Annotated in this window: 54 protein-coding genes and 1 riboswitch (2 of these 55 running past the window's edge); of the genes, 38 read left to right on the top strand and 16 right to left on the bottom strand. The window is 71.1% G+C overall.

Annotated elements, in window-relative coordinates; translation table 11 throughout:
- Positions 1–180, top strand: partial view of a DUF4229 domain-containing protein gene (locus ACIBTX_RS03130; RefSeq protein WP_357133704.1) — the 3' portion only. 99 nt of this gene lie to the left of the window's left edge; 180 of the gene's 279 nt are visible here — the last part of the coding sequence; its start codon lies beyond the left edge, outside the window; it ends in the stop codon at positions 178–180.
- 78 nt (positions 181–258) lie between these two features.
- Complete coding sequence (locus ACIBTX_RS03125; RefSeq protein ID WP_357133702.1) at positions 259–732, top strand: hypothetical protein; 474 nt, start codon at positions 259–261, stop codon at positions 730–732.
- A gap of 130 nt (positions 733–862) precedes the next feature.
- Here the strand turns inward: ACIBTX_RS03125 and ACIBTX_RS03120 are convergent, their stop codons facing one another.
- Positions 863–2,200: a C39 family peptidase gene (locus ACIBTX_RS03120; RefSeq protein WP_357123434.1), complete on the bottom strand. Its 1,338-nt coding sequence runs from the start codon at positions 2,198–2,200 to the stop codon at positions 863–865.
- A gap of 212 nt (positions 2,201–2,412) precedes the next feature.
- Between ACIBTX_RS03120 and ACIBTX_RS03115 the strand changes: the two genes are divergently transcribed.
- From ACIBTX_RS03115 to ACIBTX_RS03100, 4 genes are all read left to right on the top strand, one after another.
- On the top strand, positions 2,413–4,290 hold the full coding sequence (locus tag ACIBTX_RS03115; protein ID WP_357123437.1) for a M14 family zinc carboxypeptidase: 1,878 nt from the start codon (positions 2,413–2,415) through the stop codon (positions 4,288–4,290).
- A gap of 165 nt (positions 4,291–4,455) precedes the next feature.
- Positions 4,456–4,519, top strand: a riboswitch (cobalamin riboswitch).
- 110 nt (positions 4,520–4,629) lie between these two features.
- Complete coding sequence (locus tag ACIBTX_RS03110) at positions 4,630–5,559, top strand: ABC transporter substrate-binding protein (RefSeq protein WP_357175840.1); 930 nt, start codon at positions 4,630–4,632, stop codon at positions 5,557–5,559.
- A gap of 31 nt (positions 5,560–5,590) precedes the next feature.
- A complete protein-coding gene (locus ACIBTX_RS03105; RefSeq protein WP_357123443.1) occupies positions 5,591–6,688 on the top strand; it encodes an iron ABC transporter permease in 1,098 nt (365 codons plus the stop codon).
- Positions 6,685–7,473, top strand: a complete 789-nt coding sequence (locus ACIBTX_RS03100) for an ABC transporter ATP-binding protein (RefSeq protein ID WP_396831981.1) — start codon at positions 6,685–6,687, stop codon at positions 7,471–7,473. The genes ACIBTX_RS03105 and ACIBTX_RS03100 overlap by 4 nt, the downstream gene beginning before the upstream one ends.
- Positions 7,474–7,589: 116 nt before the next feature.
- On the opposite strand, the gene ACIBTX_RS03095 is transcribed toward ACIBTX_RS03100, so the two are convergent.
- The 7 genes from ACIBTX_RS03095 to ACIBTX_RS03065 form a co-directional block, all read right to left on the bottom strand.
- A complete protein-coding gene (locus ACIBTX_RS03095; protein ID WP_357175845.1) occupies positions 7,590–8,354 on the bottom strand; it encodes a VOC family protein in 765 nt (254 codons plus the stop codon).
- A gap of 94 nt (positions 8,355–8,448) precedes the next feature.
- Entirely contained in the window at positions 8,449–9,186 is a 738-nt protein-coding gene (locus tag ACIBTX_RS03090; RefSeq protein WP_357123452.1) for an ABC transporter permease, read from the bottom strand.
- Positions 9,187–9,197: 11 nt separating this feature from the next.
- Positions 9,198–10,121: an ABC transporter ATP-binding protein gene (locus tag ACIBTX_RS03085; RefSeq protein ID WP_357175848.1), complete on the bottom strand. Its 924-nt coding sequence runs from the start codon at positions 10,119–10,121 to the stop codon at positions 9,198–9,200.
- Positions 10,118–10,444: a transcriptional regulator gene (locus ACIBTX_RS03080; RefSeq protein ID WP_357123458.1), complete on the bottom strand. Its 327-nt coding sequence runs from the start codon at positions 10,442–10,444 to the stop codon at positions 10,118–10,120. The genes ACIBTX_RS03085 and ACIBTX_RS03080 overlap by 4 nt, the downstream gene beginning before the upstream one ends.
- The gene (locus ACIBTX_RS03075; RefSeq protein ID WP_396831980.1) at positions 10,441–11,082 is read right to left on the bottom strand and encodes a transporter; all 642 of its coding nucleotides are present in this window, start codon (positions 11,080–11,082) and stop codon (positions 10,441–10,443) included. Before ACIBTX_RS03075 ends, ACIBTX_RS03080 begins: the two co-directional genes overlap by 4 nt.
- 283 nt (positions 11,083–11,365) lie before the next feature.
- Positions 11,366–13,648 (bottom strand): HelD family protein, encoded by a 2,283-nt coding sequence (locus ACIBTX_RS03070; RefSeq protein WP_396831979.1) that lies wholly within the window; start codon positions 13,646–13,648, stop codon positions 11,366–11,368.
- A 361-nt stretch (positions 13,649–14,009) separates the two neighbouring features.
- Entirely contained in the window at positions 14,010–15,260 is a 1,251-nt protein-coding gene (locus tag ACIBTX_RS03065) for a DUF222 domain-containing protein (RefSeq protein ID WP_357175860.1), read from the bottom strand.
- A gap of 237 nt (positions 15,261–15,497) precedes the next feature.
- On the opposite strand from ACIBTX_RS03065, the gene ACIBTX_RS03060 reads away from it, so the two are divergent.
- The 3 genes from ACIBTX_RS03060 to ACIBTX_RS03050 all read left to right on the top strand — a co-directional run bounded on the left by ACIBTX_RS03060 (position 15,498) and on the right by ACIBTX_RS03050 (position 18,456).
- Positions 15,498–16,079, top strand: coding sequence for an ArsR/SmtB family transcription factor (locus ACIBTX_RS03060; RefSeq protein ID WP_396831978.1), 582 nt, complete (start codon positions 15,498–15,500; stop codon positions 16,077–16,079).
- A 42-nt stretch (positions 16,080–16,121) separates the two neighbouring features.
- Positions 16,122–17,468 (top strand): MFS transporter, encoded by a 1,347-nt coding sequence (locus ACIBTX_RS03055; RefSeq protein ID WP_396831976.1) that lies wholly within the window; start codon positions 16,122–16,124, stop codon positions 17,466–17,468.
- A gap of 136 nt (positions 17,469–17,604) precedes the next feature.
- A complete protein-coding gene (locus ACIBTX_RS03050) occupies positions 17,605–18,456 on the top strand; it encodes a menaquinone biosynthetic enzyme MqnA/MqnD family protein (protein WP_396831974.1) in 852 nt (283 codons plus the stop codon).
- Between the two features lie 134 nt (positions 18,457–18,590).
- Here the strand turns inward: ACIBTX_RS03050 and ACIBTX_RS03045 are convergent, their stop codons facing one another.
- Together ACIBTX_RS03045 and ACIBTX_RS03040 are read right to left on the bottom strand one after the other, a co-directional pair.
- Positions 18,591–19,553: a hypothetical protein gene (locus tag ACIBTX_RS03045; RefSeq protein WP_357392608.1), complete on the bottom strand. Its 963-nt coding sequence runs from the start codon at positions 19,551–19,553 to the stop codon at positions 18,591–18,593.
- The gene (locus ACIBTX_RS03040; RefSeq protein ID WP_357123482.1) at positions 19,553–20,542 is read right to left on the bottom strand and encodes a hypothetical protein; all 990 of its coding nucleotides are present in this window, start codon (positions 20,540–20,542) and stop codon (positions 19,553–19,555) included. Before ACIBTX_RS03040 ends, ACIBTX_RS03045 begins: the two co-directional genes overlap by 1 nt.
- Positions 20,543–20,913: 371 nt before the next feature.
- Here ACIBTX_RS03040 and paaA point away from each other — a divergent pair, with 371 nt between their 5' ends.
- From paaA to ACIBTX_RS02910, 26 genes are all read left to right on the top strand, one after another.
- Positions 20,914–21,993: a 1,2-phenylacetyl-CoA epoxidase subunit PaaA gene (gene paaA, locus ACIBTX_RS03035; RefSeq protein WP_357123485.1), complete on the top strand. Its 1,080-nt coding sequence runs from the start codon at positions 20,914–20,916 to the stop codon at positions 21,991–21,993.
- On the top strand, positions 21,990–22,277 hold the full coding sequence (gene paaB, locus ACIBTX_RS03030; protein ID WP_266248073.1) for a 1,2-phenylacetyl-CoA epoxidase subunit PaaB: 288 nt from the start codon (positions 21,990–21,992) through the stop codon (positions 22,275–22,277). The genes paaA and paaB overlap by 4 nt, the downstream gene beginning before the upstream one ends.
- Before the next feature lie 76 nt (positions 22,278–22,353).
- Positions 22,354–23,079 carry a 1,2-phenylacetyl-CoA epoxidase subunit PaaC gene (gene paaC / locus ACIBTX_RS03025; RefSeq protein WP_357123489.1) on the top strand — a complete coding sequence of 242 codons (726 nt, stop codon included), beginning with the start codon at positions 22,354–22,356 and terminating at the stop codon, positions 23,077–23,079.
- Positions 23,076–23,582, top strand: a complete 507-nt coding sequence (gene paaD, locus ACIBTX_RS03020) for a 1,2-phenylacetyl-CoA epoxidase subunit PaaD (protein ID WP_357123493.1) — start codon at positions 23,076–23,078, stop codon at positions 23,580–23,582. Before paaC ends, paaD begins: the two co-directional genes overlap by 4 nt.
- Positions 23,579–24,688, top strand: coding sequence for a 1,2-phenylacetyl-CoA epoxidase subunit PaaE (paaE, locus tag ACIBTX_RS03015; RefSeq protein WP_396831973.1), 1,110 nt, complete (start codon positions 23,579–23,581; stop codon positions 24,686–24,688). The genes paaD and paaE overlap by 4 nt, the downstream gene beginning before the upstream one ends.
- Positions 24,685–25,080, top strand: coding sequence for a hypothetical protein (locus ACIBTX_RS03010; protein ID WP_357175875.1), 396 nt, complete (start codon positions 24,685–24,687; stop codon positions 25,078–25,080). The genes paaE and ACIBTX_RS03010 overlap by 4 nt, the downstream gene beginning before the upstream one ends.
- 73 nt (positions 25,081–25,153) lie before the next feature.
- Positions 25,154–26,344, top strand: a complete 1,191-nt coding sequence (gene mqnC / locus ACIBTX_RS03005; RefSeq protein ID WP_357123502.1) for a cyclic dehypoxanthinyl futalosine synthase — start codon at positions 25,154–25,156, stop codon at positions 26,342–26,344.
- 364 nt (positions 26,345–26,708) lie between these two features.
- A complete protein-coding gene (locus ACIBTX_RS03000; RefSeq protein WP_396831972.1) occupies positions 26,709–27,959 on the top strand; it encodes an LPXTG cell wall anchor domain-containing protein in 1,251 nt (416 codons plus the stop codon).
- 128 nt (positions 27,960–28,087) lie between these two features.
- Positions 28,088–28,798, top strand: a complete 711-nt coding sequence (locus tag ACIBTX_RS02995; RefSeq protein ID WP_396831971.1) for a demethylmenaquinone methyltransferase — start codon at positions 28,088–28,090, stop codon at positions 28,796–28,798.
- 114 nt (positions 28,799–28,912) lie between these two features.
- A complete protein-coding gene (locus ACIBTX_RS02990; protein WP_357123511.1) occupies positions 28,913–29,137 on the top strand; it encodes a hypothetical protein in 225 nt (74 codons plus the stop codon).
- A gap of 139 nt (positions 29,138–29,276) precedes the next feature.
- Positions 29,277–30,554 (top strand): geranylgeranyl reductase family protein, encoded by a 1,278-nt coding sequence (locus tag ACIBTX_RS02985; protein WP_357123514.1) that lies wholly within the window; start codon positions 29,277–29,279, stop codon positions 30,552–30,554.
- Between the two features lie 135 nt (positions 30,555–30,689).
- On the top strand, positions 30,690–31,055 hold the full coding sequence (locus ACIBTX_RS02980) for an NADH-quinone oxidoreductase subunit A (RefSeq protein ID WP_007454588.1): 366 nt from the start codon (positions 30,690–30,692) through the stop codon (positions 31,053–31,055).
- Between the two features lie 14 nt (positions 31,056–31,069).
- Positions 31,070–31,747: an NADH-quinone oxidoreductase subunit B family protein gene (locus ACIBTX_RS02975; protein WP_007454590.1), complete on the top strand. Its 678-nt coding sequence runs from the start codon at positions 31,070–31,072 to the stop codon at positions 31,745–31,747.
- Positions 31,744–32,481: an NADH-quinone oxidoreductase subunit C gene (locus tag ACIBTX_RS02970; protein ID WP_357175881.1), complete on the top strand. Its 738-nt coding sequence runs from the start codon at positions 31,744–31,746 to the stop codon at positions 32,479–32,481. The genes ACIBTX_RS02975 and ACIBTX_RS02970 overlap by 4 nt, the downstream gene beginning before the upstream one ends.
- Complete coding sequence (locus ACIBTX_RS02965; protein ID WP_357175883.1) at positions 32,478–33,803, top strand: NADH-quinone oxidoreductase subunit D; 1,326 nt, start codon at positions 32,478–32,480, stop codon at positions 33,801–33,803. The genes ACIBTX_RS02970 and ACIBTX_RS02965 overlap by 4 nt, the downstream gene beginning before the upstream one ends.
- The gene (nuoE, locus tag ACIBTX_RS02960) at positions 33,800–35,011 is read left to right on the top strand and encodes an NADH-quinone oxidoreductase subunit NuoE (RefSeq protein ID WP_357123523.1); all 1,212 of its coding nucleotides are present in this window, start codon (positions 33,800–33,802) and stop codon (positions 35,009–35,011) included. Before ACIBTX_RS02965 ends, nuoE begins: the two co-directional genes overlap by 4 nt.
- On the top strand, positions 35,008–36,324 hold the full coding sequence (gene nuoF / locus ACIBTX_RS02955; protein WP_357175888.1) for an NADH-quinone oxidoreductase subunit NuoF: 1,317 nt from the start codon (positions 35,008–35,010) through the stop codon (positions 36,322–36,324). The genes nuoE and nuoF overlap by 4 nt, the downstream gene beginning before the upstream one ends.
- A 55-nt stretch (positions 36,325–36,379) precedes the next feature.
- On the top strand, positions 36,380–38,872 hold the full coding sequence (locus ACIBTX_RS02950; protein WP_357123529.1) for an NADH-quinone oxidoreductase subunit G: 2,493 nt from the start codon (positions 36,380–36,382) through the stop codon (positions 38,870–38,872).
- Entirely contained in the window at positions 38,869–40,221 is a 1,353-nt protein-coding gene (nuoH, locus tag ACIBTX_RS02945) for an NADH-quinone oxidoreductase subunit NuoH (protein WP_357123532.1), read from the top strand. The genes ACIBTX_RS02950 and nuoH overlap by 4 nt, the downstream gene beginning before the upstream one ends.
- A gap of 1 nt (position 40,222) precedes the next feature.
- Entirely contained in the window at positions 40,223–40,864 is a 642-nt protein-coding gene (gene nuoI / locus ACIBTX_RS02940; protein ID WP_355048266.1) for an NADH-quinone oxidoreductase subunit NuoI, read from the top strand.
- On the top strand, positions 40,861–41,631 hold the full coding sequence (locus ACIBTX_RS02935) for an NADH-quinone oxidoreductase subunit J (protein WP_357123536.1): 771 nt from the start codon (positions 40,861–40,863) through the stop codon (positions 41,629–41,631). The genes nuoI and ACIBTX_RS02935 overlap by 4 nt, the downstream gene beginning before the upstream one ends.
- Positions 41,628–41,927 (top strand): NADH-quinone oxidoreductase subunit NuoK, encoded by a 300-nt coding sequence (gene nuoK, locus ACIBTX_RS02930; protein WP_355048264.1) that lies wholly within the window; start codon positions 41,628–41,630, stop codon positions 41,925–41,927. The genes ACIBTX_RS02935 and nuoK overlap by 4 nt, the downstream gene beginning before the upstream one ends.
- A 12-nt stretch (positions 41,928–41,939) precedes the next feature.
- A complete protein-coding gene (gene nuoL / locus ACIBTX_RS02925; protein ID WP_357175896.1) occupies positions 41,940–43,865 on the top strand; it encodes an NADH-quinone oxidoreductase subunit L in 1,926 nt (641 codons plus the stop codon).
- A gap of 64 nt (positions 43,866–43,929) precedes the next feature.
- Positions 43,930–45,465, top strand: a complete 1,536-nt coding sequence (locus ACIBTX_RS02920) for an NADH-quinone oxidoreductase subunit M (protein WP_396831966.1) — start codon at positions 43,930–43,932, stop codon at positions 45,463–45,465.
- Between the two features lie 115 nt (positions 45,466–45,580).
- On the top strand, positions 45,581–47,134 hold the full coding sequence (gene nuoN / locus ACIBTX_RS02915; RefSeq protein WP_357123547.1) for an NADH-quinone oxidoreductase subunit NuoN: 1,554 nt from the start codon (positions 45,581–45,583) through the stop codon (positions 47,132–47,134).
- Between the two features lie 90 nt (positions 47,135–47,224).
- Positions 47,225–48,310, top strand: a complete 1,086-nt coding sequence (locus tag ACIBTX_RS02910) for a polyprenyl synthetase family protein (protein ID WP_357392613.1) — start codon at positions 47,225–47,227, stop codon at positions 48,308–48,310.
- 48 nt (positions 48,311–48,358) lie between these two features.
- Here the strand turns inward: ACIBTX_RS02910 and ACIBTX_RS02905 are convergent, their stop codons facing one another.
- Positions 48,359–49,591, bottom strand: a complete 1,233-nt coding sequence (locus ACIBTX_RS02905; protein ID WP_357392614.1) for an MFS transporter — start codon at positions 49,589–49,591, stop codon at positions 48,359–48,361.
- A 154-nt stretch (positions 49,592–49,745) separates the two neighbouring features.
- Here ACIBTX_RS02905 and ACIBTX_RS02900 point away from each other — a divergent pair, with 154 nt between their 5' ends.
- Positions 49,746–50,528 carry an IclR family transcriptional regulator C-terminal domain-containing protein gene (locus ACIBTX_RS02900; RefSeq protein ID WP_357123556.1) on the top strand — a complete coding sequence of 261 codons (783 nt, stop codon included), beginning with the start codon at positions 49,746–49,748 and terminating at the stop codon, positions 50,526–50,528.
- Positions 50,529–50,610: 82 nt separating this feature from the next.
- Here the strand turns inward: ACIBTX_RS02900 and ACIBTX_RS02895 are convergent, their stop codons facing one another.
- A complete protein-coding gene (locus ACIBTX_RS02895; RefSeq protein ID WP_357392615.1) occupies positions 50,611–52,737 on the bottom strand; it encodes a PhoX family phosphatase in 2,127 nt (708 codons plus the stop codon).
- A gap of 215 nt (positions 52,738–52,952) precedes the next feature.
- Here ACIBTX_RS02895 and ACIBTX_RS02890 point away from each other — a divergent pair, with 215 nt between their 5' ends.
- Together ACIBTX_RS02890 and ACIBTX_RS02885 are read left to right on the top strand one after the other, a co-directional pair.
- Positions 52,953–53,468, top strand: a complete 516-nt coding sequence (locus tag ACIBTX_RS02890) for a sigma-70 family RNA polymerase sigma factor (protein ID WP_357124632.1) — start codon at positions 52,953–52,955, stop codon at positions 53,466–53,468.
- Complete coding sequence (locus tag ACIBTX_RS02885) at positions 53,465–54,187, top strand: zf-HC2 domain-containing protein (protein ID WP_355048256.1); 723 nt, start codon at positions 53,465–53,467, stop codon at positions 54,185–54,187. The genes ACIBTX_RS02890 and ACIBTX_RS02885 overlap by 4 nt, the downstream gene beginning before the upstream one ends.
- 106 nt (positions 54,188–54,293) lie before the next feature.
- Here ACIBTX_RS02885 and rarD read toward each other — a convergent pair whose 3' ends face one another.
- From rarD to eccE, 4 genes are all read right to left on the bottom strand, one after another.
- Positions 54,294–55,226: an EamA family transporter RarD gene (gene rarD, locus ACIBTX_RS02880; RefSeq protein WP_396831965.1), complete on the bottom strand. Its 933-nt coding sequence runs from the start codon at positions 55,224–55,226 to the stop codon at positions 54,294–54,296.
- Positions 55,223–55,720, bottom strand: a complete 498-nt coding sequence (locus ACIBTX_RS02875; protein ID WP_357123568.1) for a GNAT family N-acetyltransferase — start codon at positions 55,718–55,720, stop codon at positions 55,223–55,225. The genes rarD and ACIBTX_RS02875 overlap by 4 nt, the downstream gene beginning before the upstream one ends.
- 111 nt (positions 55,721–55,831) lie before the next feature.
- Positions 55,832–56,218: a phage holin family protein gene (locus ACIBTX_RS02870; protein WP_355049298.1), complete on the bottom strand. Its 387-nt coding sequence runs from the start codon at positions 56,216–56,218 to the stop codon at positions 55,832–55,834.
- 155 nt (positions 56,219–56,373) lie between these two features.
- Positions 56,374–56,555 carry the final stretch of a type VII secretion protein EccE gene (gene eccE, locus ACIBTX_RS02865; protein WP_396832130.1) on the bottom strand. Its footprint extends 1,525 nt past the window's final position, so only the last 182 of its 1,707 coding nucleotides appear in the window; its start codon lies beyond the right edge, outside the window; it ends in the stop codon at positions 56,374–56,376.

Raw genomic sequence — 56,555 nt, 5'->3', positions numbered from 1 at the left:
ATCCTGGCGCTGGCGTTCTCCGCCGCGCTCTCCTTCTTCCTGCTGCGCGGCTGGCGCGACGAGATGGCCCACGAGATGGCCGAGGCCACGGCTCGTCGCAAGGCAGAGAAGGAGCGCCTCCGCTCCGCCCTGGCCGGCGAGGACGAGCAGTCCGACGAGGGTGAGCGGCGGCAGCCGTAGGGCCTGCGGACGCGTGCCGCGCGGGGACCGTCGAAACGGGGCGGCGGGAGCGGCTGCCTGCCGTTAGTGTCTCCCGCCGTGGAAATCTTCAACAAGATCAGCGACTGGCGGGCCAAGATTTTCGTCTGGGTCGGCCTGCCTGTCATCGCCGGCATCGGTCTGCTGCTGGGCGTTGGTGATCTCGGACCGGCCTGGCAGGCCAAGGGCGGTGGCGGCACCGCGGGCACCTTCACGGCCGTCTCGGAGGAGTGTTCCCGTCGAAGCTGCACCTGGCACGGCGACTTCGTGGCCGACGACGGTGCCAAGCGGGCGGACGTGATCCTCTACGACGCCCCGGACACCCTGTCGACGGGCGAGACGGCCCCCGCACTGGACACGGGCGCGCGCAAGGGCGTCTTCGCCGCCGCCGGGGGTTCCACCTGGCTGCTGGTCACCGCGCTAACCCTCGCCGGAGTGGTGGCCGCCGTCGCCTGGGTGCTCTTCCTCACCCACACCGTCCGCCGCCACCGCGCCCCAAACGAACCCCTCCCCGAGCCAACCAACCGCGCCTGAGAAGCGTGATCAAGAGGTTTGCGTCAGCAGAGTGGCATTCGGTGACGCAAACCTCTTGATCAACCGCGTTCCGTCCGGACGGGGGCGGGTGGGGGGTGGGGTGGGGGGTGGGGGGTGGGGGGGTGGGGGGTTACCAGTTGGTGGAGGCGGGGGCCTTGGGCCAGGGCTTGGACTCGGGCTTGATGAGGTAGGCGACGCCGCCGGAGCCGCCGGAGACTCCGCCGCTGGCGTTGGTGCGCTTGGTACGCAGCCAGATCTGCTCGAACTGGGTGCGCTTGTAGACGTTGCGGACGACGTCGTTGCTGGACGAGGCCGGGTCGTTGACGATCACGTCACCGTCGGCGGTGAAGCCGACCACCACGAAGAGGTGCCCCGAGGTGCCGTAGTTCGCCCCGTCCAGCTCACTGGCGAGGAAGGACTGGCTGGTCACCACGGGGATGCCGGCGGCGATGAAACGCTCCAGCTCGTCCAGGGAGTGCAGCCGGGTGACCCGCCCCTCAAGGCCGGGGAAGCTGGCCGCGTACGCGGTGTTGAACGGCCAGTTGCCCGCGCCGTCGTACGCGTAGTCGAAGGTCATCCGGGCGGCGTGGTTGACGGTCGGGTCCGGGTAGGTCGGGTCCACCCAGGACGTGTCGGCCGTCGAGGGCTTGCGACCCCAGTACTCGACGACCATCTCCGTGGAGGTGGGTGAGCACCACGCCTCGCCGCCGCCGTCGTACTCGGGGTAGTGCCCCTTGTGGACGTTCTGCGAGTAGCGGGGCACCGGCAGCTCGACGCCCCAGGCGATGTGCCCGGCGCTCGGCGGGACGGTGAACCGGTCCGGCACGGCGGAGCTCATCGCGCCGAGCATCCGTACCACCGGGGCGGCGGTCTGCCCGGGGGTCCGGTAGAGGGTCAGCCGCAGCTGGTACGACCGCAGCAGCACCCCGGCGTCGGCGTCGTCGATGCTGAACGTGTCGGTCCAGACCGTCGACCAGGGATCGCCCTGCCCGTCGAGGCTGGTCCGCTTGATGTCGGTGTCGCCGGAGGCCCAGCGGCCCAGGACGTACCAGGGGGTCTGGTCGCCGTTGGTGTAACCGCCCTGCATCTCCACCTGGATCCAGGTGCCGGTGGGGGTCTCGGCGTTCCAGGAGGCGATCAGTTCGGTGGCGTCGAAGCCGATCCGGGTCACGGGCGAGGTCCAGGTGCCGTACTCCCAGGTGCGGGTGACGCCGGTGTGCGGGTCGGCGTACTCGGTGGTGCCGGTGGGGCGGGCCAGGGTGACGCCGGAGCGCGGGCCGGGCACGACGCGGGTGCCGGCCTGGCTGCCACGGTGCCAGTCGGCGGGCCCGGACCAGTCCTGGAAGGTGATCTGTTCGTCGTGGGCGGGTGCGGGTGGCCGGGCCGCCGCGGCGGGGGCCGCGGTGGCGAGCAGGGTGAGCGCGCTGACGCCGGCGAGGGCGGCCGCGTGCAGGCGGGAGGGGGCCATGGGTGCTCCGCGGTGTCGAGTGGGGGCATCGTCGCTGGTCAGTTTTCCGCTTGGAAGGAAGTTTCGCCAGATGTTCAGCGGCAGAAAATCATTGCCGCAGCGATGGTCAACCTGGGATGGATTTCGCGGCGATCGATATTGATATGACCATGTGACTGATGGTGAAGTGTGCATCACCGAGCGGGATCTTCCGCCCTTTGAGGAGGTAGTCCATGGCCCTCCGCCCACCTCACTCTCTCCGCCGCGTCCTGGTGCTCGCCGTCGTCACCGGACTGGGAATCGTCACCGTCGCCGCCGGACCGGTCGCCGCCAAGCCGACGCCGGACCGCACCGCCGAGTCGGCCGCCGCCGGTTACCGGGTCCTCGGGCCCCGGACCCTCGCCGACCGCAACGCGGTGGCCCGCACCGGGGCCGCCATCGACTACTCCGAGCACGGCGTCCTGCACGTCTCGGCCACCGCCGCCGAGGCCGCCGCGATCGGCAAGCTCGGCTTCCGGCTGGAACCGCTCGCCCCGCCACCGAGCGCCGAACGCGGCGCGGGCGAGGTGGGCACGCTGGCGTTCCCGCCCGCCGACTCCAACTACCACGACTACGCGGAACTGACCGCCGTCGTGAACCAGGCCGTCGCCGACCACCCGGCCATCGCCCGCAAGATCAGCATTGGTACGTCGTACGAGGGCCGCGACCTGATGGCCGTGAAGATCTCCGACAACGTCGGCACCGACGAGAACGAGCCGGAGATCCTGTTCAACGCCCAGCAGCACGCCCGTGAGCACCTGACCGTCGAGATGGCGATCTACCTGCTCAACCTCTTCACCGACAGCTACGGCAGCGACTCCCGGATCACCAACATCGTCAACAGCCGGGAGATCTGGATCGTGCCGACCGTCAACCCGGACGGCAGCGAGTACGACATCGCCACCGGGTCGTACCGGTCCTGGCGCAAGAACCGTCAGCCGAACAGCGGCTCGTCAAACGTCGGCACCGACCTGAACCGCAACTGGTCCTACCAGTGGGGCTGCTGCGGCGGGTCGTCCGGCACCACCTCGTCGGAGACGTACCGCGGCCCGTCGGCGTTCTCCGCGCCGGAGACGCAGGCGCTGCGCAACTTCGTGAACAGCCGCGTCGTCGGTGGCGTCCAGCAGATCAAGGCCAACATCGACTTCCACACGTACTCGCAACTGGTGCTCTGGCCGTACGGCTACACCACGGCGAACACCGCCACCGGGATGAGCGCGGACCAGTACAACACCTTCGCCACCATCGGTCAGCAGATGGCGGCCACCAACAGCTACACGCCGGAGCAGTCCAGCGACCTGTACATCGCCGACGGCACCAGCATCGACTGGATGTGGGCCACCCACGGCATCTGGGCGTACACCTTCGAGATGTACCCGGGCTCCTCCGGCGGTGGCGGCTTCTACCCGCCCGACGAGGTGATCCCCGCACAGACCACCCGTAACCGCGAGGCCGTACTCATGCTCAGCGAGTACGCCGACTGCCCGTACCGGGCCATCGGCAAGCAGTCGCAGTACTGCGGTGGCGGTGGGGGCACCACGGTCTGGTCGGACACCTTCGAGACCGCCACCGGCTGGACGATCAACCCGTCCGGCACCGACACCGCGACCCTCGGAGCGTTCGAGGTGGGCGCCGCCCAGGCGACCACCTCCTCCGGCGCGAAGCAGCTCACCCCGTACGCCGGCTCGAACGACCTGGTCACCGGCCGGCTCGCCGGTTCGGCGGCCGGTGACTACGACGTCGACGGCGGTGTGACGAGCGCCCGGTCGCCGGCGGTGACCCTGCCGTCGTCCGGCACGCTGACCCTCTCGCTGGCCTGGTACCTGGCGCACGGCTCGAACGCCTCGTCGGCCGACTACCTGCGGGTGAGCGTCGTGCACAGCGGCGGCACCACCGCCCTGCTCACCCAGACCGGCGCGGCCAGCAACCGGAACGGGAGCTGGGCGGTGGCGAGCCTCAACCTGAGCCCGTACGCCGGGCAGTCCGTCCGCATCCTCGTCGAGGCGGCGGACGCGTCCGGCGCGAGCCTGGTGGAGGCGGCTGTGGACAACGTCACCATCACGGCCTCCTGAGCGGGTGGGGCCCCGTACCGCCCCTGCGGGGCCCCACCACCCGCTTCCGAGCCTCCCGATCCTGGACAAAGGCCCCACGCCTGATCGTCGTACGTCGATCGGTCGTTGATCGATCCGGCACGTCCCGGCGGTGCGCTACCGTCTTAGCGACCAATCCGCAGCGAAGCCGGTGTGAAACCGGCGCTGTCCCGCAACTGTGATGCCCCGCCGACGGCGGGGACGAGCCAGGTCGCCTGCGGAGGGGTCGCGACACGCGCTCTCGAGGAAGGGCGCCTCGTGGGCGGGCGTACCGAAGTCCTGTCGGCGAAGCACCACACTCCTCGACCGACAGGAGGCCCCATGTTCAGACGTACCCCTCGGCTCTTCGCCGCGACCCTCGCGGTCGCCGCGCTCGCCCTCGGCGCGTGCGCGGAGAAGACCGACGACAAGCCGGCCGCCGGCACCGCGGCCGCCAGCTACCCGGTGACGGTCGGCTCGCTCACGCTCGACAAGCGTCCCGAGAAGATCGTGTCGCTCTCGCCCAGCGCCACCGAGATGCTCTTCGCGATCGGCGCCGGCCCGCAGGTGAGCGCCGTCGACGACCAGTCCAACTACCCGGCTGAGGCGCCCAAGAGCGACCTGTCCGGCTTCCAGCCGAACGCCGAGGCGATCGCCGGCAAGAACCCCGATCTGGTGGTGCTCTCCAACGACACCAACAAGATCGTCGACCAGCTCAGCAAGCTGAAGATCCCGGTGTACCTGACCCCGGCGGCGACCACGCTTGACGACTCGTACCAGCAGATCACCGACCTGGGCACCCTGACCGGGCACGCCGACCAGGCCGCCGACGTCGCCAAGCGGATGAAGGACGACATCGCCAAGCTGGTCAAGGACCTGCCCCAGCGCACCGAGAAGCTCACCTACTACCACGAGCTGGGCCCGGAGCTGTACAGCGCGACCAGCAAGACCTTCATCGGCTCGATCTACAGCCTCGTCGGCCTGACCAACATCGCCGACCCGGCCGACGCCGACGGCAAGAACGGCGGCTACCCGCAGCTGTCGCAGGAGGTCATCGTCAAGGCCGACCCGGACTTCGTCTTCCTGGCCGACTCGAAGTGCTGCCAGCAGAACGCCGACTCGGTGAAGGCCCGCAGCGGCTGGGCCGGGCTCACCGCCGTCAAGAACAACCAGGTCGTCACGTTGGACGACGACATCGCCTCCCGCTGGGGCCCGCGCGTCGTCGACCTGCTCCGGACGATCATCGACGCGGTCGCCAAGGTGCCCGCGTGACCGTGGTCGGTCCGTGACCGGAACGTCGCAGATGACCTCTGGAGCACCCGCCACCCGGCCGGCCGGTACGCCTCGCGCGTCCCGGCCCGCCGGGCTGCGTGCGCGCTGGCTGGTCATCGGTGTCCTCGCGGTGCTCGTCGCGCTCGTCGCCGGGGTGTCGCTCGGACCGGTCAGCCTGCCACCGGGCAGCGTCGCCATCGAGCTGCTCAACCTGATCCCCGGGGTGCACCTCGACAGTGGACTGAACGAGCGGGAAATCGCCATCGTCACCGAACTGCGGCTGCCCCGGGTCGTGCTGGGTCTGCTCGTCGGCGGTCTGCTCGCCCTCGCCGGTGGCTGCTACCAGGGCGTCTTCCGCAACCCGCTGGCCGACCCGTACCTGCTCGGAGTGGCCGCCGGCGCGGGCCTCGCGGTCACCGCGGTGATCGCCCTCGGCGGCGTCGGTCGGCAGGGCGCGATCTCCGGGCTGCCGTTGACCATCCCGCTGGCCGCGTTCGTCGGTTCGCTGCTCGCCGTCACGATGACCTACCTGCTCGGCGCGGCCGGCGGGCGGAGCCGGTCCCCGGCCATGCTGATCCTGGCCGGGGTGGCGGTCTCGGCGTTCCTTTCCGCCGGGCAGACGTATCTGCTCCAGCGCCACGCCGACAGCATCCAACCGGTCTACTCCTGGCTGCTCGGCCGGCTGGCGACCGCCGGCTGGCACGATGTGCTGCTCGTGCTGCCGTACGCGGCCGTGACTACGGTCGTGGTGCTGCTGCACCGTCGTGAGCTGGACGTCCTCGCGCTCGGCGACGACGAGGCGACGAGCCTCGGCCTGCACCCGCAGCGCTCCCGGTACCTGCTGATCGCCGCCGCGTCCCTGGGCACCGCCGCGGCGGTCTCGGCGACCGGCCTGATCGGCTTCGTCGGCATCATCGTGCCGCACACCGTCCGGCTGCTCGCCGGGTCGAGCTACCGGGTGATCCTGCCACTGTCGCTGCTGTTCGGCGCCGCGTTCCTGGCCCTGACCGACGTGGTCGCCCGTACCGCCGCCGCCCCGGCCGAAATACCGATCGGCGTGGTCACCGCCCTGCTCGGCGGCCCGTTCTTCGTCCTCGTGCTGCGGACCGCCCGCCGGGTTCTCACGTGACTCCGGGTGCGCCGGCCGTCGAGGTCCGCGAGCTGCACGTCAGCCTGGACGGCACGCCGATCCTCACCGGCGTCGACCTCACCGTCGCCGTCGGCGAGTGGGTCACCGTGATCGGCCCGAACGGCGCCGGCAAGTCGACCCTGTTGCGCGCCGTCGGCGGCCTGCTGCCCGCGCCGGACGCCATCTCCCTCTTCGGTACGCCGAGCGGCGCGCTGCACCGCCGTGAACGCGCCCGGGTGGTGGCGACGGTGACGCAGTCCCCGGTGGTGCCGCCCGGCATGTCGGTCCTGGACTACGTGCTGCTCGGGCGTACCCCGTACATCCCGCCGCTCGGTCGGGAGTCGGCCGCCGACGTGACCGCCGTCCACGACGTGCTGGACCGCCTGGACCTCGGCGGCTTCCACCGCCGCGAGCTGGCCACCCTGTCCGGGGGAGAGCGACAGCGGGTCTTCCTGGCCCGCGCGCTCGCCCAGGGCGCGACGCTGCTGCTGCTCGACGAGCCGACCAGCGCGTTGGACATCGGCCATCAGCAGGAGGTCCTGGAACTGGTCGACCAGTTGCGCCGGGCACACGGCCTGACGGTGCTCGCCACCATGCACGACCTCTCCCTCGCGGGCGAGTACGCCGACCGGATGGTCATGCTCGCCGAGGGGCGGGTGGTGGCGACCGGTACGCCGCACGAGGTGCTGACCGAACACCTCCTCGCGACTCACTACCGGGCGAGCGTCCGGGTGCTCCCCGGCACCAACGGCCCCCTGGTGGTCCCCGTCCGCCCCCGCCCCTAACCCGCCTTCCTCCCGCGATCTTGCACTTTCTGTCGTGACACAAGGGGCATTACCGCTCATGTCGACATCCGAAAGTGCAAGATCGGCGCGATCTCGGGGCGTGGCGGCTTGAAGGGTCAGGGGCCCAGGTCGATGACCGAGAAGAGGGCGCCCTGGGGGTCGCGCAGGGCGGCGAACCGGCCGGTCGGGATGTCCCGCGGTGGCACCAGGATGGTCCCGCCCAGTTCGGCGGCGCGCGCGGCGGCGGCGTCCGCGTCGGTCACCGCGAAGTACACCGTCCAGTACGCGGGCAGGTCGGCCGGGTAGCCGTCGCCCAGCGGCGGCATCATCCCGGCGACGATCCGCGCCCCGAGCCGCCACCCCGTGTACGTCATGCCGCCGACCGGTTGTTCGTCCGGCTGCCAGCCGAACACCAGCTCGTAGAAGACCTTCGCGCCCTCCGGGTCGGGCGTGACCAGTTCGTTCCAGCTCATCGCGCCGGGCACGTTGAACACCTCGGCCCCGGGCATCGCCAGCGGCTGCCAGACGCTGAACGTCGCGCCCGCCGGGTCGGAGAACACGGCCATCCAGCCCCGGTCGAAGACCTCGAACGGCGGTACGACGACCTGCCCGCCGGCCCGTTCGACCCGTCCGGCGGCCAGTTCCGCGTCGTCGGTGGCGATGTACGTCGACCAGATCGGCACCTGGTCCTCGATGGCGGGCGGTCCGACACCGGCCACCGGCCTGCCGTCGAGCAGGAAGACGGTGTAGCCACCCGCCTCGGGCTCCGGGGTCACCCGTCCGGTCCAGCCGAACAGTTCGGGGTAGAAGCGCCGTGCGTCGGTCAGGTCCGGGGTGGCCAGGTCGGCCCAGCACGGCGTGCCCGGCGGGACGGTGCTCACGTCAAGACCCCTCTCGGCGGGCGGCCACGGGCGGGCCCCCTGCGGGAATCCTGGCACCGTCCCGCTGGGGCACGGGGCGGAAACGGACGAATCGTCAGCTGAACCGGCGACCCTCGTCCCGTCGGTACGCCCACGCGGCGAGCGAGGCGAGGAGCACGATCCAGACGGCGAGCATGATCATCGCGAGTGGCTGGACGGGATAGTCGCCGACCGCCCACCACATCAGTTCGGCCGCGCCCCGGGTGGGCAGGAACGGCGCGATCGTCTCGATGAAGCCGGGCGCGTCGCCCGGTGCGGAGAGCAGCCCGCCGCCGAACGCGAGCGGCAGGAAGACGACCTGCGCCACCACGATCGCCGCCTTGCTGGGCAGCGAGTAGCCGATGGCGAGGCCCATCAGCGTGAACGGCACCGAGATGACGGCCACGATGACGGCGGTCAGCAGGAACGCCGTCGCGGTGACCCGGGCCGGGGTGAGCGTCGCGCCGATCACCACGACCGGGATCAGCGACAGGTACGTCAACGCGAGGCCGGCCAGCACCCGGCCCGCGAACCGGGGCGCCGGTCCGGCCGGCAGGGTCCGGGTGTACGGACTCCACGGCTGGTCGCGGTCCTCGGCGACGCCGACGCCGTACTGGAAGATGTTGGCGCTCATCACCGAGAAGGTGATCATCGACGCGGTGGCGAAGGTGGCGCCGACCGGATCGTCGCCGGTGAACGGCACCACGAAGAAGATCATCGCGGCGGCGGGGAAGAAGGCGCTGCCGAAGACGGCCACCGGAATCCGGATGATCTCCAGAAGCTGGTAGCGGGCGTGGACCAGGGCGAGCTGCACGGTGCGCCTCCTCAGACGGCGGTGGGTTGGCCGCTGGCGGCGGCAGCGGGTGGGGCCTGCGACGGCGTGTCGGTCCCGCCGGTGAGGGCGAGGAACGCCTCCTCCAACGACGTGGGCCGGACCTCCAGGTCGGTGAAGGCGGCCTGGGAGCGGACCAGCGCCCGGACCAACTCGTCGGAGTCGGTGGTGAGCAGGTGCAGGCGTCCGTCGACCCGTTCGGCGCGGACGACGCCGGGCAGGTCGGGCACCTCGTCGGTGACCAGGCTGACCCGGCGTACGCCGACGATGCCGCGTACGGCGTCCACGGTGTCGTCGGCGAGCACCCGGCCCTGCCCGATCACCACCACACGGCGGGCGAGCGCCTCCACCTCCTCCAGGTAGTGGCTGCTCAACAGCACCGTCCCGCCGTCGTCGTGGAAGGCCCGGATCGCGTCCCACAGGGTGTGCCGGGCGGTGACGTCCAGGCCGGTGGTCGGCTCGTCGAGCAGGACGAGTCGGGGCCGGCCGACGAAGGCCAGCGCCACGGCCAGCCGGCGACGCTGGCCGCCGGACAGTCCGCCGGTCTGCCGCCGGGTGAGGTCGCCCAGGCCGAAACGGTCGAGCAGTTCGCCTCGGGGCACCGGGTCGGGGTAGTGGGCGGAGACGAAGTCGACGACCTCGCCGACCCGCAGCGTGCCCGGGAGGCCGGTCTCCTGCGGGGTGACGCCGATCTGCCGCCGCGCCTCCGGGTCGCGCGGGTCGCGGCCGTTCAACTCGACCCGCCCGGAGGTGGGTCGGCGCAGACCGACCAGCAGGTTCATCAGGGTGCTCTTGCCGGCGCCGTTCGGGCCGAGCAGGCCGACCAGTTCGCCGGCCCGGACCTCCAGGTCGACGCGGTCGAGGGCGAGGACGTCGCCGTACCGGCGGCTGACCTGGTCGGCGCGGGCGAGGGTCATGACTGCTCCTTCGACGCTGTGGAGTCCGGAGGGGAGGGGTCGAGCAGGCTCCGGATCGCTTCGGTGTACTCCTCGAACGCCAGCCGACCGCGCCGGCTGAGCCGGATCAGAGTGGCCGGCGTACGTCCACGGTGGGTCTTGCTGATCTCGACGTAGCCGGCGTCCTCCAGCTTGCGGAGGTGGACGGAGAGGTTGCCGGCGGTCATCGCGAGCAGTTCCTGGAGCCGGGGAAACGTGATTCGGTCGCCGTCGCCGAGCGTGGAGAGCGCGGCGACCACCCGCAGCCGTGCCTGGGCGTGGATGACCGGATCGAGGTCGGTCACGAGCGCCCTTGCTGGCGCAGTCGGGCGATTGCCCCGGCGACCAGGATGCCGACGCCGCCGGCCACCGAGATGACCAGCGCGTGCCAACCCGGCCCGGCGATCGCGCCGACCACGTTGATGACGCTGACCCAGACGCCGAGACGGAACAGGTCCCGGTCCAGCCAGATCGCGCCGCCGGCCATGTGCAGCGCGCCGGTGAGGCCCACCGCAGCGGCCGACCAGAGCAGGCCCGCCAGGTCGTGCGGCAGGTGCTCGGACACCCGGCCCACCGCCGCGTAGACGCTCACCGTGCCCAGCGCCCAGGCGCACCCGTACCAGCGACCCCGCACCGCCGAGTCGCCGGTCACCTGCCCGTACGCCCGCGCGCCCGCCACCGCCTGGACCGCCCCGGCGACGATCAGCAGGGCGAAGAGCACGGTCAGGGGCAGCCAGTCGGGCAGCGCGACCAGCACCCGACCACCCGGGGAGAAGCGCAGGAAGAACAGCCCGAAACCGATCAGCCAGGCCACGCCCCACGGCCAGTAGAGCAGCCGGGCGTCGGGCTGTAGGCGGCGCACGGTGGCGGCGCGCTGGTCGTCGATCAGCCGGAGAGCGGTGGCGGCGTCGGAGGGTGGAAGGTCGTCGTCGTCGGGCCCCATGCAAACTACTTTACGATGCAAAGTTGAACCTGTGTGCCCCGCGCGACTGCCCGGTTGCCGACAGAGACGCCGCGCACTTGCCCGCCGACCGTGCCTCAGGACGTGCCCGACGCCCGGGTACGTGCGACAGGCGTCGGCCGTGCCCCAGGACGCGGTCGACGTCCGGGCATCTGCGGCAGGTGTCGGCCGTGCCCCAGGACGCGGTCGACGTACGGGCATCTGCGGCAGGAGTCGGCCGTGCCCCAGGACGCGGTCGACGTTCAGGGGATCTGCGGGCGGCGACCTACAGCGGCACCGGTGCCAGCGGCGCGGCCTGCGGCGCGGTCAGCAACGGCGCGGGCAGCGGTTCGGTGTGCAGCACCGACAACCGGGACACCGCGCGGGTGAGCACCACGTACAGCCGGTGCAGCCCGCGCGGCTCGGCCGCGACGATCGCGGCCGGCTCGACCACCACCACGTGGTCGTACTCCAGGCCCTTGACCAGCGTCGCGGGCACCACCGTGACCCGCTGGGCGGCCGTGACGTCGTCGGCGCTCGCGGTGGTGACGCCGTCGGCGGCCAGCGCCGCGCGCAGCCCGTCGACCGCGTCGTCCGCGGCGATCACGCCCACCGACCCGTCGTGCGCGAGCGCCGCGCGCACCTCGGCCACCGTCGCGGCGGTCAGGTCGGCCACGGTACGCACCTCCAGGCCGCCGTCGTGACGCAGCGACTCTGCCGGGGGTACGTCCACCGCGAGCGCCGGCAGCAGCAGATTGGCGAAGGCCACCACCGCGGCGGGCACCCGGAAGCCGACCGTCAGCGGGACCACCACGGCGTCCGGCTTGCCCAGGTGTGTCAGGGACTCCCGCCAGTCGGTCGCCGCCCACGGCGCGGTGCCCTGCGCGAGGTCACCGAGGAGCGTGATCGAACCGTGTTCACTCCGGCGGGCGATGGCCCGACACTGCATGGGGGACAGGTCCTGCGCCTCGTCCACCACCACGTGCCCGAACCCGGAAGGTCGCTCCAACAGCCCGGCCGCCTCGTCGACGAGCACGGCGTCCGCGGCGGTCCAGCGGGTGGCCTTCGGGGTACGCGGCGGCTTCGCCCACACCAGCAACTCCTGCTCGGCGTCGTTGAGCAGCCCGTCCGCGGCGGCGGCGAGGCGGGCCGGGTCGGCGAGCAGGCCGTGCACCAGCCCTTCCGGGGTGAGTGCCGGCCAGACCGCGTCCAGGAAGTCCACCACCGGCCGACACCGGCCCATCCGGCGCAGCCACGCGTCGCCGGGCGACTCGGCCCGCCGCGACTCGGCCTGCCGCTGCAGCAGACTCACCACCCGCGCCCGGACCCGCTCCCGACCGGTGCCGTACGGCAGCCCTTCCCGTCGGGTCTCCTCGACGATCCGGTGCAGCGGCTCCAGCCCGATCCGCCACCGGAACGAGCCGTCGGAGACGGTGATCGAGTCGGTAGGCGTACCGATCTGGGCCTGCACCGCCCTGCGCAGCACGGTCGCCATCCGCGCGTCGTGCTTCAGCGCGGCGGCGGCCGGCGTCTCCACCGCCCGCACCGGAACCCGCGAGATCAGCTCCTCCACGGTGGCCTGCTCGACCTCGACCTCGCCGAGGGCCGGCAGCACCGCCGCGATGTACGACAGGAACGCCCGGTTCGGCCCCACGATCAGCACCCCCGCCCGACGCAACCGCTCCCGGTGCAGGTAGAGCAGGTACGCGGCCCGGTGCAGGCCGACGGCCGTCTTCCCGGTACCCGGTGCCCCCTGCACACAGATCGAGTCGGCCAGGTCGGCCCGGACCAGCTCGTCCTGCTCCGGCTGGATGGTGGCGACGATGTCGCGCATCGGCCCCACGCGTGGTCGCTCGATTTCGGCCGTGAGGATCCGGCTGGCCGTGCCCAGCTCCTCGCCGCGGTCCAGCCGCTCGTCCTCGAAACTGGTCAACACCCCGTTGCTGAACCCGAACCGCCGCCGCACCGCGACACCCTGCGGGTCACGAGCGCTGGCCCGGTAGAACGAGCGGGAGACCGGCGCCCGCCAGTCCAGCACCAGCGGCTCGCCAAGCTCATCGGTGACATGCCGCCGCCCCACGTGGTACCGCCGACCAGCATGCTCGCCGCTGCCGCTGCCGCTGGCGCTGGCGCTGGCGCTGCCGCTGGCGCTGCCGCTGCCGCTGGCGCTGCTCCCGCTGCCGCTGCTCCCGCTGCCGCCGCCTAGGCTGCCGGCACTCCTGCTTGTGCTGCTGCCGCTGCCGCTGGCCGGGATGCTGGTGGTCGGGCTGTTGCTGGTTGCCGGCGTCAGGCCGGTTGCGGTGTCCTCGTCTGGTGCTTGTCCGCCGAATTCGAGGCGGCCGAAGAACAGCGGCGTGGTGGGGTCGTCGGCCAGTTCGGCGACCCGGCGGGCGAGTGTGCGGCCGAGGGTCTCCGCCGCGTAGGCGTCGCCGGCGACCTGGTCACCGGTCGAGAAGAGGGCTTCGGCCCGCTCCCGCATCCGGCGCAGGGCCGCGCGGGAGCTGGCCAGGTGAGTGCGTTCGGACGCGAGATCCGTGTCGAGATCCGTGTCGAGGTCAGGTGCGGGCATGCTGACGTCCCATCGTTCACATCTGCTGCTCGCTCGCGTTTCCGGGGACGGATGGCCGACCTCCCGGCGCGACGACGTCCGTTCCGGTGCAGCTCACCTCGGCCGTCAAGCGGGCTGCAACCCTACGCCTTCCCGGCCGCCCCTTCCACCGAATTACCGAGCCAACCACCCGGACGAGTCGGCGCGTCGTGGACTTGAGTGATAGCTACGCCCGAGCCCGCGCGACAGCGGGCCGCCTGTCGGGGCCGAGCTGCGAGCGGGAGCGTCGCCTTGTCGTGGCGTTCCCCCAAGACGTGCTCACGAAGGACGAGCACGTCTTGCTGTGGGTGCCGTGACGTGTGGCGGGATGAACCACTTGTGCTCAGCAGCGCCGGTGGTAGAGGTTGCGGCGTGGGGAGCGCAGCGGGTCCAGCCAGGCGGGTGGGAGGAATTCGGGCTGGCCGTCCGATGCGACGCGGACGACCCAGTCGCCCCGGTGCAGGATTCGGTGATGATGCCCGCAGAGCAGGACCGCGTTGCCCAGTGTCGTGGCGCCGCCGTCGGCCCAGTGGCGCACATGGTGGCCGTCGCACCAACGGGATGGCCGGTCGCAGCCGGGAAAGGCACAGCCGCCGTCGCGGAGCACCAGCGCGCGCCGCAGCGGACCGGTGAAGAGCCGGCGCTGACGCCCGACGTCCAGAATCTGGCTGTTGCCGTTCATGACCGCCGGCAGCACGGCGGCATCGCAGGCCAGGCGGCGGACCGCGCCCGGCGTGAGACGCGCTCCGGTGTCCAGGGTGCCCGCGCCGAGCTCGTTGACCAGCGCGTCGAGCGACATGGTGACAACCAGTTGCGGCCGGTCTCCACCGTTGTCGGGCAGGTGGCCGGTGCGCAGTGCCAGCCGGCAGATCTCGCCGAGTGCGTCGGCCCTGCGTTGGCCCGGACTGCGGTCGTCGTGCTCGCCGGCCGGGGCGCAGAGCGGATCGATGGCCTGCCGCAGCAGGCTCGCGGTCTCGGTGTCGAGGTTGCCGGTGAGGCGTACCTGCCCGTCCTTCGGCTCGGAGAGGGTGACGTGCCGGCGAGCCTCGGCCCGCTCGGCGGCCCGCTCGAGGGCCGCCAGCTCGGCCTCGTCGGCCAGGTCGGGCGCGACGTGCGCGAGGACGCGTTCGCCGAGGCGACTCAGGGTGGTCGGATCGAAGCGGTCGGCCCAGGCGATCAGTAACTCGGTGGCCTTCTCTGCCACCTCCGGGCCGGCCTCGACGGGGAGATCCGCGATCGTCTCCGCCACCACCTTGCCCTGCTCCACAGTGAGGCGGCCGTCCAGGAGAGCGGCACGGACCGTCGGCGGCGACGCGTCCATGGTGGCGGCGAGCTGGACCAACTGGCGGGCCGACCGCCCGGACAGCCGCAGCCGCTCCCGTAACCAGACGGCGGTGGACGATGCGCCCTGGGCGACCGCGAGACCACGGCCGTCGAGCTCGCGCACGAGAGCGAGCTGGATGGTTGCCAGGCGCTGCGCCAAGGCGTGCGACGCGTCCAGCGCCGCGAGCAGTTCGTCGTCGGGAAGGGCCCACGGCGCGGTGTCGGCGCAGGCGTCGACACCGCCACCCGCCTGCGCCAACGCCCCCAACATGGACTGACCCTAGAACAGGTGTACGACATTTTTCCTCCCGAAGGGCCGCCCTGTGGTCAACCTTTTCGGCGGCGCCGCACCTCCGCCACGCGGGCCTGCGTCGCGTGACCACGACGCCCCTGTGCCAGGGGGCGGGGGTGCCAACCCTTCAGCGCTTCCACGGTTCGACGGCGCGTGCCGCGGGGGCGGCGCGCGGGGTTGATGGCGGGTCGGGCGGGTGGCCGGGATCATGGGGGCATGACCGAGGCCAGTCCCGAGTCGCGTCGGAAGACGATCAGCGATCCGCAGGTGATGCGGGCGTTGGCGCATCCGGCCCGGATCGCGATCATCGAGTACCTGAGCAGCCGCGAGGGCGGCGGCACCGCCACCGAATGCGCCGAAATCGCTGGGTTGTCGCCGAGCGCCACCAGCTACCACCTGCGGGCGCTGGCGAAGTTCGGCCTGGTTGAGCAGGCGCCCAGCCGGGGGGACGCGCGGGAGCGGGTGTGGCGTACGCCGGGCATCAGTTGGATGGTCGACGCGGGCCGCGAGGCCGGTCCCGAGGGGCGTGCGGCTGAGCAGGCGCTCGTGGAGGCGCACGCCGCCCGTGCCATGGAACGGACTCGGGACTGGTTGCGGCGGGCGGGGGATGAGCCCGCCGAGTGGTACGACGTGGCGCTGTTCCACGACACCCTGCTGCTGCTCACCGCGGACGAGTTGGCCGCCCTGAATGAGGCGGTCCTGGCGCTGCTGAAGCCGTATCACCCTCGACGTCGTACCGACGCGCCGACGGGTGCACGTTCCGTCACGGTCCAGTATCGGGCGGTGCCGCTGGCATAGAAGGGGTTGTGTCGGTCACTTGTGAAGGATTATTTTCGAAGTATGTCCTTCACAAGTGGCGCGTCGCGTTGGACGGACGTCTGGATCGCCGCCGCAGCTCGCGGCACCACGATCTGCGGGGACTTCCTCGCCGCCACCGCGCTCGCGCTGGCCCTGCAGGGAGCCGGTGCCGGAGGGCTCGCCGTCTCGGGACTGCTGCTCGCGGCCACCCTTCCCCTGGTGGTGCTGGCCCCGCTCGCCGGACGGCTTGCCGATCGGGTGGACAGCCGTACCGTGCTGGTGACGACCGGGCTGGCGCAGACCGTGATCTGCCTGCTGCTCGCCGTCGCCGACGACCCAGTCCTCGTCGTGGCCCTCGTGGCGCTGCTCGCCTGCGGTCTCGCGGTCACCCAGCCCTGCTTGGCGGCGCTGCTCCCGGCGATGGTCCGCCCGGCCGACCTGCCGCGTGCGAGCGCGATCAGCCAGACCGCCGTCTCCCTCGGCGCGCTCGGCGGTCCGGTGCTTGCCGGCCTGCTGGTGGGGCAGTTCGGCACCCGCGTACCACTGCTGATCGACGCCGCGACCTACCTCGCGCTCGTGGTCGCGGGCCTCGCGCTGCGAACTCGGCGCGGTGGTTGGCGATCCGCGAGCCACCATCCCGACGGCGCCGAGCAGTCCAGCCGCGCCGAGCAGTCCAGCCGCGCCGAGCAGTCCAGCCGCGCCGAGCAGTCCAGCCGCGCCGAGCAGAACGCCGGTAGCCCCGAAACGCCGGCCGGTACGGCGCAGGGCTGGCGGCTCCGCCGGGACCCGCTGATGGTCGTCATGGTGGTCAGTACCGCCGTGGTGATCGCGGCGATCGGTGGCATCAACGTGATCGAAGTGTTCTTCATCCGGGAGACCCTGCGTGGGTCGGCCACCACGTACGGCCTCATCGGGGCCGCCTGGATGGCCGGAATGTTGCCGGGCGGCTGGCTGGCGGCGCGGCTCGTACGCCGGATCGAGGACGACAGTGCGTTGGTCCGCGGCGTGCTGATCACGCTGGCCGGGTGCAGTCTGATGGTGCTGCTCGCCGCGAGGGTGCCCGCTGCGGCCCTGCTGGTGCCACTTTGGCTGGTGGGCGGCGCGGCCAACGGCGCGGGGAACGTCTTCGCCAACCTCCTCACCGCTCGGCGGGTGCCCGAGCGGATGCGCGCGCGGGCGTACGCCACCTACGGCGCGGCCGTGCAGGGTGGCTCAATGGGTGGGTACCTGATCGGTGGCGCCCTGCTCACCCGAATCCCACCTCGGCCACTGATCGCGGTGGTGGGGGCGACCGGGCTCCTGGTGGTGCTGCTCTTCGTGCCGGTCGTCGTGCGGGCGGCACGCCGGCCCGACGGAGACGTGGCTGGACGAGACCCGGGGGGCGGGTGAACGCGCATCCCACCGAACGTGGGCGGCCGGCTGTGACGTCGTCGGAGGGCCCGCGATCGGGTGGGTCCGGTGCGGGGTTGGCCACTCCGGGCCGGCCCGCCGGGCTGGATCCCGAGGCCGGGGATACGGTCGGGTCATGGTTGAGCGCGTCGCACGCCCGCGGGTCGGGCACATCCAGTTCCTGAACTGCCTGCCGATCTACTGGGGCCTGATGCGCTCGGGCAGCCTGCTCGACGTCGACCTGCACAAGGACTCCCCGGACCGGCTGAGCGCGGCGCTGGTGGCGGGCGACCTCGACATCGGTCCGATCACGCTGATGGAGTACCTGAAGCACACCGACGAGTTGCTCCTCCTGCCGGACCTGGCGGTCGGCAGCGACGGGCCGGTGCTCTCGGTCAACATGGTCTCCACCCGACCGCTCGCCGATCTGGACGGCGCCCGCGTGGCGCTCGGCTCGACGTCGCGGACCGGGGTGATGCTGGCGCAGTTGCTGCTCACCGAGCGGTACGGGGTGCGGCCCGAGTACTTCCGCTGTCCTCCGGACCTGACCCAGATGCTGCTGGAGGCCGACGCCGGGGTCCTGATCGGGGACGTGGCGCTGCGGGCGTACTACGAGGCGCCGCTGCGGGGCCTCACCGTGACCGACCTGGGGCAGGCCTGGCGGGACTGGAGCGGGCTGCCGATGGTCTTCGCCGTCTGGGCGGTCCGCCGCGACTTCGCGGCCGCGCACCCGGGCCTGGTCAAGGAGGTGCACGAGGCGTTCCTGCGCTCGCGTGACCTCTGCCTCGCCGAGCTGGACCAGGTCGCCGAGGCGGCGGCGCGGTGGGAGGCGTTCGACGCCGCGACGCTGGCCACGTACTTCCGGGCCCTGGACTTCTCGCTCGGCGAGCGGCAGGTCTCCGGGCTGCGCGAGTTCGCCCGGCGGGTCGCCGCGCTCGGCGAGGTCCCGGCACTGCCCGCCGGCGGTCCCGAGTTCTTCGCGGGCTGACCAGCCGCCGGGTCCGAGAGGACGCCGCCGGGCCGTGGAGCCGCCGCGTCGCGAAGGACGCTGAGCGCCATGAAATGGACGGAGCGCCGCTCTGCCAGGCAGAGCGGCGCTCGGATGCGGAAGGACAGCCGCCGTCAGGTGCCGGGGCGCAGCAGCGCCTCGGTGATCTTCTGGCAGTTCTTCATGCCGTACTCGTAGCCCATGTTGATCGGGTAGCGGACCATCACGCCCATCGTCCAGGTGTCGCCGATGGCCAGGCAGTTGATGTGCATCTCCTGCTCGGCGGTCCGGTCGATCCACCCGTTCTTGATGGCGATCTGCTTCTGCTGCGCGGGCGGGAACGCCTTGCGGATGCCGAAGTCACCGGCGCCCCGGACCAGCTTCATCTCGTTGAGCAGCCACTTGGTCCACTTCGGTCCGGCGGCGGTGCCGGTGGCGATGCAGTTGCCCAGTCGCGCGGTGTCGCGGGGGGAGAGCGCGGTACGGGACCAGCCCTTGTCCGGGGCGACGCTGCTGTCGGTCAGCTTGCACATGGAGAGCAGCCGCCGGATCGAGGCGTCCCGGCCGACCGAGTTGTAGAACTGCTCGGCCCGCGTGTTGTCGCTGTCCCGGATGATGCGGGTGGCGTCGGCGAGCTTCGCGTCGCTCGGCGTCTGGCCGGCCTCGGCGGCGCGGCGCAGGTAGTCGGCGACGATCCAGGACTTGATCAGCGAGGCGGTGGTGCTGGTCTCACCCATGTTCTTCGAACCGATGATCTTCCCGGTCCGGCGGTCGAGGACGCTCCAGGAGTACCAGCCCTCGATGTCGAGGTCGAGGTTCTTGGCCTCGAACGGCAGCGGCGTCAGCGAAGGGCTGGGGCTGGGGCTCGGCGGGGCCGGCTGGCGGGCGCTGCGGTCGGTGGCCGCGTTGGTGGACCGGTCGCTGGTCGTCGCCTCGGAGTCACCCCACTTGGCGGCGGCGGCCGACTCGAACGGCGACCCGGGCAGCAGGCGTAGCGAGACCAGCACCAGCCCGATGAGGATGACCGCGACGGCGATCAGGCGCAGCGGCGAGGTCTCGCCCGCACCGCGTCGATCGGCCCGCCGGTTCCCGGCCATCAGAGCTTCCCGACCGGCTGCTGCGGCACCTTGAGCGCGGCGCCGGGCTGCGGGGTGACCAGTTGGGTGGTGACGCTGGCGCAGACCTTCGCGCCGTAGTCCAGCCCTAGCTTGATCGAGTAGCGCAGCATCACCGCGAGACTCCACTTCCCGTTGACCGCGAGGCAGTTGACGTGCCAGTTTCCGTCGGAGGCAATCGGTGTCCAGCCGTTCTTCATGCTGACCGGCCCCTGCGCGGTGATCGACTTGGGTAGACCGTCGATGATCCCCCAGCGGCCGCCACCGGAACTGGCCCGCTGGGCGTCGGTGCTGCCCCGGACCTTGGCCATCTGGTCCAGCACCCACTTTGTCCACTTCGGGCCGGCGGCCTTACCGTCGGCGATGCAGTCGCCGAGCCGGACGGCGTCGCGCGGGGACATCCGGGTGAAGCTCCAGTATCCGGTGTAGGGCTCGGTGTTGCCGCGCTTGGTGTCGGTCAGGCCGCAGGTCTTGATCGCCCGCTGGATCACCGGGTCCGGGATGCTGCTCTTCGACGGCTTGTACGACCCACCCGCGGCGGCGTAGACCTTGTTGGCCGCGGCGTCGTTGCTGTCGATGATGGCGAGGCTGGCCGCCTGCTTCAGCCCGGCCGGCGGCTCCCTGTCCTTGAGCTGGCGCAGGTAGTCGGAGACGATCCACGCCTTGATCATCGATTCGGTGGAGCTGGTCGCGCTCATGTTCGACGATCCGGAGACCTTGCCGGTCTTCCGGTCGAGCAGCGCCCACGAGAAGAATTCACCCTTGAACGCCACCGACACGCGGCCCGGGGCCAGCGTGGGAGGTGGTGGCGGGGCCGGCGCGGGCGCGGCGACGCTGCTGGTGGCGGCGCCGCCACCACCGCCGCCTTCGCCGACGTCGCTGGACAGTCGGGCGTACGCGGTGGGGACCAGTAGGACGCCACCGAGAATTATCGCCACGACGGCGAACACCATGGTCACGCGAGATCGCATGAGTTGGGTGAGCTCCAGATGTCAGGGCCGGGGGGACCGGCTTCGTTGTCCGGGGCGACCGGTGCGTGCGCCGAGGCCGGGGGAGGTGGCCTCTGTGAAGCCGGCGTGGGGGCAGCCGATCGTGTGACCGGCAGAAGTCTACGTCTGGACGGGCCGATCGCCAGAGGGCGACACCGGGCAACGTGCGAAATCGGGAGAAAATCCCGGCGCTTTGCGCCTTATGGGAGATTTGACCTCCTTTCCGTGAGCCACGTCATAAACGCCGGTGTTGCGGTGGGTAGCGGAGATCTGCCCATCGGTGACGGAACGTCACTCGGGTTTCCTGTTACACCCCCTAGTGCATTCGGGCGCAAGCTGTAACACTTGTCCTCATGTATGGCAACGACTTCTCCGCCCCCGGCGACGCACCGGACGACGCGCCCGGCGCGGGCCTGCTCGGCGAGGTCGAAGCGGCCGAGGCCGAGTTGCGCGCCGCCGCCGCTCGTGAACGGCGCGGCGGCCCGGCGCCGGACGAGGATCTGGCGGCCTACTTCACCGAGGTGGTCGACGCGGAGCAGAAGATCGAGCCGCGCGACTGGATGCCCGAGGCGTACCGGCGGACGCTGATCCGGCAGATCGCGCAGCACGCCCACTCCGAGATCATCGGCATGCAGCCCGAGGGCAACTGGATCAGTCGGGCGCCCTCGCTCAAGCGCAAGGCGATCCTGCTGGCCAAGGTCCAGGACGAGGCCGGCCACGGCCTCTACCTCTACGCCGCCGCCGAGACCCTCGGCATCAGCCGCGACGAACTGGTCCGGTTGCTGCTCGACGGCCGGCAGAAGTACAGCTCGATCTTCAACTACCCCACCCTGACCTGGGCCGACGTGGGCGCGATCGGCTGGCTGGTGGATGGTGCGGCAATCGTCAACCAGGTGCCCCTGTGCCGCTGCTCCTACGGGCCGTACGCCCGGGCGATGATCCGGGTCTGCAAGGAGGAGTCGTTCCACCAGCGCCAGGGGTACGAGATCCTGCACACCCTCGCGCACGGCACCCCGGCGCAGAAGGCCATGGCCCAGGACGCGGTCGACCGCTGGTGGTACCCGTCGCTGGCCATGTTCGGTCCGCCGGACGGCGACTCCACCCACTCCGCCCAGTCGATGGCCTGGAAGATCAAGCGCTTCTCGAACGACGACCTGCGCCAACGCTTCGTCGACATGTGCGTCGGGCAGGCCGAGGTCCTCGGGCTCCGCATTCCCGACGACGACCTGCGCTGGAACGAGGAGCGGCAGGCGTACGACTACAGCCAGCCGGACTACGACGAGCTGATGCGGGTCATCAAGGGCAACGGACCGTGCAACCGGGAGCGGATGGCGCACCGTCGGGCGGCCCACGCCGACGGCGCATGGGTACGCGAGGCCGCCGCGGCGTACGCCGCCAAGCGGGCCGACGCGAGGGAGAAGGTGGCCGCGTGAGCAACGAACACTCGCCTCTGTGGGAGGTCTTCGTCCGGGCACGGCGGGGCCTGTCGCACACCCACGTCGGCAGCCTGCACGCCCCGGACGCCGAGCTGGCCCTGCGCAACGCCCGTGACCTCTACACCCGCCGCCAGGAGGGCGTGTCGATCTGGGTGGTGCCGGCGGGCGCGATCACCGCGTCCAGCCCGGACGAGAAGGACGCCTTCTTCGACCCGGCCGCCGACAAGGTCTACCGCCACCCCACCTTCTACGAGGTCCCGGACGGGGTGGCACACCTGTGAGCCAGCGGAGCGAGCGAACCAGCCAGCCCAGCAACGGGGCGCTTCGCGTCGCCGCCGAGCGGAGCGAGGTGGTGGCGTGAACGGGCCCTTCGCCTTCACTCTCGGCCTGGGCGACGACGCGCTGGTCGCCGCCCAGCGGCTGGCCGAGTGGGCGACCCGCGCGCCGGAGATGGAAGAGGACATCGCGCTCGCCAACATCGCCCTCGACCAGCTGGGCGCGGCCCGGCTGCTGCTGTCGTACGCGGGTGAGCTGGAAGCCGCGGGTCGGGACGAGGACGCGCTCGCGTACCTGCGCGACGACCGCGAGTTCCGCAACGTGCTCCTGGTCGAGCTGCCCAACGGCGACTTCGCGGTGACCATGGCGAAGCTGTTCTTCCTGGCGGCGTACCAGGTGCCGCTCTACACCGCGCTCGCCGGCTGCGCGGACGAGCGGTTGGCCGCGATCGGCGCGAAGGCGCGCAAGGAGTCCGCGTACCACCTGGACCACGGCGCGCTGTGGGTGAGGCGGCTCGGTGACGGCACCGAGGAGTCGCACCGCCGGATGCAGGAGGCCGTGGACCACGTCTGGCCGTACACCCATGAGCTTTTCGGGGCGGACCCGGCGGCGCCGGTCGATCCGGCGGGTCTGTGGCCGGCGTTCGACGAGGTCGTCGGTCCGGTGTTGGCCGAGGCGACGCTCACCCGTCCCGAGCGCGGCTGGGCGCCGACCGGCGGGCGGGCCGGCGTGCACACCGAGCACCTGTCCTACCTGCTGGCCGAGATGCAGGTGCTGCACCGCGCCCACCCGGGGGCGCAGTGGTGAGCGCGGGAGCGACCGCACAGCGGAGTCGGACCGACGCGTGGACGGCGGCGGCGAGCGTGGTGGACCCGGAGATCCGGGTGATCACCATCGACGAGCTGGGGATCCTCCGCGAGGTCGAGCAGGACCGGATCACCGGTCGGGTCGTCGTCACCATCACCCCGACCTACACCGGCTGCCCCGCCATGGACGTGATCCGGGCCGACGTGCGCCGTGCCCTGGCGAAGGCCGGTTACCCGGACGTCGACGTGCGAACGGTCTACAGCCCACCGTGGAGCACCGACTGGATCTCCGACACCGGGCGGGCCAAGCTCGCCTCCGCCGGGATCGCCCCGCCCGCCCCGGCGTCCGCCCCGGGCGTGGTGGCGCTGACCCTCGCGGTCCGCTGCCCGCTCTGCGGCTCCCCGGAGACCGAGCAGGTCAGCCGGTTCGGCTCGACCGCCTGCAAGGCGTTGTGGCGCTGCCGCTCCTGCTCCGAACCCTTCGACCACCTGAAGGCGTTGTGACAGTCACCATCTCCCGGCCGGTCCGTCGTCGGCCGGCCTTCCACCCACTGTCGGTCGCGGCCGTCGACCGGCTCACCGACGACTCCGTGGCGGTCACCTTCGCCGTACCCGAGGAGTTGCGGGAGACCTTCGCCTTCCAGGCGGGGCAGCACCTGACGGTGCGGCGGGTGACCGACGACGGCGAGGACGTGCGCCGGTCGTACTCCATCTGCTCCACCCCCGACGACCTGGGCCGGCGCGGCCGGCTGCGGATCGGGGTGCGGGAGGTTCCCGGCGGCGCCTTCTCGGCCTTCGCGTGCGGCGCGCTGCGCGGCGGCGACACGGTCGAGGTGCTGCCCCCGCTGGGCGCCTTCACCACGGCGTTCGCGCCGGACCGGGTCCGCCACTACGGCGCGGTCGTCGCCGGCTCCGGCATCACGCCGGTGCTCGGGCTGGTCGCGACGGCCCTGGCCGTCGAGCCGGCCAGCACCTTCACCCTGGTGTACGGCAACCGCACGGCGAACACCGTGATGTTCGCCGAGGAGTTGGCCGACCTGAAGGACCGGTTCCCGTCCCGGCTGCACCTGGTGCACGTGCTGTCCCGGGAGCAGGGCGAGTCGCCGTTGCTGTCCGGACGGATCGACGCCGAACGGTTGGGGCGCCTGCTGGGCACCATTGTCCCGGGCGAGCTGATCGAGGAGTGGTTCCTCTGCGGGCCGTACGGCATGGTGGTCGACGCCCGGGAGGTGCTGACCGCGCGGGGTCTGCCGGAGTCGGCCGTGCACACCGAGCTGTTCCACGTCGACGCGCCGCCCGAGCCGGTGGCGCGTCCCACCGAGCAGCCGGGCGTCGGGACGGACGTCACCATCGTCCTGGACGGCCGCTCGTCGAGTTTCACCATGGGCCGGGAGCAGCGGGTGCTGGACGCCGCGTTGAAGGTGCGCGGCGAACTGCCGTACGCCTGCAAGGGCGGTGTCTGCTCGACCTGCAAGGCGAAGGTCGTCGACGGGTCGGTCACGATGGCCCGCAACTACGCCCTGGAGCCGGACGAGGTGGCCGCCGGCTATGTGCTGACCTGCCAGTCCAGCCCGACCACCGACAAGCTCACGGTCGACTACGACGCATGACCGACGACCGGCAGTTCGTGCAACGGTTCGCCGAGGTGACCGGGGGCCAGCGTCCGACCGGTCTCGTGGAGGGGTGGGAGCAGGTCGTCGAGTTCTGCGAGGAGGGCTACGACGACATCCTCGACGAGTACTGGTTCGACCTGAGCATCCGGCACACCATCGACAGGGTGCTGACCGACGAACGGTTGTTCGGCTTTCCGCAGATGGGGTGGGTTCGGGAGCGGGTCGCGGCGGCGGATGAGCGGTTCCGGGCGGTGCTCTCCGAGCAGCGGATGCCGGCGCAGCGTGAAGAGCCGTGGTGGGAGGCGTACGTGCCGGCGTGGGCGGGCCCGGTGCTCGCCGCAGAGTTGCGGGACACCTACGACATACGCATCGAGGTACGCGAGAGCTGACCGGCTGTGGGACGTGCCGCACCTCGACGGGGCCTGGCGGTCGAGCCGGGTGAGGCGACGTAGGCTCGGGGTTGTGACGGTGAGCCGGGAGATCGACGACATCCTGCAGCGTGGCGCGGACGGCGGGCGGATCACGCCCGAGGAAGCACTGCTGCTCTACACCGAGGCGCCCTTCCACGCGTTGGGCGAGGCGGCGGACGCGGTGCGCCGGCGGCGCTATCCGGACAACGTCGTCACCTACCTGATCGATCGCAACATCAACTACACGAACGTCTGCGTGACGGCGTGCAAGTTCTGCGCGTTCTACCGCGCGCCGAAGCACGCCGAGGGGTGGACGCACCCGACCGAAGAGATCCTGCGTCGCTGTGGCGAGGCGGTCGAGCTGGGCGCGACCCAGGTGATGCTCCAGGGCGGGCACCACCCGGACTACGGCGTCGAGTACTACGAGGAGCTGTTCTCCTCGGTCAAGCAGGCGTACCCGCAGTTGGTCATCCACTCGATCGGGCCGAGCGAGATCCTGCACATGGCCAAGGTCTCCGGCGTCAGCCTGGACGAGGCCATCGCCCGCATCAAGGCCGCCGGCCTCGACTCGATCGCCGGCGCCGGCGCGGAGATGCTGCCCGAGCGCCCGCGCCGGGCCATCGCCCCGCTCAAGGAGTCGGGCGAGCGCTGGCTGGAGGTCATGGAGCTGGCCCACCGGCAGGGTGTCGAGTCGACCGCGACCATGATGATGGGCACCGGCGAGACGCACGCCGAGCGGATCGAGCACCTGCGGATGATCCGCGACGTGCAGGACCGTACGGGCGGGTTCCGGTCGTTCATCCCGTGGACGTACCAGCCGGAGAACAACCACCTCAAGGGTCGTACGCAGGCGACCACGCTCGAGTACCTGCGGCTGGTCGCGGTGGCCCGGCTCTTCTTCGAGACCGTGCCGCACCTGCAGGCGTCCTGGCTGACCACCGGCAAGGACGTCGGGCAGCTCGCCCTGCACATGGGCGTGGACGACCTCGGCTCGATCATGCTGGAGGAGAACGTGATCTCCTCCGCCGGCGCCCGGCACCGTTCCAACCTGCACGAGCTGATCGGCATGATCCGCTCTGCCGACCGGATCCCGGCGCAGCGCGACACCCTCTACAACCGGCTGGCGGTGCACCACACGCCGGCCGACGACCCGACCGACGAGCGGGTGGTCTCGCACTTCTCGTCGATCGCGCTGCCCGGCGGCGGCGCGGGCCGGTCGCTGCCGCTCGTCGAGGTCAACTGAGGTACGTCGCGGCCGGCCGTTCGGCTGACCGGGGATCCTGCTTCCGCTTGCGTCCACTCGGCGGTACGGGTCCTCCCGGTCGGCTCGCCGGCGCATAGCCCGGTGCGGGTCTGGTGGAGATGATCGTCGGCGGATAGCGTGCGGCCGTCTGCCTGAGGCGCGTCCTCCATCGGCCCATGAGGGTCGTTCACATAACGCACGGCGGTACGGGCGGGATGGGTGACCATCCCGCCCGATCCGTGTGCCGGGTCCAGGCCGGACGGTTGAAAACCCGCCGCCACGCTGGCGTGGGAGATCGACCTCCGATAACGTCCGCTCGTTCGGCGCAACCGATCCTATTTTCTTCCCTACCCCCGGGGGACTGATGACAGCGTTCCACCGCTCGGCCCTGGTTCGTGCCGGCGTCGTGGCCCTGCTCGCGGCCGGTGGCGTGGCCACCGTCGCCGCCCCGGCGCAGGCCGCCGACCAGGCCGACCTGGCCCTGGTGCCGCTCAGCTACGAGCTGGCTCAGGGCGTCAAGGCGGCCAAGGCCAAGCCGTTCAAGTTCCAGGTCGACAACACCCGAAGCGCGGTCGACGCCAAGGACGTCCGGGTCACCGTGGAGACGAAGGGCCTGAAGAACCGCAAGGTCGGCGTCCTCGCGCCGGACGGCTGTGACCTCAAGGGCACGACCTTCACCTGCCTGCTCGGCGACCTGGCCGCCGGCACCACGGAGGACTTCGGTATTCCGATCTTCTCGACCGGCGGTCGCGGCGACGCCGGCACGCTGGTGGTCAGCATCAGCTCGGCCACCGCCGACCCGAACCCGCGGGACAACAAGGTGCGGCACGACATCACCGTCGCCAAGCCGGGTTACGACCTGACCACCTGGGTGCAGGACGTCTACGCCGACGTGACGGTGGACGGCGACGAGGCGGGCGAGTCCGGCCTCAAGCCGGTCAAGCGGGGCGACAGCGCGCCGCTGGACTGGGCGGTCTACAACGACGGCAGCAAGAAGGCGACCGGCGTGGCGTACGGGATCACGCTGCCGGCCGGCGTCACCTTCGCCAAGCTGCCGGAGGGCTGCGTCGAGCAGCCGCTGGGCGGCTTCGCCAACGCCTACTGCGAGGACAGTGGCGTCGTGCTGAAGCCTGGGCAGTTCTACACGGCCGACGTCCGGGTGAAGGTCGGCGAGGACGTCACCGAGTCGGTGCTCCGGCCCGGGTTCGTCTGGGCCGCCGGTCTCGAGGCCACCCAGGGCAGCCCCGAGGAGGCGCCGCGGGACGCCTCCGGCGCGCAGCGCCGGGCGTTCACCGAGACCGACGAGGTGGACAACACCGCGCAGTTCGACGTGTTCGTCGACCTCAGCGCGCAGCCGACCCCGACGCCGACCGCGACCCCGACGCCGACCGCGACTCCGACTCCGGGCGGCACGACGACGCCGGGCACGAGCACGTCGCCGACCACCGGCGGCGGTGGCTCCGGTGGCGGCGGGTTGCCGGTCACCGGTGTGCAGGCCGGCCTGATCGGCGGCATCGGTGGTCTGATCCTGCTCGTCGGCGGGGCGCTGCTGGTGCTCTCCCGCCGCCGCAAGGTCGTCATGGTCGCTCCCGGCGACGAGACGTCGACCGACTGACCCGCAGGCGCGACGCGAGGGCGGGGTGGGCGACCACCCCGCCCTCGCGCATATCGGCGGCGCCGACCACCGTGGGGTACGCGGACCCAGCGGCCGAGGGCTCGCGCGGGGCTGGCAGAGTGGACGGGGTGAGCCGTACCCCGCAGGGCCAGCGCGCCAGTCTCGACAAGCAACCGCACGAGGTCGCCGCGATGTTCGACGGCGTGGCCGAGCGCTACGACCTGACCAACACCGTGCTCGCCTTCGGGCAGGACCGCTCCTGGCGGCGGGCCACCCGCGCGGCCCTGGGGCTGCGACCGGGTGAGCGGGTGCTGGACGTGGGAGCGGGCACCGGTGTGTCGACCCGCGAGCTGGCCCAGTCCGGGGCGTACGCGGTGGGGGCGGACCTGTCGCTGGGCATGCTCCAGGTCGGCAAGCGGGTGCGTCCCGAGGTGCCGTTGCTGGCCGGTGACGCGCTGCGGCTGCCGTTCGCCGACGCGAGCTTCGACGCGGTGACCATCTCCTTCGCCCTGCGGAACGTCAACGACACCGACGCGGCGCTGCGCGAGCTGGCCCGGGTCACCCGGCCGGGTGGTCGACTGGTGGTGTGCGAGTTCAGCACCCCGATCAACCCGGTCTTCCGGACGGTGTACCTGTCGTACCTGATGCGATCGCTGCCGGTGGTGGCCCGCGCGGTGTCGAGCAACCCCGACGCGTACGTCTATCTGGCCGAGTCGGTGCGGGCGTGGCCGGACCAGGCGGCGCTGGCCGGGCGGGTGGCCGCGGCGGGGTGGGGTCGGGTGGCATGGCGCAACCTGACCGGCGGTGTGGTCGCGCTGCACCGGGCCGTCCGCGCATAGCCCGGCGACACGTCCGGACGTAGCCCGGCGAGACGTCCGCGCGTAGCACGCGAGACGCTTGCGCGTTTCAGGAATATCCGACTTTAGTCCACTTTGCGCCGTACGCTCGTCCGCATGACCGGAGCAGACCCGGCGAGCCCGGTGGCCGCCACCGACGACGACGCGGCCGAACTCATCACGCAGTTGCGCGCGCTGGCCGGCGCGGACCCGACGGACGTCCGGCAGGTGGTCGCCGAGGTGCTGGCCGCCCTGGACCGGGCGGCGGGCGGCGCGCTACGGGAGCATCTGCCGGAGACGATCCGGGTCGACGCCGGCCTGGACGCGCCCAGCCCGGCCTGACAGTCGGCTGCTGTGGACGGTCGTCGGCTGTCACATCGGCGAGTTAGGTACCCCTGATCCTGCGCAGGTATGACGCCGGTCATACACTCGTCCCGTCTGGCTTGTGAAGCATTTCACGAGCGTGCGGGAGGAGGCGCGAATGACCGCGGTGGAACACGACGCCGATGTCATCGTCGTTGGCGCCGGTCCCGGTGGATCGGCGACTGCGTACCACCTGGCCCGGCACGGCGTACGGGTTCTGGTGTTGGAGAAGACCGAGTTCCCCCGGGAGAAGGTCTGCGGCGACGGGTTGACCCCGCGCGCGGTGCGCCAGCTCATCCGGATGGGCGTGGACACCTCGCCCGAGGCCGGCTGGCTGCACAACAAGGGCCTGCGGGTGATCGGCGGCGGCGTACGCCTGGAGCTGGACTGGCCGGAGCTGGCGAGCTTCCCGAACTACGGGCTGGTCCGTACCCGGCTGGACTTCGACGACCTGCTCGCCCAGCGCGCGGTCGCGGCCGGCGCCAAACTGCGGACCAACGTCAACGTGTTGGGCCCGGTGCTCGACGACGACGGCCGGGTGACCGGCGTGCAGGCGGAGGTGGGGCCCGGCAAGGAGCCCGCCACCTTCCACGCCCCGCTGGTCGTGGCCGCCGACGGCGTCTCCGGTCGGTTCCCGCTCGCGCTCGGGCTCGCCAAGCGGGAGGACCGGCCGATCGGCGTGGCCGTCCGTCGCTACTACCACTCGCCGGCCAAACACGACGACGACTACCTGGAGTCGTGGTTGGAGCTGCGCAGCAAGGACAGCGGCGACAACCTGCTGCCCGGGTACGGCTGGATCTTCGGGCTCGGCGACGGGCGGGTCAACGTCGGCCTCGGCGTGCTCAACTCGTCCTCCGCGTTCGGCAAGACCAACTACCGCCGGCTGCTCACCGACTGGCTGGCCAACACCCCCGCCGAGTGGGGGATGACCGACGAGACCAACGCGGACGGCCCGATCCTCGGCGCCGCCCTGCCGATGGGCTTCAACCGGGTGCCGCACTACACCCGTGGCGTCCTGCTGGTCGGCGACTCCGGCGGCATGGTCAACCCGTTCAACGGCGAGGGCATCGCGTACGCCATGGAGTCCGGCGAACTGGCCGCCGAGGTGGCGGTGCAGGCGCTCGCGCGTCCGGCCGGGCCGGAGCGGGAGCGGGCGCTCCTGGCGTACCCGAACGAGCTGAAGGCCCGCCTCGGCGGTTACTACCGCCTCGGTGGCATCTTCGTGAAACTGATCGGCCGTCCGGAGATCATGCGGATCGCCACCAAACACGGCATGCCCCATCCGACGCTGATGCGTTTCGTCCTCAAGTTGCTGGCCAACCTGACCGACCCCCGGGGTGGGGACGCGATGGACCGGGTCATCAATGCGATGACGAAGGCGGCGCCAGCCGTCTAGTTGGGACGGCATCGGTGCTGGTCACAGCCTCGGAGCCGACAAAGATCGACCCCCGCCGGCAGCCACCGCGAGGGACGTGAATAGTGTGATTTTCGTCAAGCACTGACGGCAGGGAAGGACGAGCAGGAGAAAACGATGTCGCTCTCGCCTTACGCACCGATCATCGGGCTGTTCGCCCTCGCCGCGGCGTTCTCGCTGTTCTCCGTCGGCGCCGCCCGCTTCGCCGGTCCCCGTCGCTACAACAAGGCCAAACTCGAGGCGTACGAGTGCGGCATCGAGCCCAGCCCGCAGCCGGTCGGCGGCGGGCGGTTCCCGATCAAGTTCTACCTGACGGCGATGCTCTTCATCGTCTTCGACATCGAGATCATCTTCCTCTACCCCTGGGCGGTCTCGTTCGACGCTCTGCCGATCTTCGGCTTCGTGGAGATGGTCCTGTTCATCGTCGCGGTCTTCGTCGCGTACGCCTACGTGTGGCGGCGCGGCGGCCTGGACTGGGACTGAGGAAGGAACGTCAGATGGGCATCGAGGAGAAGCTTCCCGCCGGCGTCCTGCTCACCTCGGTGGAGAAGCTGGTCAACTGGTCTCGGAAGTCGTCCGTGTGGGGCGCCACCTTCGGCCTGGCCTGCTGCGCCATCGAGATGATGGCCGCCGGTGGTCCGCACTACGACATGGGCCGCTGGGGCATGGAGGTCTTCCGGGCCTCGCCCCGACAGGCCGACCTCATGATCGTGGCCGGCCGGGTGAGCCAGAAGATGGCGCCGGTGCTGCGCCAGATCTACGACCAGATGGCCGAGCCCCGCTGGGTGCTCTCGATGGGCGTCTGCGCCAGCAGCGGCGGCATGTTCAACAACTACGCCATCGTGCAGGGCGTCGACCACGTCGTACCCGTCGACATGTACCTGCCCGGCTGCCCGCCCCGGCCGGAGATGCTCATCGACGCGATCCTCAAGCTCCGCGAGAAGATCATGTACGAGCCGCTGGGCCCGAACGGTCGCAAGATGCTGGCGGCCCGCCAGGAGCGCGGCGACGTCCCGGTCGTGCCGTACGGCTCGATGCCGTCCTCCTACCGCAACGACAAGGCCCGGCGTGCCGAGTGGACCCAGGCGGTCCGCGAGGGGCGCGAGGAGCAGTTGCGGATCGAGAACTGGATGAACGCCCAGAACCATCTCCACCCGCAGGCAGGCCCGAAATGACGTCTCCCACGGACAAGACCAACGACGGCGGGGTGCCGGTGCCGGTGACGCCGCCCGGCGCCAGCGCGACCGCCCCGGCCGAGTACCCGCCGGCCAGCCCGGCCGGCCGCGGGATGTTCGGCAACCAGGGCACCGGTGACGTGTCCGGCTACGGCGGCCTGGTCCGCCCGCGCCAGCCGATCGAGGAGGCCGCCCGGCCGTACGGCGGGTACTTCGACGAGGTCCGCGACGCGCTGGAGGAGGCGTACCCGGCCTTCGGCGACGCCATCGAAAAGGTGGTCGTCGACCGGGGCGAACTGACCCTGCACATCCGCCCCGAGCGGATCGCCGAGGTCTGCCAGGTACTGCGTGACGACCTCGCGCTGCGGTTCGAGCTGTGCTCCTCGGTGTCCGGGGTGGACTACCTCGGCGCCGACGAGCGCCGGCTGCACGTGGTCTACCTGCTCACCTCGATGACCTACCGGCGTCGGATCCGGCTGGAGGCCGCCGTCTCCGCCGAGTCTCCGCACCTGCCCAGCGTCACCGCCGTCTACCCGACGGCCGACTGGCAGGAGCGGGAGGCGTACGACATGTTCGGCATCGTCTTCGACGGCCACCCCAACCTGACCCGGATCCTCATGCCGGACGACTGGGAGGGCCACCCGCAGCGCAAGGACTACCCGCTCGGTGGCGTGCCCGTCGAGTACAAGGGCGCCGAGATTCCGCCGCCGGACCGGAGGAGGTCCTACCAGTGACCACGTCGAACTACGCGACCGAACGCGAGACCACCGAGGGCCGGGTCTTCACCGTCACGGGTGGGGACTGGGACACGGTCGTGTCGGGCACCGACCCGATCAACGACGAGCGCATCGTGGTCAACATGGGGCCGCAGCACCCGTCCACCCACGGGGTGCTCCGTCTGATCCTCGAACTGGAGGGCGAGACGGTCCGCGAGGCCCGCTCGGTCGTCGGCTACCTGCACACGGGCATCGAGAAGAACCTCGAGTACCGCAACTGGGTCCAGGGCTCGACGTTCGTGACCCGGATGGACTACCTCTCTCCGATCTTCAACGAGACGGCGTACGCCCTCGCGGTGGAGAAGCTCCTCGGCATCACCGACGACGTCACCGAGCGCGCCACCACCATCCGCGTGCTGATGATGGAGCTCAACCGGATCTCGTCGCACCTGGTCTGGCTGGCCACCACCGGCATGGAGCTGGGCGCCATCTCGATCATGCTGTACGGCTTCCGCGAGCGGGAGTACATCCTCGACATCTTCGAGACCATCACCGGCCTGCGGATGAACCACGCGTACGTCCGGCCGGGCGGTGTGGCGCAGGACGTGCCGGACGACGCGATCCGCAAGATCCGCGACTTCCTCAAGATGATGCCGAAGAAGCTCAAGGAGTACGAGGACCTGCTCTCCGGTCAGCCCATCTGGACCGAGCGGACCAAGGGCGTCGCGGTGCTGGACGTCACCGGCTGCGTGGCGCTCGGCATCACCGGTCCGGTGCTGCGCTCGGCCGGGCTCGCCTGGGACCTGCGCAAGACCATGCCGTACTGCGGTTACGAGACGTACGAGTTCGACGTGCCGACCCACCCCGACGGCGACGTGTGGGGCCGCTACCAGGTCCGGCTCGCCGAGATCCGTGAGTCGATGAAGCTGGTCGAGCAGGCGCTGGACCGGCTGCGCCCAGGCCCGGTGATGGTCGCCGACCGCAAGATCGCGTGGCCCGCGCAGCTCGCCATCGGCGTGGACGGCATGGGCAACTCGCTGGAGCACGTCGCGAAGATCATGGGTCAGTCGATGGAGTCGCTGATCCACCACTTCAAGCTGGTCACCGAGGGCTTCCGGGTCCCACCCGGCCAGGTGTACGTCGGCATCGAGTCGCCGCGCGGCGAGCTGGGCGTGCACGCCGTCTCCGACGGTGGCACCCGGCCCTACCGGGTGCACTACCGGGAGCCGAGCTTCGTCAACCTCCAGGCCCTCCCGGCGATGGCCGAGGGTGGCCTGATCGCCGACGTGATCGCCGGCGGCGCCTCGCTGGATCCCGTGATGGGTGGTTGTGACCGATGACGACGACGTTCACTGACGAGACGCGGGAGCGGGCACGCGAGATCATCGCCCGCTACCCGGCGGACCGGTCCCGCTCGGCCCTGCTGCCGCTGCTACACCTGGTCCAGTCCGAGGAGGGGTACGTCTCTCCGGCCGGCGTGACGTTCTGCGCCGAAGTGCTCGGGCTGAACAAGGCCCAGGTCGGCGCGGTCGCCACCTTCTACACCATGTACAAGCGCAAGCCCACCGGCGACTTCCTGGTCAGCGTCTGCACCAACACGATGTGCAACGTGCTGGGCGGCCAGGAGGTCTACGACACCCTCTCCGAGCACCTGGGTGTCGGGCACGACGAGACGACCGCCGACGGCACCGTCACGTTGGAGCACGCCGAGTGCCTGGCGGCCTGCGACTACGGCCCGGTGATGACGGTCAACTACGACTTCTTCGACGGCGTGGACCCGTCCACGGCGGTCGGTGTGGTCGACGAGCTGCGCGCGGGCGGCCGGCCGATGCCGACGCGCGGCGCGCGGCTGTGCACGCTGAAGGAGATGGCGGTGCAGCTCGCCGGATTCGCCGACGAGCGCGACGGCGCGGTCGCCGACGGCGGGCCGGGCGAGCCGACCCTGCGGGGTCTGCGGTTGGCGCAGGAGCACGGCGTCTCGGTGCCGGGCTTCGACCCGAACACCCCGATCCGCAGCAAGGCCGAGGCCGACAAGGCAGCCGCCGAGGCGAAGGCGAAGGCGGAGGCCGCCAAGCCGGCACCCGTCGAGGCCAGCACCGCGCCGGTCAAGGGCGGCGACGGAGCGGCCACCCCGGCTGCGGCCCCCGCCACCCCGGTCACCAGCGGCGACGGCGCGGCCACCCCCACGGGTACGGCCGGCACCGCCGAGCGGGTCGAGCCGGCGGCGGCCACCGGCAGCACCGCACCGGACGTGAAGGCGCCGGACGACAAGTCGCCGCAGGTGCGTACCGCCGAGACCCGGCAGCCCGACGCGGAGACGGCCGTGCCGGACGCGCCCGGCACGAAGGTGCCGGCGGAGACCTCGCCGCCGGGACCGCGCGACGCGCAGGCGGCCCAGGCCGCCGGCGCGGCCGCCAACGCCCCGGCCGGCGACGGTAAGCCCGCCGGTGACTCGACCGGCGCGCAGGAGCGCAACCTCACCGAAGCGTCGGCGGACGCGGATGGCACGGACCCCGCCGCCGCGAGCGAAACGGGGGCCCACAAGTGACCACTCCCCGCCCGGAGACGCTGGCCAAGCTGACGCCGGTGCTGACCAAGCGCTGGCTGTCACCGGACGCCTGGCGGATCGGCACCTACGAGCAGCTCGACGGCTACGCCGCGCTGCGCAAGGCCCTCAAGGCCCACCCGGACGACCTGATCCAGCTGATCAAGGACTCCGGGCTGCGCGGTCGTGGCGGCGCCGGCTTCCCCACCGGTCTCAAGTGGGGCTTCATCCCGCAGGGGGACGGCAAGCCGCACTACCTGGTGGTCAACGCCGACGAGGGCGAGCCGGGCACCTGCAAGGACCTCCCGCTGATGACCCACGATCCGCACGCGCTGGTCGAAGGCGTGATCATCGCGTCGTACGCGATCCGGGCCAGCCGCGCCTACATCTACATCCGGGGCGAGGCCGTGCACGCCGCCCGGCGGCTGCGCAACGCCGTCCAGGAGGCGTACGACAAGGGCTACCTGGGTCGCAACATCCTGCGCAGCGGCTTCGACCTGGAACTGGTCGTGCACTCCGGCGCCGGGGCGTACATCTGTGGCGAGGAGACGGCGCTGCTCGACTCGCTGGAGGGGTTCCGGGGGCAGCCCCGGCTGCGCCCGCCGTTTCCGGCCACCCACGGCCTGTACGCCAGCCCGACGGTGGTGAACAACGTCGGCACCATCGCCAGCGTCCCGCCGATCGTGCTCGGCGGGGCCGACTGGTGGAAGTCCATGGGCACCGAGAAGTCCTCCGGACCGATGATCTACTCGCTCTCCGGCCGGATCGCCAACCCGGGCCAGTACGAGTGCTCGATGGGTGTCACGCTGCGGGAGCTGCTGGAACTTGCCGGCGGCATGCAGCCCGGTCACAACCTGCGGTTCTGGACCCCGGGTGGATCGTCGACCCCGCTGCTCGCCGCCGAGCACCTGGACGTGCCGCTGGACTTCGAGGGCGTGGCGGCGGCCGGCTCGATCCTGGGCACCACGGCCACGCAAATCTTCTCCGACCAGGACTGCCCGGTCTACGCGACGTACCGGTGGCTGGAGTTCTACCACCACGAGTCGTGTGGCAAGTGCACCCCGTGCCGGGAGGGCAACTACTGGATGGTCCGGGTCTACCGGCGGATCCTCTCCGGCCAGGGCACCCACGAGGACCTGGACACCCTCCTGGACACCTGCGACAACATCCTCGGCCGCTCGTTCTGCGGCCTGGGTGACGGTGCGACCAGCTCGGTGACCTCGTCGCTGAAGTACTTCAAGCAGGACTACCTCGACTACATCGAGGGTCGTAAAGCTCCCATGCTGTCGGAGAAGACCCTGGTAGGGGCGCACTGATGAGCGCGAGGAACGAGCTTGCGAGTCCCGCAGTCGCGAATGAAGGGCGACTCTGATGACCGACGTAGCCAAGCAGACCGAGACCGTCACCCTCACCATCGACGGCGTCGAGGTCACCGCCCCCAAGGGGGCGCTGCTGATCCGGGTCGCCGAGCAGATGGGCACCGAGATCCCCCGGTTCTGCGACCACCCGCTGCTGGCCCCGGCCGGCGCGTGCCGGCAGTGCCTGGTCGAGGTGGAGGGGCAGCGCAAGCCGGTCGCCTCCTGCACCCAGACCGTCGCCGACGGCATGGTCGTCCGGACCCAGCTCACCTCCCCGGTCGCCCAGAAGGCGCAGGAGGGGGTGATGGAGCTGCTGCTGCTCAACCACCCGCTGGACTGCCCGATGTGTGACAAGGGCGGCGAGTGCCCCCTGCAGAACCAGGCGATGTCCACCGGCCGCACCGACTCGCGCTTCCACGAGCACAAGCGCGAGTACGAGAAGCCGATGGCGATCAGCAGCCAGGTGCTGCTGGACCGCGAGCGCTGCGTGCTCTGCCAGCGCTGCACCCGGTTCTCCGAGGAGATCGCCGGCGACAAGTTCATCGACCTGATGGGCCGGTCGTCCGCCGAGGAAATCAACATCTACCGGGACGACGCGTACGGCGAGCAGGGCGACGACGGTGACGTGCCGTTCAACTCCTACTTCTCCGGCAACACCGTGCAGATCTGCCCGGTGGGGGCGCTGACCGGCGCGCAGTACCGGTTCCGGGCCCGTCCGTTCGACCTGGTGTCCAGCCCGAGCGTCTGCGAGCACTGCTCGGCCGGCTGCGGGCAGCGCACCGACTGGCGGCGCGGCAAGGTGCTGCGCCGGCTCGCCGGTGACGAGCCGGCCGTGAACGAGGAGTGGAACTGCGACAAGGGCCGCTGGGGCTTCCAGTACACCCGGGCCGCCGACCGCCTGACCAACCCGCTGGTCCGCGACGAGCACACCGGTGAGCTGCGGGAGGCGTCCTGGAGTGAGGCGCTGACCCGGGCCGCCGAAGGGCTGCACGCGGCCCGCGAGGGCGGCCAGGGCACGGCGGTGCTCACCGGCGGTCGGCTGACCGTCGAGGACGCCTACGCGTACGCGAAGTTCGCCCGGGTCGCGCTGAACACCAACGACATCGACTTCCGGGCCCGGCCGGTCTCCCGCGAGGAGGCCGACTTCCTGGCCAGCTCGGTCGCCGGGGTCACCGACGTCACCTACACCGACGTGGAGAACGCGCCGGCCGTGGTGCTGGTGGGCCTGGAGCCGGAGGAGGAGTGCCCGATCCTCTTCCTGCGGCTGCGCAAGGCGTACCTGAAGAAGACCCTGACGGTGTACGCGCTGGCGCCGTTCGCCACCCGCGGCCTGGAGAAGCTCGGCGCCAAGCTGGCCCGGGTCGTGCCGGGCGAGGAGGCGAGCGTGCTCGCCGAGCACGCCACGGTCACCGAGGCGCTGAGCGCGCCGGGCGCGATCCTCATCGTGGGTGAGCGGCTGGCCGGTGTGCCGGGCGGGCTCTCCGCCGCGGCGGACGTGGCCCGGCGTACCGGTGCGAAGCTGGCCTGGGTGCCGCGGCGCGCGGGTGACCGCGGCGCGGTCGACGCGGGCTGCCTGCCCAACCTGCTCCCCGGGGGCCGGCTGGTCACCGAGCCGGCCGCGCGGGCCGAACTGGGCGAGGCGTGGGACATTCCGGCCGGGGTGATCCCCAGCCAGGCCGGTCGGGACACCGACGGCATCCTGGCGGCGGCGGCCAACGGACAGCTCGGCGCACTGCTGGTCGGCGGCGTCGACCCGGCCGACCTGGCCGACCCGCGGCTGGCCGAGGCCGCGCTGGACGCGGTGCCGTTCCTGGTCAGCCTGGAACTGCGCGCCAGCGCGGTGACCCGGCGGGCCGACGTGGTGCTGCCGGTCGCCCCGGTGGTCGAGAAGGCCGGCAGCTTCCTCGACTGGGAGGGCCGGCTGCGTCCGTTCGAGGCGGTGCTGAACACCGCCGCGATGACCGACGGGCGGGTGCTCGACGCGCTGGCCGCGCTCCTCGACGTAAGCCTCGGCACCGCCGACGTGCCGAGTGTCCGCCGCGAGCTGGGCTCGCTGCCGGCCACGCGCATGTCCCGGCCGTCCGCGCCGTCGGTGTCGCCGGGCACCGTGCCGCACCCGGCCGCCGGGGAGGCCGTGCTGGCGACCTGGCACCAGCTCGTCGACAACGGCACCCTGACCGAGGGCGACGAGAACCTCGCCGGGACCGCCCGCCCGCCGGTGGTCCGGCTGGGCAAGGGCACCGCCGAGGCGCTCGGTGTCGCCGACGGTGACGCGGTCACGGTCGGCACCGACCGGGGCGCGCTGACCCTGCCGGCGGAGATCACCGAGATGCCGGACGGCGTGGTCTGGCTGCCCACGAACTCACCCGGTTCGACCGTGCGACGCAGCCTCGGGGCGACGTCCGGCACGGTCGTCCGGATCTCCGTTCCCGCATCGGGTACGGCCATCCCGGCCGGACGCGTGGCGGCCGACGAGACCATCCTCAGTTCTGGGGGTAACCAGTGAACTCGATCGTCCTGGCTCAGGACCCGACGCTTGCCGACTTCGGTCGGGATCCGTGGTGGCTGGTTCTCGGCAAGATTGTCTTCGCCTTCGCGTTCGGTCTGCTGGCCACCCTGCTCGGTGTCTGGTTCGAACGGCGCGTGGTCGGTTACATGCAGGTGCGGCCCGGCCCGAACCAGGTCGGCCCGCTCGGCCTGTTGCAGACCCTCGCCGACGGCCTGAAGATGGCCTTCAAGGAGGACATCCTCCCGAAGGCGGCCGACAAGGTCGTCTACTTCTTCGCACCGACGATCTCGGTGATCTGCGCGGTCACCGCGCTGGCGGTGGTGCCGTTCGGCCCGATGGTGAGCATCTTCGGCCACCACACGCCGTTGCAGGTCACCGACGTGCCGGTGGCCGTGCTCCTGCTGCTGGCCTGCTCCTCGATGGGCGTCTACGGCATCGTGCTGGGCGGCTGGGCCTCCGGCTCGACGTACCCGCTGCTCGGTGGTCTCCGGTCGAGCGCCCAGATGATCTCGTACGAGGTCGCGATGGGCCTGAGCATCGTGGCGGTCTTCATGACCGCCGGCACGATGAGTACCAGCGGGATCGTCGCCGCACAGGGTGACGCCACCCGGCTGACCATCTTCGGCACCGAGATCCCGGCCCCGGGCTGGTACGCGATCCTGCTGCTGCCCAGCTTCGTCATCTTCTTCATCGCCACGGTGGGTGAGACCAACCGGGCGCCGTTCGACCTGCCCGAGGCCGAGTCCGAGCTGGTCGCCGGCTTCATGACCGAGTACAGCTCGCTGAAGTTCGCGCTCTTCATGCTCAGCGAGTACGTCGCGATGGTGACCATGTCCGCGGTCACCACCACGCTGTTCCTCGGCGGCTGGCGGGCGCCCTGGCCGATCACGCTGTGGGAGGGCGCCAACTCCGGTTGGTGGCCGATGCTCTGGTTCTTCGGCAAGGTGATCGCGCTGGTCTTCGTCTTCGTGTGGCTGCGCGGCACGCTGCCCCGACTGCGCTACGACCAGTTCATGCGCTTCGGCTGGAAGGTTCTGCTGCCGATCAACCTGGTCTGGATCCTGGTCCTGTCGGGCCTGCGCTCGATCGAGGACTGGGACACCCGCGGCAAGGTCATCGCCGTGAGTATCCCGGCCGGCATCCTGCTGCTCGCCACGCTCTTCTGGCCGAGCCGGAAGCCGCAGCCGCAGCCGACCACGCAGGAGCAGGTCGACAGCCGGCCGTACGGGAGCTTCCCGCTGCCGCCGATGGATCTACAGGTACCACCGAGCCCGCGTATCACGCGCGTGGTCGCCGAGCGGGAGCCGGCCAACATCGTCGCCGGCTCGGACTCCAGGGAGGTGTGACGTGGGCGCGATCACCGGAACGTTCAAGGGATTCGGTGTCACCTTCTCGCACATGTTCAGGAAGGTCGTCACCACCGACTATCCGTTCAAGCCGCCGGTTTCGGCGCCGCGCTACCACGGGCGGCACATCCTCAACCGGCACCCGGACGGCCTGGAGAAGTGCATCGGCTGCGAGCTGTGCGCCTGGGCCTGCCCGGCGGACGCGATCTACGTCGAGGGCGGCGACAACACCGACGAGCAGCGCTTCTCGCCGGGTGAGCGGTACGCCAGCACCTACCAGATCAACTACGCGCGGTGCATCTTCTGCGGACTCTGCATCGAGGCCTGCCCGACCCGTTCGCTGACCATGAGCAACGAGTACGAGCTGGCCCGGGACAACCGACAGGACCTGATCTTCACCAAGGAGCAGTTGCTCGCCCCGCTGTTGGAGGGCATGGAGCAGCCGCCGCACCCGATGCGGCTGGGTGACAGCGAGAAGGACTACTACGTCGGCGCGCTGGACAACCCGGGCACCTCCGCCGGTGCCGAGACGTCACCGATGGGCCCTGGCCGCTACCAGGTCGAGGAGCACCCCGGCGTGACGTTCCCGGGCGCCGAGCAGGCCGCCCAGCGTGCGGCGGTCGGCAAGGGAGAGAACGCATGACCACGTCTACGGTGCTCGCCGCGGCGGGCGGGGTGTCCGGCGGCGAGCAGGTCACCTTCTGGATCCTCGCGCCGCTCGCGCTGATCGGCGCGATCGGGATGGTGGCGGCCCGCAACGCGGTGCACTCGGCGCTCTGGCTGGTGCTGACCATGCTCTGCCTGGGCGTGTTCTACGTGCTCCAGGCCGGGCCGTTCATCGGCATGGTGCAGATCATCGTCTACACCGGCGCGATCATGATGCTCTTCCTGTTCGTGCTGATGCTCGTCGGTCGGGACGCGTCCGACTCGCTGATCGAGACCCTGCGCGGTCAGCGGGTCGCCGCGATCGTGCTGGGGCTGGGCTTCGCCGGCCTCGTCGGCGGCGCCCTCTACCGGGCCGTCGAGGGCTCCACCGCCGTCGGCCTGGACGAGGCCAACGCGGAGGGGAACGTGCAGGGCATCGCCCGGCTGCTGTTCACGAAGTACGTCTTCGCGTTCGAGCTGACCTCGGCGCTGCTGATCACCGCGGCGGTCGGCGCCATGGTGCTCGCGCACGTCGAGCGGCGCAAGCAGGACAAGATGGACCAGCCGGCGACCATGCGGGCCCGCTTCGCGCCGGGCAACTACCCGGGCCCCAAGCCGGGCCCCGGCGTCTTCGCGACCTCCTCCTCGGTGGCCACCCCGGCGCGACTGCCGGACGGCCGGCTCACCGAGCGGAGCACGCCGGACATCCTGCCGGTGCGTGAGCTGACCGCGCAGGAGACCACTCTGAAGGGGACCGACCGGTGACTCCTGACTATTACCTGGTGCTGGCCGCGGTGCTGTTCACCATCGGCGCCGCCGGGGTGCTCGTCCGACGCAACGCGCTCGTGCTGTTCATGTGTGTCGAGCTGATGCTCAACGCGGCCAACCTGACGCTGGTCACCTTCAGCCGGATCAACGGTGACCTCAACGGCCAGATCATGGCGTTCTTCGTGATGGTGGTGGCCGCTGCCGAGGTCGTGGTCGGCCTCGCGATCATCATGGCCATCTTCCGGACGCGACGCTCGGCGAGCGTCGACGACGCCAACCTGCTGAAGTACTAAAGGGGTCCACCGGTGGAAGAGACTGTGGAATACGCCCAGGCCACGGGGCTGCTCGGGGGCGTCTGGCTGCTGGTGGCGATCCCGCTGGTCAGCGCGGCCATCCTGCTGCTGCTCGGCCGGCGGGCCGACCGCTGGGGGCACTGGTTGGGCGTCGCGGCCATCGGCGCCGCGTTCGTGCTCGGGCTGGCGTCCTTCTTCCAGCTACGAGGCCTGGAGAACAAGTCGGTCGAGCTGAGCCTGTGGGACTTCATCGCGGTCGGTGACCTGCGGGTCGACTTCGGCCTGCTGTTCGATCCGCTGGCCGCCGTCTTCGTGCTCCTCATCACCGGCGTCGGCTTCCTGATCCACCTGTACGCCGTGGAGTACATGGCGCACGACGCGGGTCGCCGCCGGTTCTTCGCGTACTTCAACCTGTTCGTCGCCGCCATGCTGCTGCTGGTGCTCGGCAACAACTACGTGATGCTCTACTTCGGCTGGGAGGGCGTCGGTCTGGCGTCGTACCTGCTGATCTCCTTCTGGTACGGGCGGCCGAGCGCCGCCACGGCCGGCAAGAAGGCGTTCCTGATGAACCGGGTCGGTGACACCGGCCTCGCCATCGGCATCTTCATCATGTTCGCGACCCTGGGCACCACCCAGTACGACGAGGTCTTCAACGGCGTCGGCTCACTGACCGGCACCACCGTGCTGGTCCTCGGCCTGTTGCTGCTGCTCGGCGCGGCCGGTAAGTCCGGCCAGTTCCCGTTGCAGGCGTGGCTGCCGGACGCGATGGAGGGCCCCACCCCGGTGTCGGCGCTCATTCACGCCGCCACCATGGTCACCGCCGGTGTCTACCTGATCGCCCGCTCCAACCCGATCTTCTCCGCGAACTCGACGCTCCAGCTCGTGGTGGTCAGCGTCGGCGCGCTCACCCTGCTGATGGGCTGCATCATCGGCGCGGCCAAGGACGACATCAAGCGGGTGCTCGCCTGGTCGACGGTGAGCCAGATCGGCTACATGTTCCTCGGCGTCGGTCTCGGCGGCGGGGCGTACGCGCTGGCCATCGTGCACCTGCTGGCGCACGGCTTCTTCAAGGCCAACATGTTCCTGGGCGCCGGCTCGGTCATGCACGGCATGAAGGACCAGGTGGACATCCGCCGCTTCGGTGGGCTGTCGACGTACATGAAGGTCACCTGGTTGACGTTCATGATGGGCTGGCTGGCCATCATCGGCATGTTCCCGTTCTCCGGCTTCTTCTCCAAGGAGCCGATCATCGTGGCCGCCTTCGAGCGGGAGGACTGGACCGCCTGGCTCTACGGCGGTGCCGCGCTGCTCGGTGCGGGCCTGACCGCGTTCTACATGACGCGGCTGTTCGTGCTCACGTTCCACGGTCCGAAGCGGTGGACCGAGGACATCGAGCACCCGCACGAGTCGCCGAAGCTGATGACCATTCCGCTGATCCTGCTGGCGATCGGCTCGGTCGGCGCCGGCTTCCTGCTCTCCACCTCCGTGCCGGACTGGCTGACGTCCACCGCCGGTCTGGGCGGCGAGCACGCGGAGCACGAGCCGGTCCTCTCGCACCTCGTGATCACCACGCTGTCGCTGCTGGTCACCGTGCTCGGCGCCGGCCTGGCCTGGTTCCTGTTCCGGGCCGGCACGGCCACCGCGCCGCAGCCGGCCGGGATCCTGGTCACCGCCGCCCGACGCAACCTCTACACCGACGCCGTCAACGAGGCGGTCTTCGAGAAGCCGGGCATCTTCCTCACCCGGGCGCTGGTCTTCCTCGACAACCGGGGCATCGACGGTCTCGTCAACGGGCTCGCCGCCGCCGTCGGCGGGGGTTCGGGGCGACTCCGGCGGATGCAGACCGGCTTCGTCCGCTCGTACGCCACCTCGATCCTGGCCGGCGCGCTGCTGGTGATGGCGGCGTTCCTCGCGGTGCAGGCGGGGTGGTTGGCATGACCGACCCGAAGACGCCCGCCCCCGCCGGCGGACCACGCATCCACCACGGAGGTAAGGCCGCATAATGTCCAACTTCCCGTTCCTCTCGGTGCTCACCGTGGCGCCACTGGTGGGCGCTCTGGCGGTGGCCTTCCTGCCGCGCCACCGGCCCGAGCTGGCCAAGCAGGTGGCGTTCGCCTGGTCGCTGCTGGTACTGGTGCTCTCGGTGGTGATGTGGGTCAGCTTCAACGCCGGCGGTGACCGGTTCCAGTTCCGGGAGTCGTACACCTGGATCCCGAACTGGGGCGTCAACTTCACCTTCGCCGCCGACGGCATCGCGCTGGTGATGCTGATGCTGATCGCGGTGCTGGTGCCGTTGGTGATCCTGGCGTCCTGGCACGACGCCGAGTCGTCGAAGCGGTCCATCCCGGTCTACTTCGCGCTGCTGCTGATCCTCGAGAGCACGATGATCGGCGTCTTCGCGGCCGCCGACGTCTTCCTGTTCTACGTGTTCTTCGAGGTCATGCTCGTGCCGATGTACTTCCTGATCGGCAGCTACGGCGGCCACCAGCGGCAGTACGCGGCGGTGAAGTTCTTCCTCTACTCGCTGGTCGGCGGTCTGTTCATGCTGGCCGCGGTGATCGGCCTGTGGGTGGTCGGTGGCAAGACGTTCGACTGGCAGGCGCTCTCGCAGGTCGACATCAGCACCGGCACCGAGCGGTGGCTGTTCCTCGGCTTCTTCCTCGCGTTCGCCATCAAGGCCCCGTTCTTCCCGTTCCACACCTGGCTGCCGGACGCCGGTGGCGCCGCCCCGGCGGGTGCCGCCGCGTTGCTGGTCGGTGTGCTGGACAAGGTCGGCACGTTCGGCATCCTGCGCTACTGCCTGCCGCTGTTCCCCGAGGCGTCGAAGTGGTTCGCGCCCTGGGCGCTGGCGTTGGGCGTGATCGGCATCATCTACGCGGCGCTGCTGGCGGTCGGTCAGAACGACCTCAAGCGGCTGGTGTCGTACACCTCGATCGCGCACTTCGGGTTCATCGGGGTGGGCATCTTCGCGTTCACCACCCAGGCCGGCACCGGCGCGGTGCTCTACATGCTCAACCACGGCCTGGCCACCGGCCTGCTCTTCCTCGTGGTGGGCATGCTCGTCGCCCGGCGTGGCTCGGCGCTGATCAGTGACTTCGGTGGTGCCGGCAAGCTGGTCCCGGTGCTCGCCGGTGTGCTGTTCTTCGCCGGTCTGGCCTCGCTCGCCCTGCCGGGGACCGCGCCGTTCATCTCCGAGTTCCTGGTGCTGATCGGCACGTTCACGGTGAACAAGCCGGTGGCGGTCATCGCCACGGTCGGCATCATCCTGGCGGCGGCGTACGTGCTGTGGATGGTGCAACGCACCACGCAGGGCACGCTCAACCCGGCGCTGACCGAGGTCGACGGTATGCGCCGGGACCTCAGCCTGCGGGAGAAGGTCGTGGTCGCCCCGCTGATCGCGCTGATCGTGCTGCTCGGCTTCTACCCCAAGCCGGTCACCGACGTGATCAACCCGGCCGTCCAGGCGACCATGGACGACATCGGCAGGACCGACCCCGCCCCATCGGTGGGCGGCACTCTCCAGGAGGCAGGCCGGTGAGCGCGAGGAGTGCAGCGCAGCGGAGCCCCGCAGTCGCGAACGAAAGGTCGGCATCGGTGAGCGCGAGGAGTGCAGCGCAGCGGAGCCCCGCAGTCGCGAACGAAAGGTCGGCACAGTGACCGAGTTGAAACTGCCGTCGCTCGATTACGCGGCGCTCGCCCCGATCCTGATCATGCTGGGCACCGCGTTGCTCGGCGTGCTGGTCGAGGCCTTCGTGCCCCGGCGCTCGCGACACCTGGTGCAGCTGACGCTGGCACTGCTGGCCGTGCTCGCCGCGCTGACCATGGTGGTCCTCAACGCCGACGACCGGCTCATCACGGCCGGTCAGGCCATCGCGGTGGACGGGCCGACGCTGTTCCTCCAGGGCGCGATCCTGGTGCTGGCGGCCATGGCGCTGCTCCTGATCGGCGACCGCTCCGTCGAGCGGGGCGGCGCGTTCGTCGCCCAGGCCGCCGTGACGGCGGAGTCGGCCGACGACCGGAAGCAGGCTGAGGGCCGCAACGGCCTCACCGAGGTGTACCCGCTCGTCACGTTCGCCATCGGCGGCATGCTGATCTTCGTGGCGGCGAACGACCTGCTGACCATGTTCATCGCGTTGGAAGTCTTCTCCCTCCCGCTGTACCTGCTCTGCGCGCTGGCTCGCCGCCGGCGGCTGCTGAGCCAGGAAGCGGCGATGAAGTACTTCCTGCTCGGCGCGTACGCCTCGGCGTTCTTCCTGTTCGGTGTGGCCCTGATCTACGGCTTCACCGCGGGCGTTCCGGGCCGTTCCGCCGGTGTCGACTTCGCGACCGTCAACGCGGCGGTGAGTGAGTCTCCGGCCAGCCCGGTGCTGCTCTTCGCCGGCATGGCGCTGCTCGCCATCGGTCTGCTCTTCAAGGCCGCCGCGGCCCCGTTCCACGTCTGGACCCCGGACGTCTACCAGGGTGCGCCGACCCCGGTCACCGGCTTCATGGCGGCCTGCACCAAGGTCGCCGCGTTCGGCGCCCTGCTGCGCGTCTTCCACGTCGCGTTCGAGGGCGGGGGCTGGGACTTCACCCCGGTCCTCGGCGCGGTGGCGGTGCTGACCATGCTCCTGGGCGCGGTGCTCGCGGTCACCCAGACCGACATCAAGCGGCTGCTCGCGTACTCCTCGATCGCCAACGCCGGCTACCTGCTGGTCGGCGTGCTGGCCCCGAGCAAGGACGGGCTGTCCGGCACGATGTTCTACCTGGTCGCGTACGGCTTCTCGGTGCTCGCCGCGTTCGCCGTGGTGACCCTGGTCCGGGACGCTGACGGCGAGGCCACCCACCTGTCCCGGTGGGCGGGGTTGGGCCGGCGCTCGCCGTTCTTCGCCGCGCTGTTCACGTTCATCCTGCTGGCCTTCGCCGGTATCCCGCTGACCAGCGGATTTACCAGCAAGTTCGCCATCTTCGGGCCGGCCCTTGAGGGCGGTCAGGCGTGGCTGGTGATCGCCGGTGTGCTGACCAGCATGGTGCTCGCGTTCCCGTACCTGCGGGTCGTGGTGATGATGTGGCTGTCCGAGCCGGGCGAGTCCACCCCGACCGTGACCGTGCCGGGCGGGCTCACCTCCGCCGCCCTGATGATCGGCGTGCTGGCCACCCTGGTGCTGGGTGTCGCCCCGGCGCCGCTGCTCGACCTGGCTACCGGAGCCGCCGAATTCGTGCGGTGAGACGTGGCTCTACCACCGGGGGCCGGCGCGCGACAGCGTGCCGGCCCCCGCTGCGTATCCCCGATCCGGAGCAGGTAGAACGGGTGTGGCATGGTTGATGGTGTGGTGATTCCGGCTGGCGAGCGTTCAGGTGCCACCGGTTCCGGCGGTCGCCGGGGTCGGGCGAGCATGAGTCAGTTCGGCGCGCTCGGCCTTCATCTCGCCGATCCCCGCGTCGAGGCATCCGTGCTGGGCCTGCTGGAAGCGGTCGAGGTCGAGCTGAGTGCGAGTGTGGCCAGCGCCGACCCGTTCGTCTCCGAGGCGGCCCGGCACCTTCTCGACGCCGGGGGTAAGCGGTTCCGGCCGCTGCTGGTGGCGCTCGGTGCCCAGTTCGGCGATCCCACGGGCGCGCGGGTGGTCCCGGCGGCCGTGGTGATGGAGCTCACGCACCTGGCCACCCTCTACCACGACGACGTGATGGACGAGGCGGACGTGCGGCGGGGTGCGCCGAGCGCCAACTCGCGTTGGACCAACTCGGTCGCCATCCTGGTCGGCGACTACCTCTTCGCCCGCGCCGCGGACATCGCGGCGGACCTGGGCCCGGAGGCCGTCCGGTTGCAGGCGCGCACCTTCGCCCGGCTCGTGCACGGGCAGATCGCCGAGACGGTGGGGCCGCGTGCCGGCGACGACCCGGTCGCGCACTACCTGAGCGTGATCGCCGAGAAGACCGGCTCCCTGATCGCCACGTCGGCCCGCTTCGGCGGCATGTTCAGTGGCGCTCCGGCGCAGCACGTCGAGGCGCTCGCCGGGTACGGCGAGACGATCGGCGTCGCCTTCCAGCTCTCCGACGACCTGCTCGACATCGCGTCCGAGTCGGTGCAGTCGGGCAAGACGCCCGGCACGGACCTGCGCGAGGGGGTCCCGACGCTCCCGGTGCTCTACGCCCGTGCGGCCGACGACTCCGACGCCTCCTCGGTGCGGCTGCGGGAGATCCTGGCGACCGGTCCGTTGACCGACGACGCGCTGCACGCCGAGGCGCTGGGGCTGCTGCGGGAGAGCCCGGCGCTCAAGCGTGCCCGGGAGACCGTGCGCAGCTACGCCGAGGACGCCCGCGCCTGTCTGGCCCCGCTCCCCGCGAACTCGTCCCGCCAGGCCCTGGAGTCGCTCTGCGACTACATAGCCGACCGCACAAGCTGACCAGCACGCCCCTCCAGCGCGGCACCCCCAGCTTCGTTGATCATGAAGTTATTGCCTCGACACGCCGTGTGATGGGGCAACAACTTCATGATCACCGGCTCGGGGGTGAGGGGTTGGTAGGAGGCGGCTGGCGGTCAGCATCAGGGCGGCGGCCAGCAGCATCGACACCGAGGCCGTGGCCCACATTGTCGGGTAGCCCAGGTGGGCGGCGAGCGGGCCGAGGCTCAGTGGGCCGAGGCAGCCGCCCGCGTACACCCCGGTCTGTGTGATCGAGGTGGCGGCGGCCGGAGCCTGCGGGTGCAGCCGGACCACCGCGAAGGTCATGAGGCCGGGCCAGGCCCAGCCCAGACCGAACCCGAGCACCACGCCCGCCACCAGCGGCACCGGGCCGGCCACCGCGAGCAGGCCCAGCCCGACCGCCCCGATCACCAGCATCGCGGCGATGAGCGCGACGTGACCGTTGGCCCGCCGGTCGGCCAGTCCGCCAGCGCCCACCCGGGCGACGACACAGACCGCGCTGCCCAGGGTCAGGGTGAGGCCGGCCAGAGCAGGCGAGAGGCCCCGGGCGGCGGCCGAGTCGACCAGGAAGGTGCCGAGCGCGTTGGCCGCGCCCGCCGCCAACGTCGCCGCCGCGCCGACGACCACCAGGGCCGTCGTGGCCCGGCCTCCGCGCGTCCCGTCGGCCCGACGCGCACGACCGGACACCTGCCGGGGTACGGCCGGCAGCGTGGTCAGCGCCGCGACTGCCGCCACCACGAACGCCCAACGCCAGCCGGCGGTGAGCGCGATGGTGGGCACCGCCGCGCCGGCCAACAGCGTCGAGACCGGGATCGCCGCCTGCTTGACGCCGAACGACAGGCCCTGCCTCCGCGGCGGGACGTGCTCGGCGAGCGCCGCGTTGCTGGCGAGCTGGCCGAGGGCGTTCGCGGCGGCGCTGAGCGCCAGCAGGGCGAGCAGCGCCTCGTACGAGCGGGCGAGCGCTGCCACGGCCAGCATCGACCCGGAGGCCAGCACGATGGCGCAGCGGGCCACCAGCGCCGGCCCGTACCGCTCGACGAGGCGTCCGGAGGGCACCGAGGTCAGCGCGCTCACGCCGAAGTAGACGGAGACGGCCAGGCCAAGCCCGGCGGGGGAGAAGCGGAGATCCGCACCCATCTGCACGGCGAGGCCGCCTAGCAGGAAGACGGGCAGTACGCAGGCCACGGTGGTGACCACGGCGCCGGCGCTGGCCCGGATGGGGCGGGTGCGGACGGGCGCGGGGGTGAGGACGGTGTGGGTCATCGTGAGGCAAACCTACGCGAGTCGCGCTCAGGCAACTCCTGGTGACCGCTGGTGTACGAGGAGTGGATGGTGATCTGGCATCCTCGACCCGAACAGGCATTTCGCACGCGGCCTGTTTTTCATATGGTGTAAGTCCCCGGCGGCGGAGGTGGTTGTGCGCGACCCCTTGGCAGAACCTTCGGACCTGATCCGCAGCGTGTCCCGAGCACTGCGGGTGCTCGAGTCGGTCGGTCGTGCCCCGAAGGGCCTGACCGTCAAGCAGATCGCCCGACGGTGTGAGCTGACCGTGGCCACCACCTACCACCTCGTCCGCACCCTCGCGTACGAGGGTTACGTGATCCGTCGCGAGGACGGCACGTACATCGTGGGTCTCGAGGTGGCCGACCGTTACCGCGAGTTGGTGACCGCGTTCCGGGGTCCACCGGTGGTCGGCGAGACGTTGCGACGCGCCGCCGTCGACACCGGTTACAGCCACTTCCTGGGTCGGTTCGTCGGCGGTCAGGTCGCCATCACGGCGGTGGCCGAGGGGCACCGTTCGCCGTATCTGGAAGATCTCGTTCCCGGCTTCGACGAGGGGGCCCACGCGACCGCTCTCGGCAAGTCCCTGCTCGCCACCCTGACCGCCGAGCAGCGCTTCCGCTATCTCCGCGAGTACGGCATGCGTCCCTTCACCAGCGCCACGCTGACCGCCACCGAGACGTTCGAGGCCGACCTGGCCGCCGGTGACCGCCGGGGGATGCAGTTGGAGTTGGGACAGTTCCGCCAGGGGGTGGCCTGCGCGGCGGTGCTCGTCGCACCCGACAAGGACATGGAACGTCGGGTCGTGCTGGCCTGCGCCCTGCCCGCGAGCGAGATGATGACCTCCGCCCGTGTCGTACGCGCGAAGCTGCTCACCGTCGCCCGTACGGTCGCCGACGGCATCGCCGCCGACCACTGACCCGCCGGACGCGCCAGAGGCCCTCTCCCGGGCTGGGAGAGGGCCTCTCGGGGCGGTCCGGCGCCGAACCGCCAGGGGAACGTCAGCTGCCCACCGGGCCGCCGTCGAGGCGCCAGGTGACCACCACGCCCGGCTTGGCGTAGTCGCCGTCCGGCCAGTTCGAGGCCGGGTTCTCCACCGACGCGCCGGTGATCTCGCCCGGGTGCTGCACCGCGACGAACACCGAGCGGTTGTCGCCGGTGATGAACGGACCGCAGGTCTCCGCGCCGATCGGCACGGTCAGGAACTGCTTGAGGTGGCCCTTCTCCGGACCCTCGACCGCGGTGGCGAAGAGGCCGTCGTTGCTGCCCAGCGCATTGCCGTCGGTGGAGATCCACAGGTTGCCGGTGGCGTCGAAGGCGACGTTGTCCGGGCAGGAGATCGGCGAGACCTGGGTCTTGTCGTACCCGGAGAAGAAGGTCGAGGGGTCGGTCGGGTCGCCGCAGACGATCGGGAGCGACCAGGCGAACGTCTCCGCCGTGTTGTCGTCGCGCTCCTCGACCAGCTCCAGGATCTGCCCGTGCTTGTTGGCGTTGCGCGGGTTGGCCTCGTCCGCGGCCGCCTTGCCGGCCTTGCCGCGGTCGGTGTTGTTGGTCAGGGCGACGTACACCTTGCCGGTGAGGTGGCTCGGCTCGACGTCCTCGGGACGGTCCATCTTGGTCGCGCCGACCTTGTCACCGGCGAGCCGGGCGAAGGTGAGCACGTCCGCGGCGGTCATCCCGTCGACGAACGACCGGTTGCCGCTGACCAGCTTGATCCAGCGACCCCGACCGTTGAACGCGCCGTCGGTGGGGAGCGTGCCGGAGCCGTCGATCTCGGCGGCGCTGGTCTGGTCGAGCTGCGCGACGTAGAGCGTGCCGGACTCCAGCAGGGTCAGGTTGTGCTTGCGGGCGGCCCAGGAGTTGCCCTTGAGGAACTTCTTGTCCGAGACGAACTTGTACAGGTAGTCGAACCGCTCGTCGTCGCCCATGTACGCGACCACGTGGCCGTCCCTGGCGACGATGACGTTCGCGCCCTCGTGCTTGAAGCGACCCATCGCGGTGTGCTTGCGCGGACGGCTCTCCGGGTCGAACGGGTCGATCTCGACGACCCAGCCGAACCGGTGCGCCTCGTTGGGGTGCTTGGCCAGGTCGAAGCGCTCGTCGGCGCGTTCCCACTTGCGGCTGCCGCTGGGGTAGCGAGCGGTGGTGGTGATGCCGTAGCGGTCGAACTTCGGCTTCAGGTCGGCCGGCGCGGCGTCGGCGCCGACGAAGTACTGGTTGAAGTTCTCCTCGCCGGACAGCACGGTGCCCCACGGGGTCACGCCACCGGAGCAGTTGTTCAGCGTGCCGACGACCGTACGGCCCTTCGGGTCGGCGGCGGTCTTCAGCCAGGCCGAGCCGGCGGCCGGGCCGGTCAGGTCGAACTTGGTGCTCAGCGCGGTGACCCGCCGGTTGTACGGCCGGCGGCCGTTGCCCACGGGCTTCCACTGCCCGGTGCCGCCGACCCGCTCCAGCTCCACCACGGACATGCCGTGCGCGGCCATTGCGGTGCGCAGCTGCTCCACGGAGAGTCCGTCCAGGCCGGGGAACCCGGGGAACATGAGGTCCTCGTTGGTGTACTCGTGGTTGACCACGAGCAGCGCCCTCCTGCCCTGCTTGTCCAGCGGCAGCACACCCACGAAGTCGTTGTTGTAGCCGAACTGCTTCGACTGCGCGGCGGCGCTCTGGTGGTGCAGGTCGAACGCCGGCGCGCCCGGCAGCACCGGGTCACCCCACTTGATCACCACGGCGTGGTCGTAGCCGTTCGGCACGACCAGGGTGTCCAGCTTGTTCGGCGGAATCGGCTTGAAGGTCAGCGCGCCGCTGCCGACACCCGTGGTGGGACGGCCGAAGCCGAAGTTCTCCGGCACGTCCGGGGTGGTGGGGGCCGCGCTGGCGGGGGCCGCGCCGGCCAGCGCGCCGACCGCCGCGCCGCCGAAGCCGAGCACCAGGGCGCCGACCGCGCCGGCCCGGACCACGCCGCGCCGGGAGACCTCCGCGTCCACCACGTCACCGAAGTACGCGTTCTCGGACGTGTTCGGTACCGGGTGGTCACAGGCGTTGCCGCAGCGGTACAGGCAGGTCATGGCGTCACGGGTGCCGTGGCGCTTGCCGGTCAACAGCGGGAGCAGCCGGGGACGGTCGCTCATGGGAGAAGCCTCCAGGTGAGTGGGTGGCGCGACAGGCGGCGTACCAGCCGGACGCTAGGAGGACGCGGTGAGCGGTCGTCGGCCGCGATGTGAACCAGGCGTGAACACCTGCCCGGCCACCAGTGGTCTGACCTCGGGCTGAACCGTTCGGCGTCACCACACGTATTCCCGGGCGGACGCACCGCCGGACCCGCGCCGGAAGTGAGGAGACCGCCATCAGCGACCATGACGCCCAACTGCTGCGGGCGCTGCACGACGAGCACGCGGAGGCGTTGTACGCACACGCCCTGCGGCTGGTCAACGGCGACCGGCAGCGGGCCGAGGACCTGGTGCAGGAGACGCTGCTGCGGGCCTGGCGGCATCCCGAGTCCCTCGACCCACGACGTGGCTCCGTGCGGGCCTGGCTGTTCACGACCGCCCGCAACCTGGCCATCGACGCCTGGCGTCGACGCTCCACGCGGGTCGGTGAGGTGTTCACCGACGAGATTCCCGAGCCGCCGGAGGTCGTCGACGAGGCCGAGCGCGCCGTCGAGGCGTGGACCGTCGCCGAGGCGTTGAACCGGCTCAGCCCGACCCACCGTGAAGTCCTGGTGGAGTGCTTCTACCAGGGGCGGTCGGTGGCGGAGGCGGCGTCGCGGCTGGGGGTGCCGCCGGGAACCGTCAAGTCACGCACCCACTACGCGCTGCGCTCACTACGGTTGGTCCTGGCCGAGATGGGGGTGACGGGATGACCCGGTGCGAGTTCGCGCACGACGACGGCGCGTACGTGCTGGGCGCCCTGGCCCCCGCCGAGCGGGCGGCCTACGAGCGGCACCTCGCCGGCTGTGCCTCGTGCCGGGATGCCGTCGCCGAGATCGCCGTCCTACCGGGACTGCTCGGCCGCCTCGACCCGGCGGGCCTGGAACAGTTCCTGCCACCGCCGACCGCGCCCCGGGCGCCCGCGCTGCTCGAGGAGGCCCGGGCGCGCCGGCGCCGCGAACGGACCAGGACCCGTCGCCGGTACGCCCTGACGACGCTGGCCGCCGCCGCGTTGGCCCTGGTGGTCGGCGTGGGAACGGCTGCCGTGCTGCCCCGACCGGTCGCCCCGCCGCCTGACCCGGGGGCGCAGGGCACTTCGCGCCCCGCCCCGCAGGTGTCGATGGTCGCCATGCGGCCGGTGGCACTCGCCGGTCCGGTGCACGCCGACATCGGTCTGACCGGCAGCAAGTGGGGCACCGAGATCACCATGCACTGCGGGTACGACGCGCGGACGAGCTACGGCAAGGCGTACCCGTTCCGGCTGGTGGCGAAGGGCCCGAGCGGCGCGAGCGAACAGATCGGCTCCTGGCTCGCCGCGCCCGGCGACGACCTGGTGTTCACCGGCATGACCCGCTTCACCGACGCGGAGCTGGTCAGCGTGGAACTCCAACGAGCCGACGGCACCCCCCTGCTCACCTACGCAGTCCCCTAACCCCGCCCCCAGGCTCGCCCCCCACCCCGCCCCCGCCCCGCCCCCACCCCGCCCCCGCCCCCACCCCGTCGATCATGGAGTTGTGGTGGGTGACAAAGCGCCCGAACTAGTGTTCGGCGGGCACCACAACTCCATGATCGACCACGATGGGGCGGGACCGGCGGGACTGGCGGGCGGCGCGGATGGCGTCGGCGGTGAAAACCAGCAGGGCGAGCCAGACCAGCGCGAAGCCGGCGAGGCGGGCCGGCGGCATCGGCTCGTGGAAGATCAGCACACCGCAGCCGAGCTGGAGGATCGGCGCCAGGTACTGGATCATGCCGAGGCCGGTCAGCGGCAGCCGGTTGGCGGCCCCGGCAAAGAGCAGCAGCGGGATCGCGGTGGCCGCGCCGGCCAGCACCAGCAGCGCGGTGTGCCCGGCCGAGACGTGCCCGAAGGTCAGTCCGTCGTGCCGGGACAACCAGGCCAGGTAACCCAGCGCGGGCAGCGCCAGCACCGCCGACTCGACGAAGAGCCCCTCGGCGGCGGGCAGCCCGAGCCGCTTCTTGATCAGGCCGTAGCCGGCGAAGCTGAACGCCAGGGTCAGCGCCAGCCAGGGCAGCCGGCCGTAGTCGACGGCGAGCACCGCGACGGCCGACCCGCCGATGCCCAGGGCCACCCACTGCGCGGCCCGCAGCCGCTCCCGCAGCACCGTCACCCCGAGCAGCACCACTACCAGGGGGTTGATGAAGTAGCCGAGCGCGGTCTCCACCACCCGGTCGGAGCTAACGCCGTAGATGTAGGTGCCCCAGTTGACGGCGATGAGCGCCGCCGCGGCGACGATTCCGGCGAGCGCCGCGCGCCGGCGCAGCAGGGCCCGCAGGAAGCCGACGTTGCGCAGCGCGCCGAGCAGCAGGGCCACGAAGAGCACTGACCACACGATCCGGTGGGCCAGGATCTCCAACGGGCCGGTGGGCCGCAGCACCTTGAAGTAGAGCGGGAAGAAACCCCAGAGCAGGTACGCGCCGATGCCGTAGAGGTATCCCAGGCGGAGTGGCGTCACGCCTCCACCGTAAGGGGTGAACCTCCGTCTGGTTCCTTTCCGGTGATGGGGGTCACCGGCGGTCGCCGATCGAGGTTCATCCACCGCTCGGGAACGTCCAACGGGGTGAAGCCCGCCCGCGCGTACACCTCGTGCGCGTCGTTGGTGATCAGCAGGATCCGCCGTACGCCCAGCTCGTCCAGGTGGTCTCGGACCGCGCCCACCAGCCAGGTGCCCAGGCCGAGCCCTCGCGCGGCCCGGTCGACGTACACGTCGCAGAGCCAGGCGAAGGTGGCGCGGTCGGTGACCACGCGGGCCACCGCGACCTGGCTGTCGTCGTCGGTCCGGTAAATGCCGAACGGCAGCGACCCCGCGAACGCCCGCACGACGCTGTCCCGGTCGCGTCCCAGTGCCCAGTACGCGTCGGTGGACAGCCAGTGGTGTACCCGGTCCAGGTCGAGTCGGGCGGGGTCGGTGCTCAGCAGGTGGCCGTCGGGCCGGGTCAGGGTGAACACATCGGCGACGCTAACCGACCCGAGGGGGCCGCCAGCCGGCCAATTCCCGAACTCTGGTCACCGGACCGCCCCGCCCGTCGGGGCCGGGCGGTCCGGGACGGTGGTGGTCGGTCAGTCGCGGTCGAGGACGGCCCCGAGGATCCACGTCACGATGCTCACGAACAGGGCGCCGAGAACGGCGGCCGGCCAGAACCCGTCCACCGAGAACGGCAGCCCGGCCTGATCGGCGATCCAACTGGTGAGCAGGAACAGCAGCCCGTTCACCACCAGCGCGATGAGGCCGAGCGTGAGCAGGTAGAAGCCGCAGCCGACGGTCTTGATGACCGGCTGGAGCACCGCGTTGACGATGCCGAAGATCGCCGCCACCAGGATCAGCGTGGTGACCGTCTGGACGGCGGAGGTCGATTCCAGGTCGATGCCCGGAATGAGCAGCGTGGCCAGCCAGAAGGCCAGTGCCGTGGTGGCCAGCCGAATCAGCAACCCTTTCAGAAAACCCATGGCGGGGATCGTGCCACGGACCATCCACGGGCGTAACCCGGCAGTTGACCATCGAGGACGACCGGCCCGCCTCGCGCGAGCGCGCAGACCCCTGAGCGCGGGCGCGCGCAGACCCCTGAGCGCGGGCGCGCGCAGACCCCTGGGCGCGGGCGCGCTCAGGCCCGTGCCGGCCGGCCGATCAGCTGGGACTCGATCGGAGTCGGGGAGAGCAGTGCCCACCGCAACGCGCGACGGTTCACCACCGCCACCATGTCGTCGCGGATGCGGGTCAGCCAGTCGGCCGAAGCGCCCAGGCCCAGCGCCGCGCCGGCCAGCGTCGCCTCCGCCGGGTGCAGCC

This window comes from Micromonospora sp. NPDC049359 (genome assembly GCF_044466585.1).
GTDB lineage: Bacteria > Actinomycetota > Actinomycetes > Mycobacteriales > Micromonosporaceae > Micromonospora.
Note: the sequence above shows the minus strand (reverse complement) of the source record. Positions and strands in the feature narration are given on the sequence as shown.

Bases quoted from the DNA above. Each gene is read 5' to 3' on its own strand.
- ACIBTX_RS03120 (WP_357123434.1), bottom strand. From the start codon at position 2,200: ATGGCCCCCTCCCGCCTGCACGCGGCCGCCCTCGCCGGCGTCAGCGCG.
- ACIBTX_RS03115 (WP_357123437.1), top strand. From the start codon at position 2,413: ATGGCCCTCCGCCCACCTCACTCTCTCCGCCGCGTCCTGGTGCTCGCC.
- ACIBTX_RS03110 (WP_357175840.1), top strand. From the start codon at position 4,630: ATGTTCAGACGTACCCCTCGGCTCTTCGCCGCGACCCTCGCGGTCGCC.
- ACIBTX_RS03105 (WP_357123443.1), top strand. From the start codon at position 5,591: ATGACCTCTGGAGCACCCGCCACCCGGCCGGCCGGTACGCCTCGCGCG.
- ACIBTX_RS03085 (WP_357175848.1), bottom strand. From the start codon at position 10,121: ATGACCCTCGCCCGCGCCGACCAGGTCAGCCGCCGGTACGGCGACGTC.
- ACIBTX_RS03075 (WP_396831980.1), bottom strand. From the start codon at position 11,082: ATGGGGCCCGACGACGACGACCTTCCACCCTCCGACGCCGCCACCGCT.
- ACIBTX_RS03070 (WP_396831979.1), bottom strand. From the start codon at position 13,648: ATGCCCGCACCTGACCTCGACACGGATCTCGACACGGATCTCGCGTCC.
- ACIBTX_RS03065 (WP_357175860.1), bottom strand. From the start codon at position 15,260: ATGTTGGGGGCGTTGGCGCAGGCGGGTGGCGGTGTCGACGCCTGCGCC.
- ACIBTX_RS03060 (WP_396831978.1), top strand. From the start codon at position 15,498: ATGACCGAGGCCAGTCCCGAGTCGCGTCGGAAGACGATCAGCGATCCG.
- ACIBTX_RS03055 (WP_396831976.1), top strand. From the start codon at position 16,122: ATGTCCTTCACAAGTGGCGCGTCGCGTTGGACGGACGTCTGGATCGCC.
- ACIBTX_RS03050 (WP_396831974.1), top strand. From the start codon at position 17,605: ATGGTTGAGCGCGTCGCACGCCCGCGGGTCGGGCACATCCAGTTCCTG.
- ACIBTX_RS03045 (WP_357392608.1), bottom strand. From the start codon at position 19,553: ATGGCCGGGAACCGGCGGGCCGATCGACGCGGTGCGGGCGAGACCTCG.
- ACIBTX_RS03040 (WP_357123482.1), bottom strand. From the start codon at position 20,542: ATGCGATCTCGCGTGACCATGGTGTTCGCCGTCGTGGCGATAATTCTC.
- paaA (WP_357123485.1), top strand. From the start codon at position 20,914: ATGTATGGCAACGACTTCTCCGCCCCCGGCGACGCACCGGACGACGCG.
- ACIBTX_RS03010 (WP_357175875.1), top strand. From the start codon at position 24,685: ATGACCGACGACCGGCAGTTCGTGCAACGGTTCGCCGAGGTGACCGGG.
- ACIBTX_RS03000 (WP_396831972.1), top strand. From the start codon at position 26,709: ATGACAGCGTTCCACCGCTCGGCCCTGGTTCGTGCCGGCGTCGTGGCC.
- ACIBTX_RS02990 (WP_357123511.1), top strand. From the start codon at position 28,913: ATGACCGGAGCAGACCCGGCGAGCCCGGTGGCCGCCACCGACGACGAC.
- ACIBTX_RS02985 (WP_357123514.1), top strand. From the start codon at position 29,277: ATGACCGCGGTGGAACACGACGCCGATGTCATCGTCGTTGGCGCCGGT.
- ACIBTX_RS02980 (WP_007454588.1), top strand. From the start codon at position 30,690: ATGTCGCTCTCGCCTTACGCACCGATCATCGGGCTGTTCGCCCTCGCC.
- ACIBTX_RS02975 (WP_007454590.1), top strand. From the start codon at position 31,070: ATGGGCATCGAGGAGAAGCTTCCCGCCGGCGTCCTGCTCACCTCGGTG.
- ACIBTX_RS02970 (WP_357175881.1), top strand. From the start codon at position 31,744: ATGACGTCTCCCACGGACAAGACCAACGACGGCGGGGTGCCGGTGCCG.
- nuoE (WP_357123523.1), top strand. From the start codon at position 33,800: ATGACGACGACGTTCACTGACGAGACGCGGGAGCGGGCACGCGAGATC.
- ACIBTX_RS02950 (WP_357123529.1), top strand. From the start codon at position 36,380: ATGACCGACGTAGCCAAGCAGACCGAGACCGTCACCCTCACCATCGAC.
- ACIBTX_RS02935 (WP_357123536.1), top strand. From the start codon at position 40,861: ATGACCACGTCTACGGTGCTCGCCGCGGCGGGCGGGGTGTCCGGCGGC.
- ACIBTX_RS02920 (WP_396831966.1), top strand. From the start codon at position 43,930: ATGTCCAACTTCCCGTTCCTCTCGGTGCTCACCGTGGCGCCACTGGTG.
- ACIBTX_RS02910 (WP_357392613.1), top strand. From the start codon at position 47,225: ATGGTTGATGGTGTGGTGATTCCGGCTGGCGAGCGTTCAGGTGCCACC.
- ACIBTX_RS02905 (WP_357392614.1), bottom strand. From the start codon at position 49,591: ATGACCCACACCGTCCTCACCCCCGCGCCCGTCCGCACCCGCCCCATC.
- ACIBTX_RS02895 (WP_357392615.1), bottom strand. From the start codon at position 52,737: ATGAGCGACCGTCCCCGGCTGCTCCCGCTGTTGACCGGCAAGCGCCAC.
- ACIBTX_RS02885 (WP_355048256.1), top strand. From the start codon at position 53,465: ATGACCCGGTGCGAGTTCGCGCACGACGACGGCGCGTACGTGCTGGGC.
- ACIBTX_RS02870 (WP_355049298.1), bottom strand. From the start codon at position 56,218: ATGGGTTTTCTGAAAGGGTTGCTGATTCGGCTGGCCACCACGGCACTG.